General features: G+C 45.4%; 47 protein-coding genes, 10 tRNA genes and 3 rRNA genes (1 of these 60 running past the window's edge). 29 read left to right on the forward strand and 31 right to left on the reverse strand.

The genetic code is table 11. The features are described from left to right. The first annotated feature begins 458 nt into the window (after positions 1–458). Together K0I73_RS04620 and K0I73_RS04625 are read left to right on the forward strand one after the other, a co-directional pair. On the forward strand, positions 459–2,321 hold the full coding sequence (locus K0I73_RS04620) for a methyl-accepting chemotaxis protein (RefSeq protein WP_220063352.1): 1,863 nt from the start codon (positions 459–461) through the stop codon (positions 2,319–2,321). Between the two features lie 56 nt (positions 2,322–2,377). Beyond that, positions 2,378–3,955, forward strand: coding sequence for a sensor domain-containing diguanylate cyclase (locus K0I73_RS04625; RefSeq protein WP_220063353.1), 1,578 nt, complete (start codon positions 2,378–2,380; stop codon positions 3,953–3,955). A gap of 4 nt (positions 3,956–3,959) precedes the next feature. Here K0I73_RS04625 and K0I73_RS04630 read toward each other — a convergent pair whose 3' ends face one another. The 5 genes from K0I73_RS04630 to K0I73_RS04650 form a co-directional block, all read right to left on the reverse strand. After that, positions 3,960–4,316 (reverse strand): hypothetical protein, encoded by a 357-nt coding sequence (locus K0I73_RS04630; protein WP_220063354.1) that lies wholly within the window; start codon positions 4,314–4,316, stop codon positions 3,960–3,962. A 132-nt stretch (positions 4,317–4,448) separates the two neighbouring features. Next, complete coding sequence (locus K0I73_RS04635) at positions 4,449–4,646, reverse strand: hypothetical protein (protein ID WP_220063355.1); 198 nt, start codon at positions 4,644–4,646, stop codon at positions 4,449–4,451. Between the two features lie 21 nt (positions 4,647–4,667). Next, positions 4,668–4,955 carry an MCP four helix bundle domain-containing protein gene (locus K0I73_RS04640; protein ID WP_220063356.1) on the reverse strand — a complete coding sequence of 96 codons (288 nt, stop codon included), beginning with the start codon at positions 4,953–4,955 and terminating at the stop codon, positions 4,668–4,670. A 160-nt stretch (positions 4,956–5,115) separates the two neighbouring features. Then, positions 5,116–5,191 (reverse strand) — tRNA-Phe (locus K0I73_RS04645). Between the two features lie 211 nt (positions 5,192–5,402). Next, positions 5,403–6,161, reverse strand: coding sequence for an outer membrane protein assembly factor BamD (locus tag K0I73_RS04650; RefSeq protein WP_220063357.1), 759 nt, complete (start codon positions 6,159–6,161; stop codon positions 5,403–5,405). Positions 6,162–6,282: 121 nt separating this feature from the next. Here K0I73_RS04650 and rluD point away from each other — a divergent pair, with 121 nt between their 5' ends. The 4 genes from rluD (at position 6,283) to K0I73_RS04670 (ending at position 11,233) form a co-directional block, all read left to right on the forward strand. Then, complete coding sequence (gene rluD / locus K0I73_RS04655) at positions 6,283–7,254, forward strand: 23S rRNA pseudouridine(1911/1915/1917) synthase RluD (RefSeq protein ID WP_220063358.1); 972 nt, start codon at positions 6,283–6,285, stop codon at positions 7,252–7,254. A gap of 15 nt (positions 7,255–7,269) precedes the next feature. Continuing rightward, entirely contained in the window at positions 7,270–7,989 is a 720-nt protein-coding gene (pgeF, locus tag K0I73_RS04660) for a peptidoglycan editing factor PgeF (protein WP_220063359.1), read from the forward strand. Positions 7,990–8,099: 110 nt separating this feature from the next. Further along, a complete protein-coding gene (gene clpB, locus K0I73_RS04665) occupies positions 8,100–10,673 on the forward strand; it encodes an ATP-dependent chaperone ClpB (RefSeq protein ID WP_220063360.1) in 2,574 nt (857 codons plus the stop codon). 248 nt (positions 10,674–10,921) lie between these two features. Next, positions 10,922–11,233, forward strand: coding sequence for a hypothetical protein (locus K0I73_RS04670; protein ID WP_220063361.1), 312 nt, complete (start codon positions 10,922–10,924; stop codon positions 11,231–11,233). A 59-nt stretch (positions 11,234–11,292) separates the two neighbouring features. On the opposite strand, the gene K0I73_RS04675 is transcribed toward K0I73_RS04670, so the two are convergent. Next, positions 11,293–11,736: a DUF4124 domain-containing protein gene (locus K0I73_RS04675; protein ID WP_258405296.1), complete on the reverse strand. Its 444-nt coding sequence runs from the start codon at positions 11,734–11,736 to the stop codon at positions 11,293–11,295. Between the two features lie 162 nt (positions 11,737–11,898). On the opposite strand from K0I73_RS04675, the gene pssA reads away from it, so the two are divergent. The 8 genes from pssA to torR all read left to right on the forward strand — a co-directional run bounded on the left by pssA (position 11,899) and on the right by torR (position 21,760). Beyond that, the gene (gene pssA, locus K0I73_RS04680; RefSeq protein WP_220063362.1) at positions 11,899–12,744 is read left to right on the forward strand and encodes a CDP-diacylglycerol--serine O-phosphatidyltransferase; all 846 of its coding nucleotides are present in this window, start codon (positions 11,899–11,901) and stop codon (positions 12,742–12,744) included. Between the two features lie 806 nt (positions 12,745–13,550). Next, positions 13,551–15,093: ribosomal RNA gene (locus K0I73_RS04685) — 16S ribosomal RNA — on the forward strand. 349 nt (positions 15,094–15,442) lie between these two features. Beyond that, positions 15,443–18,336, forward strand: a 23S ribosomal RNA gene (locus K0I73_RS04690). 124 nt (positions 18,337–18,460) lie between these two features. Continuing rightward, positions 18,461–18,576, forward strand: a 5S ribosomal RNA gene (rrf, locus tag K0I73_RS04695). Together the 16S, 23S and 5S rRNA genes form the textbook arrangement of a ribosomal RNA operon. 825 nt (positions 18,577–19,401) lie before the next feature. Next, a tRNA-Trp gene (locus K0I73_RS04700) sits at positions 19,402–19,478 on the forward strand. Positions 19,479–19,598: 120 nt separating this feature from the next. Then, entirely contained in the window at positions 19,599–19,943 is a 345-nt protein-coding gene (locus tag K0I73_RS04705; protein ID WP_220063363.1) for a DNA polymerase III subunit psi, read from the forward strand. A gap of 163 nt (positions 19,944–20,106) precedes the next feature. Further along, positions 20,107–20,856 carry a TorF family putative porin gene (locus K0I73_RS04710; RefSeq protein WP_220063364.1) on the forward strand — a complete coding sequence of 250 codons (750 nt, stop codon included), beginning with the start codon at positions 20,107–20,109 and terminating at the stop codon, positions 20,854–20,856. A gap of 193 nt (positions 20,857–21,049) precedes the next feature. Then, a complete protein-coding gene (gene torR, locus K0I73_RS04715) occupies positions 21,050–21,760 on the forward strand; it encodes a two-component system response regulator TorR (RefSeq protein WP_286670430.1) in 711 nt (236 codons plus the stop codon). On the opposite strand, the gene torT is transcribed toward torR, so the two are convergent. Next, complete coding sequence (gene torT, locus K0I73_RS04720) at positions 21,744–22,823, reverse strand: TMAO reductase system periplasmic protein TorT (RefSeq protein WP_220063366.1); 1,080 nt, start codon at positions 22,821–22,823, stop codon at positions 21,744–21,746. The genes torR and torT overlap by 17 nt on opposite strands. Positions 22,824–22,893: 70 nt before the next feature. Between torT and torS the strand changes: the two genes are divergently transcribed. Beyond that, the gene (gene torS, locus K0I73_RS04725; protein ID WP_434086698.1) at positions 22,894–25,944 is read left to right on the forward strand and encodes a TMAO reductase system sensor histidine kinase/response regulator TorS; all 3,051 of its coding nucleotides are present in this window, start codon (positions 22,894–22,896) and stop codon (positions 25,942–25,944) included. Positions 25,945–26,032: 88 nt separating this feature from the next. Here torS and torD read toward each other — a convergent pair whose 3' ends face one another. The 4 genes from torD to K0I73_RS04745 all read right to left on the reverse strand — a co-directional run bounded on the left by torD (position 26,033) and on the right by K0I73_RS04745 (position 30,647). After that, entirely contained in the window at positions 26,033–26,671 is a 639-nt protein-coding gene (gene torD / locus K0I73_RS04730) for a molecular chaperone TorD (RefSeq protein WP_220063368.1), read from the reverse strand. A 79-nt stretch (positions 26,672–26,750) separates the two neighbouring features. Next, a complete protein-coding gene (torA, locus tag K0I73_RS04735) occupies positions 26,751–29,243 on the reverse strand; it encodes a trimethylamine-N-oxide reductase TorA (RefSeq protein WP_220063369.1) in 2,493 nt (830 codons plus the stop codon). A 12-nt stretch (positions 29,244–29,255) separates the two neighbouring features. Next, positions 29,256–30,434 (reverse strand): pentaheme c-type cytochrome TorC, encoded by a 1,179-nt coding sequence (gene torC, locus K0I73_RS04740; protein WP_220063370.1) that lies wholly within the window; start codon positions 30,432–30,434, stop codon positions 29,256–29,258. Between the two features lie 42 nt (positions 30,435–30,476). Continuing rightward, positions 30,477–30,647 (reverse strand): periplasmic nitrate reductase, NapE protein, encoded by a 171-nt coding sequence (locus K0I73_RS04745; protein WP_220063371.1) that lies wholly within the window; start codon positions 30,645–30,647, stop codon positions 30,477–30,479. Positions 30,648–30,871: 224 nt separating this feature from the next. On the opposite strand from K0I73_RS04745, the gene rimI reads away from it, so the two are divergent. After that, a complete protein-coding gene (gene rimI, locus K0I73_RS04750; RefSeq protein ID WP_220063372.1) occupies positions 30,872–31,315 on the forward strand; it encodes a ribosomal protein S18-alanine N-acetyltransferase in 444 nt (147 codons plus the stop codon). Between the two features lie 113 nt (positions 31,316–31,428). Here the strand turns inward: rimI and lipA are convergent, their stop codons facing one another. The 14 genes from lipA to leuS all read right to left on the reverse strand — a co-directional run bounded on the left by lipA (position 31,429) and on the right by leuS (position 45,484). Beyond that, positions 31,429–32,394 carry a lipoyl synthase gene (gene lipA / locus K0I73_RS04755; protein WP_220063373.1) on the reverse strand — a complete coding sequence of 322 codons (966 nt, stop codon included), beginning with the start codon at positions 32,392–32,394 and terminating at the stop codon, positions 31,429–31,431. Position 32,395: 1 nt separating this feature from the next. Next, a complete protein-coding gene (gene lipB / locus K0I73_RS04760) occupies positions 32,396–33,046 on the reverse strand; it encodes a lipoyl(octanoyl) transferase LipB (RefSeq protein ID WP_220063374.1) in 651 nt (216 codons plus the stop codon). 96 nt (positions 33,047–33,142) lie between these two features. Further along, positions 33,143–33,409, reverse strand: a complete 267-nt coding sequence (gene ybeD, locus K0I73_RS04765) for a DUF493 family protein YbeD (protein WP_220063375.1) — start codon at positions 33,407–33,409, stop codon at positions 33,143–33,145. A 119-nt stretch (positions 33,410–33,528) separates the two neighbouring features. Next, positions 33,529–34,701: a serine hydrolase gene (locus K0I73_RS04770; RefSeq protein ID WP_220063376.1), complete on the reverse strand. Its 1,173-nt coding sequence runs from the start codon at positions 34,699–34,701 to the stop codon at positions 33,529–33,531. Between the two features lie 124 nt (positions 34,702–34,825). Then, positions 34,826–35,617: a septal ring lytic transglycosylase RlpA family protein gene (locus K0I73_RS04775; RefSeq protein WP_220063377.1), complete on the reverse strand. Its 792-nt coding sequence runs from the start codon at positions 35,615–35,617 to the stop codon at positions 34,826–34,828. Beyond that, the gene (mltB, locus tag K0I73_RS04780) at positions 35,607–36,629 is read right to left on the reverse strand and encodes a lytic murein transglycosylase B (RefSeq protein WP_434086699.1); all 1,023 of its coding nucleotides are present in this window, start codon (positions 36,627–36,629) and stop codon (positions 35,607–35,609) included. The genes K0I73_RS04775 and mltB overlap by 11 nt, the downstream gene beginning before the upstream one ends. An 11-nt stretch (positions 36,630–36,640) precedes the next feature. Then, positions 36,641–37,747 carry a rod shape-determining protein RodA gene (rodA, locus tag K0I73_RS04785; protein WP_220063378.1) on the reverse strand — a complete coding sequence of 369 codons (1,107 nt, stop codon included), beginning with the start codon at positions 37,745–37,747 and terminating at the stop codon, positions 36,641–36,643. Continuing rightward, on the reverse strand, positions 37,734–39,617 hold the full coding sequence (gene mrdA / locus K0I73_RS04790; protein WP_220063379.1) for a penicillin-binding protein 2: 1,884 nt from the start codon (positions 39,615–39,617) through the stop codon (positions 37,734–37,736). The genes rodA and mrdA overlap by 14 nt, the downstream gene beginning before the upstream one ends. 79 nt (positions 39,618–39,696) lie before the next feature. Continuing rightward, entirely contained in the window at positions 39,697–40,167 is a 471-nt protein-coding gene (gene rlmH, locus K0I73_RS04795) for a 23S rRNA (pseudouridine(1915)-N(3))-methyltransferase RlmH (RefSeq protein WP_220063380.1), read from the reverse strand. Continuing rightward, positions 40,167–40,496: a ribosome silencing factor gene (gene rsfS, locus K0I73_RS04800; protein ID WP_220063381.1), complete on the reverse strand. Its 330-nt coding sequence runs from the start codon at positions 40,494–40,496 to the stop codon at positions 40,167–40,169. Before rsfS ends, rlmH begins: the two co-directional genes overlap by 1 nt. A 132-nt stretch (positions 40,497–40,628) precedes the next feature. Then, entirely contained in the window at positions 40,629–41,270 is a 642-nt protein-coding gene (gene nadD / locus K0I73_RS04805) for a nicotinate-nucleotide adenylyltransferase (RefSeq protein ID WP_220063382.1), read from the reverse strand. Between the two features lies 1 nt (position 41,271). Continuing rightward, positions 41,272–42,303: a DNA polymerase III subunit delta gene (holA, locus tag K0I73_RS04810; protein ID WP_220063383.1), complete on the reverse strand. Its 1,032-nt coding sequence runs from the start codon at positions 42,301–42,303 to the stop codon at positions 41,272–41,274. Further along, positions 42,303–42,797, reverse strand: a complete 495-nt coding sequence (locus tag K0I73_RS04815) for an LPS-assembly lipoprotein LptE (protein ID WP_220063384.1) — start codon at positions 42,795–42,797, stop codon at positions 42,303–42,305. The genes holA and K0I73_RS04815 overlap by 1 nt, the downstream gene beginning before the upstream one ends. Positions 42,798–42,892: 95 nt before the next feature. After that, on the reverse strand, positions 42,893–45,484 hold the full coding sequence (gene leuS / locus K0I73_RS04820) for a leucine--tRNA ligase (RefSeq protein ID WP_220063385.1): 2,592 nt from the start codon (positions 45,482–45,484) through the stop codon (positions 42,893–42,895). A 120-nt stretch (positions 45,485–45,604) separates the two neighbouring features. Between leuS and K0I73_RS04825 the strand changes: the two genes are divergently transcribed. Then, positions 45,605–46,105, forward strand: a complete 501-nt coding sequence (locus K0I73_RS04825) for a zinc ribbon-containing protein (RefSeq protein ID WP_220063386.1) — start codon at positions 45,605–45,607, stop codon at positions 46,103–46,105. A gap of 276 nt (positions 46,106–46,381) precedes the next feature. On the opposite strand, the gene lnt is transcribed toward K0I73_RS04825, so the two are convergent. The 6 genes from lnt to K0I73_RS04855 all read right to left on the reverse strand — a co-directional run bounded on the left by lnt (position 46,382) and on the right by K0I73_RS04855 (position 52,454). Then, positions 46,382–47,974 (reverse strand): apolipoprotein N-acyltransferase, encoded by a 1,593-nt coding sequence (gene lnt / locus K0I73_RS04830; RefSeq protein ID WP_220063387.1) that lies wholly within the window; start codon positions 47,972–47,974, stop codon positions 46,382–46,384. A gap of 27 nt (positions 47,975–48,001) precedes the next feature. After that, a complete protein-coding gene (corC, locus tag K0I73_RS04835) occupies positions 48,002–48,877 on the reverse strand; it encodes a CNNM family magnesium/cobalt transport protein CorC (protein ID WP_220063388.1) in 876 nt (291 codons plus the stop codon). A 26-nt stretch (positions 48,878–48,903) separates the two neighbouring features. Continuing rightward, on the reverse strand, positions 48,904–49,374 hold the full coding sequence (gene ybeY / locus K0I73_RS04840; protein ID WP_220063389.1) for an rRNA maturation RNase YbeY: 471 nt from the start codon (positions 49,372–49,374) through the stop codon (positions 48,904–48,906). Then, a complete protein-coding gene (locus tag K0I73_RS04845) occupies positions 49,364–50,407 on the reverse strand; it encodes a PhoH family protein (RefSeq protein ID WP_220063390.1) in 1,044 nt (347 codons plus the stop codon). The genes ybeY and K0I73_RS04845 overlap by 11 nt, the downstream gene beginning before the upstream one ends. Before the next feature lie 208 nt (positions 50,408–50,615). Next, the gene (miaB, locus tag K0I73_RS04850; RefSeq protein ID WP_220063391.1) at positions 50,616–52,040 is read right to left on the reverse strand and encodes a tRNA (N6-isopentenyl adenosine(37)-C2)-methylthiotransferase MiaB; all 1,425 of its coding nucleotides are present in this window, start codon (positions 52,038–52,040) and stop codon (positions 50,616–50,618) included. A gap of 96 nt (positions 52,041–52,136) precedes the next feature. Next, positions 52,137–52,454 (reverse strand): hypothetical protein, encoded by a 318-nt coding sequence (locus tag K0I73_RS04855; protein ID WP_220063392.1) that lies wholly within the window; start codon positions 52,452–52,454, stop codon positions 52,137–52,139. Between the two features lie 224 nt (positions 52,455–52,678). Here K0I73_RS04855 and K0I73_RS04860 point away from each other — a divergent pair, with 224 nt between their 5' ends. The 12 genes from K0I73_RS04860 to K0I73_RS04915 form a co-directional block, all read left to right on the forward strand. Continuing rightward, positions 52,679–53,872, forward strand: a complete 1,194-nt coding sequence (locus K0I73_RS04860) for an FAD-dependent oxidoreductase (RefSeq protein ID WP_220063393.1) — start codon at positions 52,679–52,681, stop codon at positions 53,870–53,872. Between the two features lie 245 nt (positions 53,873–54,117). Continuing rightward, positions 54,118–54,705 carry an aminoacyl-tRNA hydrolase gene (gene pth / locus K0I73_RS04865; RefSeq protein WP_220063394.1) on the forward strand — a complete coding sequence of 196 codons (588 nt, stop codon included), beginning with the start codon at positions 54,118–54,120 and terminating at the stop codon, positions 54,703–54,705. An 80-nt stretch (positions 54,706–54,785) separates the two neighbouring features. Then, entirely contained in the window at positions 54,786–55,877 is a 1,092-nt protein-coding gene (gene ychF, locus K0I73_RS04870) for a redox-regulated ATPase YchF (RefSeq protein WP_220063395.1), read from the forward strand. 277 nt (positions 55,878–56,154) lie between these two features. After that, positions 56,155–56,231: transfer RNA gene (locus tag K0I73_RS04875), tRNA-Met, on the forward strand. Positions 56,232–56,346: 115 nt separating this feature from the next. Beyond that, positions 56,347–56,431 (forward strand) — tRNA-Leu (locus tag K0I73_RS04880). Positions 56,432–56,481: 50 nt separating this feature from the next. Beyond that, positions 56,482–56,556 (forward strand) — tRNA-Gln (locus tag K0I73_RS04885). A gap of 45 nt (positions 56,557–56,601) precedes the next feature. Continuing rightward, a tRNA-Gln gene (locus K0I73_RS04890) sits at positions 56,602–56,676 on the forward strand. A 20-nt stretch (positions 56,677–56,696) separates the two neighbouring features. Next, positions 56,697–56,773, forward strand: a tRNA-Met gene (locus K0I73_RS04895). Positions 56,774–56,881: 108 nt separating this feature from the next. Beyond that, positions 56,882–56,966: transfer RNA gene (locus K0I73_RS04900), tRNA-Leu, on the forward strand. A 61-nt stretch (positions 56,967–57,027) separates the two neighbouring features. Beyond that, a tRNA-Gln gene (locus K0I73_RS04905) sits at positions 57,028–57,102 on the forward strand. 36 nt (positions 57,103–57,138) lie between these two features. Then, positions 57,139–57,223 (forward strand) — tRNA-Leu (locus K0I73_RS04910). 351 nt (positions 57,224–57,574) lie between these two features. Then, positions 57,575–57,671, forward strand: partial view of a hypothetical protein gene (locus K0I73_RS04915; RefSeq protein ID WP_220063396.1) — the 5' end (the start) only. The gene runs 362 nt beyond the window's last position; 97 of the gene's 459 nt are visible here — the first part of the coding sequence; it begins with the start codon at positions 57,575–57,577; its stop codon lies beyond the right edge, outside the window.

Below are 57,671 nucleotides of genomic sequence, written 5' to 3' on the forward strand. Positions count from 1 at the left end.
CAACTAATGATATCGGCATCGTTGACCGAACTCAGCAGACTTGTACACGTTTCCACTTGAAGATCTGGGCGTGATTTTTTATTGCTGCGACAATGCATTCTGATTTTTCGTGGTTTTGTCCCCAGCACGTGACTTTCTCAATTGGACGCACGGAAGCATGGGCTAAAGCCATAAAGGTCGCTCACTCTCCAGTTCCCATAACAAGCCTTGTGTGAATATTTTATGCAATAACGTCTTGGGTTGAAATCAACTCCTGAGTGATATCTCTATTTTTAGGTCTTACCTGTTGGTGTCTTGACGATATTTAATGCTGTTCGGCATTAAAATATATCAGTAATACGAGTGAGTTGCCGATAATGACTATAATTAACTCTTGAAGTGGTTAAGCTGATATCGGTGAATCCCATCCGAGGATGAAGTCACTCAGGAATAATAAACAACGTAAGGATTTTCTTTCTATGCTCATACGCCATAAATTACTCGTAAGTGCTGCAGTTTCTATTTGCTCAGTGATTGCGATGTTTGGTTTGCAGAGACATTCGGCCGCGACATTGGACGATTTGTCTCACGCAGCCCAAAAAGTAATTGAACTTGAAAAGGATGTTTTGAGTTTGCGGAAAGATGAAAAGGATTTTTTTGCCCGTTTAGATATTAATTATCTTGATAAACATAAGCTTAATGCCAGAGAATTAGATTCAACTATCAGAACGCTCGATGAGATATTTCTGGCTTATGATATTCCGACCAATGCGTTAGATTCCTTTAAGCAAAGTATTGAGCGATATGAAACTGTATTTGTTGATCTGGTTAAATTGCAGCAACAGGTAGGGCTTAACCCTAAAGATGGACTCTATGGTCGATTACGTGGAGCTGTGCATAATGTTGAAACCTTAGTGAAGGAGAACAATGAGCCCGAACTGCTAGTGACCATGTTACAACTAAGGCGCAATGAAAAGGATTTTATGTTACGCCGTAGCTTGAGCTATTTAGACAAGTTTGATAGCAATATCGCAATCCTCAGACAACAAGTTGATTCGTCACTCCTAAACAGTAATGTAAAGTCAGAACTTGGTCGTTTGATTGATGCTTATGGTGCTGATTTTAAAGCTTTGGTAACTAAAGAGCAGGAACTCGGCTTAACGGAGAATGAGGGACAAATGGCAGCGCTGAGAGCCAGTGTCGCCGATGCAGAAAAAGGATTAGCGACTTTAAAAGAGCAGGCATTAGAGGCGATTCATAGTGCTGAAAGCAGTGCGGTGACAATTAGTATTGCCATTTTTGTATTGATAACGGTTGTTTTGATCAGTTTTACTCTGGTAATTATTCGCAGCATTATGGAGCCAGTGCAAAGGATCAGTAGTGTGATATCCGCTATTGAGCAGACAAAAGATCTCTCCTTGCGCTGTGACACAAGAGTAGACGATGAAATTGGTCAAATTGCCACCCATTTTAATGGCATGGTGTCATCTTTTCAGCAATTGATTAAGCAAGTATTAGAATCGGTTGATGTGGTTAACCATTCTTGTCACGAGTTATCGGCAAACTCAATACGAGCTTCTGAAGGGGTGGCGCGTCAGCTCAATGAAACCGATATGGTTGCTACTGCCATTACAGAGATGGGGGCAACCATTGATGAGATTGCCAGTAATACGGAACTTGCAGCAGAACGTGCTAGCAATACCCATGACAATGCTCAGAAAGGGCAGGTTGGTGTAGTGCAAACCATTGAAAAAATTCAAGCATTAGCTGAAGAGCTGAATCATTCTGCTAATGTGGCTGCCGATTTAGAAAAAGACAGTGAAACCATAGGCAGCGTACTCGATGTCATTCGTGGCATTGCTGAGCAGACTAACTTACTTGCGCTTAATGCGGCGATAGAAGCAGCAAGGGCTGGGGAGCAGGGCAGAGGCTTTGCCGTGGTTGCTGATGAAGTGAGAAGTCTCGCGATGCGCACCCAAGAGTCGACCGAAGAGATTGCGGGTATTATTCAAACGCTACAATCTCGCACGCGTTCAATCGTTCAGCTGATGGAGTCAACTCAAAAGCAGGGTGGTGAAAGTGCCGAGCAGGCAGCCAGCGCTGGGGCCTTGTTAGAGCAGATTAACTCAGATGTCACTAATATCATGGACATGAGTACTCAGATAGCCGCTGCGATTGAAGAACAAAGTATGGTGGCATCAGAGGTCAATAAAAATGTCGTGATTATTCGTGATATAGCTGCGGAATCTGCGACCGCTGCAGATGAGAATGCATCGGCGTCAGATGAAGTCAAAGCGCGAACCGAATCTTTGCTTCAGGCTGTCAGTCTATTTAAGATTTAGTCCGACAAACCAGCAGAGAAGTTTAAGCGGTTAATAACAGTAAATGATGGGTGCGAATGAAATTAAACCATTTTTTGAATTTGTTAGGCTTAGTTCTTCTACTGCTGTCTGTCATTACAGCTAGTATCATCTATTATTTTGTTTACCTTCCAGCTATTGCAGAGCAGGTATTACAGAAGCAACACAAAGAGCTAGCAGTTGTTCAAAAAGGTATCGAGTTTTCACAGCGTAACCTTGAAACGCTCTGTTATGACTATGCCCTCTGGGACAATATGGTTGAGTTTGTTGAATCAATGTCCATAGACTTTATTCAATCCAATCTCATGGATAATACCTTTGAAGCAGCCAGTTTAGACGGCTTTTACATTTTTGATAGAAAAGGGCTGCTCAAATGGCATTATGCAAAGAATCGTAATTATAGCCCGCAATATTTACCTCAGGAGACGGCGGGTTTTATCGGTAGAATTTTGCCCCCGGCAGATGTTTTTTTACAAAATAAGCCGAGTGTTCGAAATGGCTTACTCAACATGGGGAGCAAACTGGTCTATTTTAGCAATGTAACAATAATGCCAACCAGTGGTACTGGTGATATTGTTGGCAGTCTTTTGGTGGTTAGAGAGCTCAGCGGTAAGGCTGAACAGGAGATTGGCGAGTTAAGCTTAGTTAATTTTCATATCACTAAGTTAGATGTCAATTTTACAGCACCTAATATGCTGGATTTCCGCAGTCCTCCAAACGTGGTAGAGATAGCAAGCTCTCATGCTTGGATTATTAAGGATGTTTTAGGTTTTGCTGCGGCAAAAATCACCGTAAACCATGCTGAAGGGCAGTTGCCATCCATTTTTACCCTAGAATCTTTATTAATGTTTTTCAGCGTGTTGATCATGACATCTATCGCAATATTGCCGCTGTCTTGGTTTGTGTTGCGTCCGTTACGGGTAGTCAATCAAGTGTTATCTAAAATGGCGACTAAAGAACGATTACTTAGAATGCCTACGACTTGGCGTATAGACGAAATCGCGAATTTAACCCTCTCATTTAACTTAGTGGTCGATAAGCTTGAGCGACACCAAAATTATCTCGAAAACCTCTCCTTTAATGATGCTTTGACAGGTATTGCTAATCGGCGCAGTTTGGAGGTTTTTGCCGAACGGGCGCACGAGCATTGGCGTGCTGGAAAGGGGGCCATTGGTTTTTTAATGATTGATATCGATTATTTTAAAATTTATAACGATTCAGTAGGTCATCAAGCTGGCGATCAAGTGCTTATTCGAGTCGCCCAAGCCTTAATGGTTGAATGCCGTCGGCGCGGGGAGTTAGTTACTCGCTATGGTGGTGAGGAGTTTTGTGTAGTTATTCAAGGGGATAACACTGCGCAGATGACCTTGTTGGCAGAGCGTCTTTTGAAGCGTGTTCGAGCCCTCAATATTTATCATGAGCAATCACCATTAGGTATTATCACTGTGAGTATAGGTGGAGTATTCTACCCACCTTTTCATCCGCAGTTTACTGATGTTGACTGGCAATCAATGATAGGTTTAGCAGACGGCCAACTTTATGTGTCTAAACATGCGGGGCGTAATTGTCTCAACATAAACTATCAAAGCGTTAACCCACTCATGATTGTGGGTTAACGCTCTATAACTTAAAGGTATTAACCTGTTGGCGCATAGTCGTTGCGAGATCTGTTAGCTTATCGATAGATTGGGCAAGTTCAAGTGCTGATGCTGTCGAGTGCATGGCAATATCACTGATCGCGATAATACTGCGATTGATGCTTTCAGCAACACTACTTTGCTCTTGTGCTGAATCACTGACAGTGTTTGCCGCGTTGACAACACCGATTAATATTCCTCGAAGATGAGAGAATAGATCGTTAAAGCTGGTCGAGAACGGCCCAAGTTCATCGTTATCTAACTTGTTAAAAGTCACCGTAAGATCGGAGTTTTTCTGGATGCTTGTTAGTTGGCCCCTGATGTAATTAATGGGCGTCATCACAGCTCAGTTAATCCAAACACCAATAACAAGACTGGCTATCACTGTCAATGTGGTCAGCGTGATGAACAAGGTCAGTGAAGACTAATAAACGTCACTAATTTTGTCTTTCTCTTGAGAGGTTACGCGAAGCTACAATGAAATTAATTCTGAGGTAGTGCCGCTGATAGGGTCGGTTACCTTGTAAAGCGGAATAATCTCATTATCTAGGGCGCTTTTGACATTGCCTGACATACTGGCGAGTTTCTGAAGTAGATGTTCAATTTTCTGATTGGTGAGGGTAAATAGTCGTTCTGCGTTAGCGACCAGTTGTCTTTCTTGTTCTGTCAATTCGGTCGATACATATTTTTGCTAACGAATATCAATATTACGACTAGCATCACGCAGGGCTGTCGTAGCTTCATTAGCGTTAAATTCCCCTGCATTAGCCTTATTGATAGCGTCCATAACAAATACCGCATAATCATCAGCAATGACTTTCAAATCTTCGAGAGGAACTACTCTGTGGTTGTAGATAGTGATAACGCCTTTTTCAATAGTCGTCATCATGTTAATGGCAAGTACACAGATACCTATCTGTAGTGTGAGTGGCAGCATAATGCCAAATGCCATTTTATGCTTGATTTGAGTGTTGTTCATCTTACTAATCTAAAAGTGGAGGTTTTATCTAAAATGATCGAACTTTAGTTGTGTTTATCGGTATGGCAAAAGAATACTGCAGGAGGGGGGGAATATTGAGAAACAAAAAAGCCTCGCAATGCGAGGCTTTTTCTAGACGCTAGTAGCACCTAATAAAATTTGGTGCCCGAACCCGGAATCGAACCAGGGACACGAGGATTTTCAATCCTCTGCTCTACCGACTGAGCTATTCGGGCGACGGGGTGCATTAAAAAGCTTTTGCGCATTTGAGTCAACTAATTTTTTAAAAATAGTTGGCTAAAGCTTTTGTTTGAGCAAGTTTTGCTCGAAACGATGGTTTTTATATCAAAAGTGTCATAAGAGGGAGTTTAAAGGTCGGATGTAGCCTGTTTGGCGCTAGGTGAGAATAACAGTAAAAAGCTCCGCATTTGCGGAGCTTTTTAAGTGTTACTTTAGCATTTCATTGTCAGGGAAGTTGGTTTTCATCACCAACAATACATTATCTTTCAACTGCTGTTGTCCTAGTTCATCATAGGCGGTCGCCATTATTTCTAATGCTCGCTCTGTCGACGGCGTACCTGGATATGCTTCCATTACTGTTTGAGCTCTGACTGCTGCGGCGCTCCATGCGTTCATCTTAATATAATATTCAGCAACCGTAATTGAGTACTTTGCTAAACGATTTTTCAAAAATAACATACGTTTTTGCGCATCGACAGCGTATTTACTGTTAGGATAGGACTTTATCAAACGGTCAAAATCTTTAAAGGCATCTTGCGCTGCTTTTGGGTCTCTATCTGTCCTGTCAATGTTTAACATGTCATGAAACATATAATTATCTGACTGCATATTGACGAGTCCACGCATATAATAGACGTAATCTATATCTTTATGGGTTGGGTTTAAGCGGATGAAACGGTCAATATTAGCTATGCCAGACGCAGGATCATCAAGTTTATAGTATGCGTAGATCAGGTCTAATTGAACCTGAGTCTTATGTGGGCCGAAAGGATAGCGAGAGTCTAAAGCTTCTAAAGAGCGAACTGCTTTACTGTAGTTTCCAAGCTCCATTGATGTTCTTGCTTGAGAATAAAGCACTTCAGGTGATGATTTAGATAGTTGAACATCATCTTCTGGACTACTACTGCAGGCCGATAAGGCCAGTGATAACAAGGCTACTGCGGCGCCTTTGGCAAAATTATGCATACTTGAATTCGATTCTTTTAAGTTGTAGTTAAGAATTTTTCCATTTCAGGATAAAATAGAAACAATCCGATTGTAACAGATAGCACATTATTTTGGACCCCAAAAAGCGGGTACGGTTCCTATGACACAAGAGATTAATCTAAAAAGCGAGATAACAGCAACACAAACAGGTCAAAGATTGGATCAAACTTTGGCTGAATTGTTCCCTGACTATTCTCGTACACGCATTAAAGAGTGGATATTGACAGGTGCTGTCTATGTCGACGGCGTTGTGCAAATTAAACCAAGAGAGAAGGTTCTAGAAGGACAAGAGATTGAAGTTGAAGCGACGCTGCAGGAAGAAACCAGAGCAGAGGCGCAGGACATAGATCTTAACATTGTTTATGAAGACGACCACATTATCGTTATTAATAAGCAAGCTGGATTAGTGGTTCATCCTGGTGCTGGTAATAGTGATGGCACCTTGATGAATGCGTTACTGCATCATTGTCCACAGATTGAGCTAGTTCCTCGAGCCGGTATTGTTCATCGTCTCGATAAAGACACTACTGGGTTAATGGTCGTAGCCAAGACGGTTGAGGCACAAACTCATCTCGTTGCCGCGCTTCAGGCCCGTGAAATCGTGCGTGAGTATGAAGCGATCGTTCAGGGCGTGATTATTTCTGGTGGGACAGTCGATGCACCTATCGATCGCCACCCGACGAAGCGAACTCATATGGCGGTGGTTCATAACGGTAAACCTGCTGTGACTCACTATCGGGTTGCTGAGAAGTTCCGAGCTCACACCCGATTGAGACTGCGCCTAGAATCAGGACGTACCCACCAAATCCGTGTTCATATGGCACATATTGGCCATGTGTTAGTGGGTGATCCTGTTTACGCTGGTCGTCCTCGTCCACCCAAAGGGGTAACACCTGAGTTTTTTGACATCTATATGGGCTTTAAGCGCCAAGCGCTGCACGCTGTAAGGCTTGAACTTGCGCATCCATTTACGTTTGAGGTTATGAGCTGGCAGGCACCTATTCCTGAGGATATGCATACCTTAACTCGCGCGCTACGTGAAGACACTAAAGCTAATCCATCGGACTACTAATTCATCGAGCAACTAATGTATCGAGCTGACTGGTTTGTACCAAAGGGAGTGAAGTTTGCTTTTACTGAGCGAACAGGTGGAGTCAGTCAGCCCCCATTCGATAGTTTGAATTTAGGAACTCATGTTGGTGATCAACTGCCGCTAGTCCTACAAAATCGTCAGTTCCTATTGCAACAGCTTTCGTTATCGAGTGAACCTGCTTGGTTAGAGCAGGTTCATGGTACTGAGGTAGTCGACCTCGATATTGATAGCAATAGAACGGCGGATGCCAGTTTATGCCGCACGACCAATCATACCTGTGTGATCATGACAGCAGACTGCTTGCCGGTGTTGATCTGCGATAAGTCTGCAACCCAAGTGGCGGCAGTTCATGCAGGTTGGCGTGGCTTATGTGATGGTATTATTGAAAAGGTCATTGCACAATTTGATGCCTCGCCAAATGAGCTTTGTGTTTATTTAGGACCTTGTATTGGCGTCAATGCATTTGAGGTGGGTGATGAAGTTCGGCAACGGTTCATCGACAAACATCAACAAACAGAATCCTTTTTTATCCCGCGAGCCGACAAATATCTTGCCGATCTTCAAGGTATCGCACGTTATCGGGCTCAGCTAATGGGCGTGAATAATATCTATAACCTGCCACATTGCACCTTTGAGCTTAAAGATCGTTATTTTTCCTATCGCCGTGAGCCAGTGACAGGACGAATGGCATCTCTAATTTGGTTAGAAAAGTAGCAATTTTTTGTCGCTATTCGTCGCAAATTGCTTGAATTAGGCAAAAAAGCCCCCATCTTTAAGTTAACAAAATACTGAAGGTAAACTTCATCCGTTAATTAGGAGGCTGTATGCGACTCGATCGTATGACAAATAAATTTCAGATAGCAATCTCCGATGCGCAATCGTTAGCGTTGGGGCGCGACCATCAGTTCATTGAACCTATTCATTTAATGATGGCATTGCTAAATCAAGACGGTGGTTCAATTCATCCATTATTAACTCAGGCGGGGATATCTGTTAGCACATTGCGCTCTTCGCTCAGCCAAGAGTTAGAGCGTTTGCCGCAAATAGAGGGCACTGGAGGAGATGTCCAGTTATCTCAGGCTTTGATTCGCTTGCTCAACCTGTGTGACAAGCTGGCACAGAAGCGTAACGATAAGTTTATTTCTAGCGAGCTGTTTGTTCTGGCTGCGTTAGAGGGGAGCGATCCTCTCGCGCAATCCCTTAAAAAGGCTGGTGCTACAAAAGAGTTACTTGAACAGACAATACAGCAAGTTCGCTCGGGTAAAAATATCGACGATCCCAATGCTGAAGATCAGCGTCAAGCCTTGAAGAAATTCACCGTAGATCTTACAGAACGAGCAGAGCAAGGTAAGCTTGATCCTGTTATTGGCCGCGATGATGAGATCCGTCGTACCATCCAAGTGCTTCAACGTCGAAGTAAGAATAATCCAGTATTGATTGGCGAACCTGGTGTGGGTAAAACTGCAATCGTAGAGGGTTTAGCTCAACGTATTATTAATGGCGAGGTGCCAGAAGGTATTAAGAATAAGCGAGTTCTGTCACTCGACATGGGCTCTTTGGTTGCAGGCGCTAAATATCGTGGTGAGTTTGAGGAGCGATTAAAAGCGGTTCTCAATGAGTTATCCCAAGAAGAAGGCCAAGTGATCCTCTTTATCGATGAGCTGCATACTATGGTCGGTGCGGGTAAGAGTGATGGTGCCATGGATGCGGGCAATATGCTTAAACCAGCATTAGCAAGAGGGGATCTTCATTGCGTCGGCGCGACGACTCTCGATGAGTATCGCAAGTATATTGAGAAAGATGCGGCCCTTGAGCGTCGATTCCAAAAGGTATTGGTTGAAGAGCCAAATGTTGAAGATACCATCGCTATTTTGCGTGGCCTAAAAGAGCGTTACGAATTGCATCATCACGTTGAAATTACCGATCCTGCAATTGTTGCTGCAGCCAGTATGTCACATCGCTATATTTCCGACAGAAAACTGCCTGATAAAGCAATTGATTTAATCGACGAAGCTGCATCCAGTATTCGTATCCAGATTGACTCGAAACCAGAGCCGTTAGATCGACTCGAGCGCCGCGCGATTCAGCTTAAACTCGAAGAGCAAGCTTTGAGTAAAGAGACTGATGAAGGTAGTTTACGTCGGTTAAGTATTTTGCGCAGCGAATTGAGTGAGGTTGAAGCAAAAGCTACCGAGCTAAATGAAATTTGGCATACTGAGAAGGCCGCGCTTGCGGGAACTCAGCATATCAAGTCTGACTTAGAGCAAGCTAGAATGGATCTCGAAGTGGCTCGACGTGCGGGTGATTTAACCCGAATGTCTGAGTTGCAGTATGGCCGTATTCCTGAGCTTGAAAAACAACTCGATCTGGCATCTCAAGCAGAAATGCAGGACATGACCTTACTGCGCAATAAAGTGACAGATGTGGAAATCGCCGAGGTACTTTCTAAAGCGACAGGCATTCCAGTATCTAAAATGCTTGAAGGTGAAAAAGAAAAACTACTGCATATGGAAGATGCGTTGCATACCCGTGTTATCGGTCAAAATGAGGCGGTTGATTCTGTGGCGAATGCCATTCGTCGTAGCCGAGCTGGGCTCGCCGATCCTAATCGTCCTATTGGGTCGTTTTTGTTTCTTGGTCCCACAGGGGTCGGTAAAACGGAGCTTTGTAAATCCCTCGCTAAGTTCCTATTTGATACTGAAACAGCAATGATTCGAATTGATATGTCAGAGTTCATGGAAAAACACTCGGTATCTCGCTTAGTTGGTGCACCTCCTGGTTATGTGGGTTATGAAGAGGGCGGCTATCTTACTGAAGCGGTTAGACGTAAACCGTATTCGGTGATCTTGCTTGATGAGGTAGAGAAAGCGCACCCTGATGTGTTCAACATTCTGTTGCAGGTGCTTGATGATGGCCGATTAACCGATGGGCAAGGTCGCACTGTTGATTTCCGGAATACCGTGGTGATCATGACATCTAACTTAGGTTCAGACATTATTCAAGAACGGTTCGGTGTAGCGACTTATGCCGAAATGAAAGCAGAAGTCATGAATGTTGTGACCCATAGCTTCAGACCCGAGTTTCTTAACCGTGTCGATGAGAGTGTGGTGTTCCATCCATTAGAGGCTGAGCATATAGCTCATATTGCTGAGATCCAAATGGATAATCTTAGAGCACGTTTAGCAGAGAAGGATTTTGAACTTCAAGTTAGCGATGAAGCCATTGCGCTTATTGCACAGGCTGGATTTGACCCTGTATACGGTGCGCGTCCATTGAAGCGTGCATTACAACAAGAAGTTGAAAATCCGTTGGCGCAAAAAATACTCAGCGGTCAACTAATACCGGGTAAACCGATTAAAGTGGAGAGCGCTGGAGGTGAGTTGGCTTTTAGCCAGTAAACCTTTTTGCAAAAAAGCATTAAGCGTATGTCGTTATGAGCCGTCGATATCTTAGCTTTGTTATTTTTGTGAATTAAAAACTAAGCATCAACAGGCTCTATTAAAGGTTCGAACCCAGATCCAGGGTTCGAACCTTTTTCATTTTATAGCATAAAGAATCTACATTATTCTTTGCGGTAAGCTTGAAAATCGACTAGCTTGCAATGAGCAGTTGTTAATTTGATTTCAATGCATTGAAGGAGTAATGGATGAAAACAAAATTAGTCATTGTCTCAGCTCTAACGTTAATGATGTTTGGTTGCAGCTCCTCACCAGAGTCAGCCAAGACAGATGATGGATATATTGCCGTAGGTAACGTTGAGTTCGATAGCCTGTACCATTATGGTTATAACCTTGGCTGTCGTAGTGCGGGGATGGTTAAGCGGGATAATAGCGGTGGTAGTGTTGAATCGATGAAAGATCCCGTGCTTGATGGGTTAACTGAATTTGATAAAGGCTGGGGGGCGGGAACCACCGCATGCCAAGACGGTATCAGTCACTCTATGTACACAGTTAAGTGATTATAGTTAGTAAAACAGACTCATTTGAGTCTGTTTTCATATTGAGTCAACTATTAACGCTACTTAACGCAGAATAATCGAATCCGTTCCTTTTGAGATGCAATTTGAGCTTGCCTCTCTTCCTCTGTCATTCTTTCCATCTCACCACTTTGTTCATTTTTGCGAGTAAGGCGGGTATGTGTTTCAAGTACATTAAGTTGATGCTTAGCACTGTCACATATCATCTTGGCCTGCTCTTTATCTTTACGGTTTATTTCAGCTGCCGCGACTTCTAATTCCGTTTTTTCCGCTTCTGCGGGCGTTGCCATTTTGGGGGCAACTGAGCCGACCTTTTTCGGTTCAAGATCTTCACTGTAGAGTTTCTCGGTTTGTTTTTCTGGTGGCATCTCTTGGCTATAGTGGGGTACGCCTTTTTCGTCGACCCATTTATAGATGGTTGTCGCGAAAACCGTCGGGCTCATCAAGGCTATAAACAACAAGGTATAGTAACTTTTCCAGATCATGGTACCGTCCATATATTTAATAAACATTTTTAAGAAGCAATAGTAACTGTGGTATCTGAACTTAAAGTCGAGCATTTATCAATATTCAGGCTATTGAACAAAATATCAGCGTTAAATTTGTGTTATGTTTTGTTCACTCAAGATAACTCTGCCTTCAATTATATGCAAAATTTAAACAAACAGGCGTCTAAGAGCCGCGGTATCTACCTACTCCCCAACTTATTAACGACAGCTGGACTGTTTTCGGGCTTTTATGCCGTTATAGCATCGATGAATGGTCACTTTGAGTCTGCCGCTATTGCTATCTTTGTTGCTATGTTATTCGATGGGCTGGATGGTCGAGTTGCAAGAATGACAAATACCCAAAGTACATTTGGCGCCGAATACGACAGTATGGCCGACATGGTGTCGTTTGGCGTGGCCCCAGCAATAATTGCTTATAATTGGGGACTTGCTGACATAGGTAAAGTGGGTTGGCTGGCAGCTTTTATCTATTGTGCGGGAGCTGCGCTGCGTTTAGCGCGCTTTAATACGCAGGTTGGCGTTGCTGATAAACGTTATTTTCAAGGTTTAGCAAGTCCTGCGGCGGCAGCCATTATCGCGGGGGCGATCTGGACCGGAACTTATTACGACATTACAGGTAGTCAGGTGAGTTACCTGCTTACATTGCTGACCGGAGGCGTTGGTCTATTAATGGTAAGTAATTTTCGGTATTACTCCTTTAAAGACTATGACTGGCGAAGTAAGGTCAACTTTATTGTAATACTTGCTTTAGTTGGGCTATTCGTCATTGTGTCTGTCCAACCTGCGACTATTCTCTTCGGCGCATTTCTTCTATATGCCGTCTCTGGACCTATCTACACAATACGTAGAGTTAAGAAACTTAAGGTAAGCGACGTGGTGGGTGATGATGACGATGTGATTTCTGAGGAGCCTTGTGATGCTGTTGAAAATGCATCAGAGCAGGTCGAAGGAGGCCGTAAACCCTCATCGCGCTCAAACGATTAACTCTGAGAATGCTAATAGTTAAATCTTTAAATAAGATTTTTGGCAGGGTCGTCATTTGTGTGCCAGACTTATTCTTCCGCTAAGGCTTAACTAATCATACTTAACACTGAGTGTTAGTGAGAGTAAGGTGAGCAATAAAGCTGGAATTAAAAAGGCGTGTTGCTTAATTGCTTTGTAATTGTTGCATTTTGTGTGAGATTACACTGATTCTGAATGGTTTTGTTTGAAAAGTGAGCGTTCGCTGGGTTTGTGTAAAAAAGCCCTTGCGCCCATCCGAGAACTCCCTATAATGCGCATCCACTGACACGGCACAGCAGGCCAACGAGTTAGCGACAAGCTAGATTGTATGGGACTTGCAGCGGTGTTAGGGATTCAAAATCGCAAGCGATTTGAATGTGGTGGTAAGCGCTTCGGTAGGCTTCCAGTGTTGATTGATAATTACATTAGTGGTTAACAAATCATCGCTTGGAAAACTTCTTAAAATAAGCACTTGACGCCGACAATGGGAAGTGTAGAATACGCATCCCTAAGCCAACGACCTAGCGTCAACGGCGGCTAAATGAACGAGTCAATCGTCATGTTAGCCACGCTCTTTAACAAGATGAAACAAGAAATCTGTGTGGACACTCACAGGTGTTGAGTTATTCGAAATTGCTTTTCTGTCTTCGGATGTAAAGCAATCAAAAATTTTACTCAATGTAAGATGAGTGTTCATAGCAATATGTACAACATGTTAGAGATTCTTCCGAGTCTTTAATGTGGAATCAGAATTCATTGAGCCGAAGCTTTAAGCTTCAACAAAACTTTAATTGAAGAGTTTGATCATGGCTCAGATTGAACGCTGGCGGCAGGCCTAACACATGCAAGTCGAGCGGTAACAGGAATTAGCTTGCTAATTTGCTGACGAGCGGCGGACGGGTGAGTAATGCCTAGGGAACTGCCCAGTCGAGGGGGATAACAGTTGGAAACGACTGCTAATACCGCATACGCCCTACGGGGGAAAAGAGGGGACCTTCGGGCCTTCTGCGATTGGATGTACCTAGGTGGGATTAGCTAGTTGGTGAGGTAATGGCTCACCAAGGCGACGATCCCTAGCTGTTCTGAGAGGATGATCAGCCACACTGGGACTGAGACACGGCCCAGACTCCTACGGGAGGCAGCAGTGGGGAATATTGCACAATGGGCGCAAGCCTGATGCAGCCATGCCGCGTGTGTGAAGAAGGCCTTCGGGTTGTAAAGCACTTTCAGCGAGGAGGAAAGCTTAAGCGTTAATAGCGTTTAGGTGTGACGTTACTCGCAGAAGAAGGACCGGCTAACTTCGTGCCAGCAGCCGCGGTAATACGAGGGGTCCAAGCGTTAATCGGAATTACTGGGCGTAAAGCGTACGCAGGCGGTTTGTTAAGCGAGATGTGAAAGCCCCGGGCTCAACCTGGGAACTGCATTTCGAACTGGCAGACTAGAGTCTTGTAGAGGGGGGTAGAATTTCAGGTGTAGCGGTGAAATGCGTAGAGATCTGAAGGAATACCGGTGGCGAAGGCGGCCCCCTGGACAAAGACTGACGCTCATGTACGAAAGCGTGGGGAGCAAACAGGATTAGATACCCTGGTAGTCCACGCCGTAAACGATGTCTACTCGGAATTTGGTGTCTTGAACACTGGGTTCTCAAGCTAACGCATTAAGTAGACCGCCTGGGGAGTACGGCCGCAAGGTTAAAACTCAAATGAATTGACGGGGGCCCGCACAAGCGGTGGAGCATGTGGTTTAATTCGATGCAACGCGAAGAACCTTACCTACTCTTGACATCCAGAGAACTTTCCAGAGATGGATTGGTGCCTTCGGGAGCTCTGAGACAGGTGCTGCATGGCTGTCGTCAGCTCGTGTTGTGAAATGTTGGGTTAAGTCCCGCAACGAGCGCAACCCTTATCCTTATTTGCCAGCACGTAATGGTGGGAACTTTAGGGAGACTGCCGGTGATAAACCGGAGGAAGGTGGGGACGACGTCAAGTCATCATGGCCCTTACGAGTAGGGCTACACACGTGCTACAATGGCAAGTACAGAGGGTTGCAAAGCCGCGAGGTGGAGCTAATCTCACAAAGCTTGTCGTAGTCCGGATTGGAGTCTGCAACTCGACTCCATGAAGTCGGAATCGCTAGTAATCGTGGATCAGAATGCCACGGTGAATACGTTCCCGGGCCTTGTACACACCGCCCGTCACACCATGGGAGTGGGCTGCACCAGAAGTAGATAGCTTAACCTTCGGGAGGGCGTTTACCACGGTGTGGTTCATGACTGGGGTGAAGTCGTAACAAGGTAGCCCTAGGGGAACCTGGGGCTGGATCACCTCCTTACCTATACGACTAACTTAATGTTTGTTGAGTGTTCACACAGATAACTTGTTCTTGTTAGAGCAGGTGGCACGTCTTAACGGCGATGCTTGTTCTTTAAAAATTTGGAAAGCTGATAGTGTTAATGTGAAAGGGATAATGACGTACTTGTACGTAATTATTTGTAGCATTGACGCGAAAATTAAAATTGAGTTCTCAAACACTTAAATCAAGTGCCGAATCATTCCCTTTAATTAGGATGATGATTCATGAGTATTCTTTTGGCGAAAGTAAACACCATTAGTTGCGATACAACATCAAGCTTACCCGCTTGATAAAGTTTGTTTCCTTGTGAAACTCATTTGGGTTGTATGGTTAAGTGACTAAGCGTATACGGTGGATGCCTTGGCAGTCAGAGGCGATGAAGGACGTAGTAACTTGCGAAAAGCGTTGGCGAGCTAGTAACAAGCATTTGAGCTAACGATGTCCGAATGGGGAAACCCACTAGCATAAGCTAGTATCACAACATGAATACATAGTGTTGTGAGGCGAACGAGGGGAACTGAAACATCTAAGTACCCTCAGGAAAAGAAATCAACCGAGATTCCCCTAGTAGCGGCGAGCGAACGGGGATTAGCCCTTAAGCGTAGAGGGTGTTAGTGGAATGTGTTGGAAAGCACAGCGGCACAGGGTGATAGCCCCGTACATGAAAACTAACTTTACGTGAAAACGAGTAGGACGGGACACGTGACATCTTGTCTGAACATGGGGGGACCATCCTCCAAGGCTAAATACTCCTGACTGACCGATAGTGAACCAGTACCGTGAGGGAAAGGCGAAAAGAACCCCTGTGAGGGGAGTGAAATAGAACCTGAAACCGTATACGTACAAGCAGTGGGAGCGGTTCTTGAGACCGTGACTGCGTACCTTTTGTATAATGGGTCAGCGACTTACATTTTGTAGCGAGGTTAAGCGAATAGCGGAGCCGTAGGGAAACCGAGTGTTAACTGCGCGTTTAGTTGCAAGGTGTAGACCCGAAACCCGGTGATCTAGCCATGGGCAGGTTGAAGGTTGAGTAACATCAACTGGAGGACCGAACACACGTATGTTGAAAAATGCGGTGATGACTTGTGGCTGGGGGTGAAAGGCCAATCAAACCGGGAGATATCTGGTTCTCCTCGAAAGCTATTTAGGTAGCGCCTCGAGCGAATACCATTGGGGGTAGAGCACTGTTAAGGCTAGGGGGTCATCCCGACTTACCAACCCTTTGCAAACTCCGAATACCAATGAGTACTACTCGGGAGACACACGGCGGGTGCTAACGTCCGTCGTGAAAAGGGAAACAACCCAGACCATCAGCTAAGGTCCCAAAGTTATTGCTAAGTGGGAAACGATGTGGGAAGGCTTAGACAGCTAGGATGTTGGCTTAGAAGCAGCCATCATTTAAAGAAAGCGTAATAGCTCACTAGTCGAGTCGGCCTGCGCGGAAGATTTAACGGGGCTAAGCAATACACCGAAGCTATGGGTACTAGCGCTTGCGCTAGTGCGGTAGAGGAGCGTTCTGTAAGCCGTTGAAGGTGAAGGGGTAACCCACGCTGGAGGTATCAGAAGTGCGAATGCTGACATGAGTAACGATAAAGGGGGTGAAAAACCCCCTCGCCGAAAGACCAAGGGTTCCTGTCCAATGTTAATCAGGGCAGGGTGAGTCGACCCCTAAGGCGAGGCCGAAAGGCGTAGTCGATGGGAAACAGGTTAATATTCCTGTACTTTTGCTAACTGCGATGGAGAGACGGAGAAGGCTAGGCTAGCGCGGCGTTGGTTGTCCGCGTTTAAGGCAGTAGGTGGTGCACTTAGGCAAATCCGGGTGCACATACACTGAGAGTTGACGACGAGGTTCTACGGAACTGAAGTAGTTGATGCCATGCTTCCAGGAAAATCTTCTAAGCTTCAGGTTAGCAGGAATCGTACCCCAAACCGACACAGGTGGTTGGGTAGAGAATACCAAGGCGCTTGAGAGAACTCGGCTGAAGGAACTAGGCAAAATGGTACCGTAACTTCGGGAGAAGGTACGCTCCTGTTGGTGATGAGACTTGCTCTTTAAGCTGACGGGAGTCGCAGATACCAGGTGGCTGCAACTGTTTATCAAAAACACAGCACTGTGCAAACTCGCAAGAGGAAGTATACGGTGTGACGCCTGCCCGGTGCCGGAAGGTTAATTGATTGGGTTATCTTCGGAGAAGCTCATGATCGAAGCCCCGGTAAACGGCGGCCGTAACTATAACGGTCCTAAGGTAGCGAAATTCCTTGTCGGGTAAGTTCCGACCTGCACGAATGGCGTAATGATGGCCACGCTGTCTCCAGCCGAGACTCAGTGAAGTTGAAATTGCGGTGAAGATGCCGTATACCCGCGGCTAGACGGAAAGACCCCGTGAACCTTTACTATAGCTTGGCACTGAACATTGACCCTACATGTGTAGGATAGGTGGGAGACTTTGAAGATGAGACGCCAGTCTTGTTGGAGTCAACCTTGAAATACCACCCTTGTAGTGTTGATGTTCTAACTCTGGCCCCTGAATCGGGGTTGAGGACAGTGCCTGGTGGGTAGTTTGACTGGGGCGGTCTCCTCCCAAAGAGTAACGGAGGAGCACGAAGGTTGGCTAAGTACGGTCGGACATCGTACGGTTAGTGCAATGGCATAAGCCAGCTTAACTGCGAGACATACACGTCGAGCAGGTACGAAAGTAGGTCATAGTGATCCGGTGGTTCTGAATGGAAGGGCCATCGCTCAACGGATAAAAGGTACTCCGGGGATAACAGGCTGATACCGCCCAAGAGTTCATATCGACGGCGGTGTTTGGCACCTCGATGTCGGCTCATCACATCCTGGGGCTGAAGTCGGTCCCAAGGGTATGGCTGTTCGCCATTTAAAGTGGTACGCGAGCTGGGTTCAGAACGTCGTGAGACAGTTCGGTCCCTATCTGCCGTGGGCGTTGGATGATTGAAGGGAGCTGCTCCTAGTACGAGAGGACCGGAGTGGACGAACCGCTGGTGTTCGGGTTGTCATGCCAATGGCATTGCCCGGTAGCTACGTTCGGAATCGATAACCGCTGAAAGCATCTAAGCGGGAAGCGAGCCCTAAGATGAGTCATCCCTAGAGCTTTAAGCTCTCTAAAGGGCCGTAGGAGACTACTACGTTGATAGGCAAGGTGTGTAAGCGTTGTGAGGCGTTGAGCTAACTTGTACTAATGACCCGTGAGGCTTAACCATACAACCCAAAAGGGTTTCTAACTAAGTGAATACTTAGCGAAAGAATACAGCCACTTGATTTAGTGTGACTCAATTTTAAAACTTCCTGCTTAGGCGGGAACAGCTTTCTAAATTTCCAAATTTGTCTGGAAACCATAGCATTGTGGCACCACCTGATCCCATCCCGAACTCAGAAGTGAAACGCAATCGCGCCGATGGTAGTGTGGGGTCTCCCCATGTGAGAGTAGGTCATTTCCAGGCGCCTATTTATTCTCGAAAGAGAGTCGATAAATCCCCAGCACTTTGTGTTGGGGATTTTTTCGTTTAACAGCTTTTGAAATGACCACTCGAACATGGGGAAGTAAATAGTCCGAACGTAGTGAGGTGCATTTCCATGTGAAGTAGGGCGAATATCGCGAGAGCGATGTACTTATGGCTAAAACATATTCCCGACACTTTCAGCATTCCCTACATCCATGTAGGTCAGCGCGAAGCTTTAGCGTAGCTGGCCATGACTGGCGCCTAATAAAGCAAAAAGCCCTAGCCTAAAAAGCTAGGGCTTTTTGCTTTCTACGCTCCGCGAAGCTGTTACTTCACATGCAGCCCAAAGCTGCTTACGCAGTGTGGGCCCCTCAGCTAGCAGCCTAGCTGCTTGCTCTGACGCTTGGAGCAACTTCAGTAGTGATACGAAAAGAGTGATCTCTTTATGTCGTAGAGAGTGGGCAATAGTGACTAAGTATTAAGATGAAATGGTGTGATGTTGTAGAGAGTAATGGCATCTTGATTAGTGTGGAGGAATATCTGAAGGTAGGACATATGCAGTGTTTTTATAATACATAAGAAGCTGGAGGCTATTGCTTGGTGCATTCTGAGTGTTCAATGATTTTGCGAGAAAAGGGTATATAGCGTGCGGGTTGGTAAGTTACTAAACAGAAAGCTAAGCGTGCAGCTCTCGCTTTTTGCTTAAAATCCGCATCAACACTGGTAATATTAACGGTCTTGCATGAAAAAGCTGCAGTTAAGCCATTTAGTCATAAAAAGTCCTTTACCTTTTAGAGTCATTTTTGCATAATGCCCCACGTCAACAGGGGTGTAGTTCCAATTGGTAGAACAGCGGTCTCCAAAACCGATGGTTGCGGGTTCGAGTCCTGCCACCCCTGCCAAATTCTAGAAGGCCTAGCAGAAATGCTAGGCCTTTCTTATTTTTTAATATTTATTTTCAACGATGCCAAACCCTAGTGTTAACTGGTATCCTGTGTTGAGTGGTTAACTCGGGGTATTAGATGAATAAATCAGCTTTTTTAGATGCGATGAAGATTACACGTTGGCGGGTCGCTGATAATACGGTTAAACTGTATCTAGTTTTGCATGATGGTGATATCCCCGATACATCCTTGGTGACATCAATATTGGATTTGTTAGGCGTGGATATACAAGCTTGCAGATTTTCCAATAAACCTATTCGTGGTGTTGAGGTCGTCTGGGACATGCGTGAACACAAGACGCGTCCAAGGGTTGCCTGGGTGTCGAGTTCGCCATTGTCTGATTTACAATCTTCGTCACAGGAAAAACGCCAGCTATGGCGGCAAATTATCGATCATTTAGAGAAACAGGGTTTAGATCGTTAATGGCGTTAACCTGATCCTCTCTTCTTATATAAGATCATTAATCGATTTATTTCATAAGTTTTCATATTTGTTTCTTGTTAGTTCATATTCATCCTAATAGCTATTCATAAGTTTTCCATATAGTCATCCTATTAATAAAAGCAGTAAATATAGGATGATAAACATGAATACAAAACGTCATATAGCTCAATCAATCTTGTTAAGTGGATTACTCTTTTCAGCTTTGCCCTTAAGTGCTACTGCTGCAGATGGTGAACTCTTCGGTGGAAGCATCAATGGTAATGTTACTTTCGCTTCAGATTATGTCTTTCGCGGTGAATCAGAAACCATGGACGGCGACGTCCCTGTAGTTCAGGGGACGCTTGGATGGGGAAATGATGCAGGCTGGTATACTGGCGTATTTGCATCCAATATCAAATTTGCAGACCCTAATCTGGAAATAGTTACAGCGCCTTATATAGGTAAAGCGGGTGAGTTTGGTGATAGCGGTATAAGTTATGATGTCATGGTCTTCTCTTATCTTTATCCTGGCGCGTCTTACTCAAACTACACTGAGTTATGGATTAAGGTTGGTAAGCAATTTGGTCGTGCTAACTTGCAACTTGAAGTGACGCCGACGGTTGATGACTGGTTTGGTGTGGATGGTTGGCAAGGGGTTAACTACGCGGTACATCAAAGCTATACATTTGATAATGGGTTGAAAGTTTCTGGTAGTCTAGGTTATCAGGACTTAGACGGTGAAGGCGCTGAAGGTTGGGGACATTGGAATCTTGGTGTGAGTAAGGCCTATGCTGGGATTAATTTCGATGTGCGTTATCATGGCAGCACAGTGGATTCTGATCACAAGGTTTACGGTACACAAACAAAAATCTTCGATGATCGAATTGTTGCTGGTATTAGCAAAAGCTTTTAATCGTCACCTTGGTTGAGTTTTCTTCATCTGGGCGTGGATCTGTTTGTGGATATATCGCTATTCAGATCCATGCTTTGTCAGCCCGTTGAGTTAAACATTGTGTATATTCTTTATATGCAAATATGACAGAATATTAGTAGTTGAGAATATTATTTGATAGCTTATCGGGATCGATAAAATGACACATAGTGGGTTGCCTAATACTGTACTTGTTGTAGATGACGAAGCCGTTATACGTGCTCGTTTGAAGGGGTATTTTGAGCGTGAAGGCTATCGAGTGCTTGAGGCTGCTGACGGTGAGCAGATGTGGCAACAATTTGCCAAACAACATATCGATTTGGTGATGTTGGATGTCAATTTGCCTGGTTTAGATGGATTGAGTTTAGCGCGTGATCTCAGAAGTCGTTCAGATGTTGGGATCATTTTAGTCACCGGACGTGATGAAACCATAGATAAAATTGTTGGCCTTGAGATGGGCGCCGATGATTACGTCACTAAGCCATTTGAATTAAGAGAACTGTTAGTGAGGGTCAAAAACTTACTTTGGCGTATGTCTCTGGTTAAAAAGGCACAGCAAGAAGTGGTTGCACAATTTGAGCGTAATGACGACCAAATTGTTTTTGATCAATATATCTTGGAGTTAAATAGTCGAAAGCTCAAAAAAGGTGAAGAAGTGATTAAACTCACTAAAGCAGAGTTTGAACTACTGACCGCTTTTGCATTGCACCCACAACAAGTCATGTCTCGAGAGCGGCTAATGCAGCAAACGAGTCATAGAAGTGAAGATGTTAATGATAGAACGATAGATGTCCTGATTCGCCGCTTACGCAATAAGCTACATACAGAACTATTCGTAACGGTTCATGGTGAAGGCTACTTATTTGCCACTAAAGTTGAGGATTAGTGGGTTGAGTCACCCGGTAAATAGGATAGAAATCGGCAGGCGCTAAACTGTTTTCTAGCGCATTGAGTTTTACGTTCCCTTGTTCTAATGCTTGTATTTTTGGCCCTATATCACCAAATGCTAGGGCTCCTTCGAGTTCTTTTACGACTACATCAATCGCCAGTTTACCTTGGAGCACAACTTGGTCGTCACTGCTAAAAGCAACTTTGTGGCGATAGAGTCCGCGTAGCGTTGCTGGGGATGAGTAGCTGCTAATAAGCTTAACTTGTTCAGTAAGATCTAAATGTCGTAAAGAGCCGATGGCTGCTTCAACTGCAACTGCACTGCCAAGAATATAATTTGGTATATGATCTTTGAGTAGGTTATGGAGCTGGTCGCGATACAGATCGCGATTATTATCGGCGTGACGGATCGAAGACACTTCGACAGGGCTATCGGCTATTGCATCAAGAATACCTTGTTCGACCCAATCACTACCGCCAACCTTTTCTGGCCCAGTGAGCAGTGCTAGCTTTATGGGCGATGAGGATTGCGATTGCGTTACCGATTGGCTGATGTAGTTGCCTGCCGTCCAACCCATTTGGTACCAATTTACCCCTATTCGAGTCTTAATGACTGAGCTATCGAGTCGGTTAACTAATGCGAGTATGGGTTTGTTGATATCTCCTTGATAATTTTTAAGAAGGTTCGGATCGACTGTCCCCAATAATATGGCATCGAAAGGCTGGTTGAGGCAGTTTTCTAGTTGTTTTAGTTGCTGCTCTTTTCTGTAATAGCTACCAGCTTCAAATAACTCTAAGTTGATACCTAGATGCTTAGCTTGTGAAACTAAGCCGTAGTCTATACCGATCCAATAGGCGTCCTTAAGATGGGGGACTAGCGCGCAAATTCGCCAAGGTTTTTTGGCGGTCGCGAGTGTTTTATATTGGATGAGGTTTGAAGTCTGAATTCTGTTATTGAATGGTGTACGTTGTTCTAATACCCATGATGAGTCCGTAGCAGCATCAACAGAAGATGTTAATATCCCTAAATAAGCTATGAGTATGTATATGAGTGGTCGCATCTTATAGTCTCTATTAGGTTTTATTATGATTAAACAAAGCTAAATTTGATTGATTGTAACAGTTTAAGGAATGAATGTGAGCGCATTATCACTCTCAGGTAAAAGCTTAGTCGGTCGCCTTATGTTGGCGTTCAGTCTCCTTGGGCTGCTGCTGTTATTGTTGGTTAGTCTGGGCAGTCTGTCGCTTTATTGGGTAAAGCTTGCAGACAGGTATTTATACGAGGAGGCGTTACCGGCCTCTGAGGCTGCAAGGCAATTGATGCAGTCATCTAATGGGCTACTCGATAATGCTCAGGGGCTTGAACAGGTAGAGGAAGAGGCTCAAAGGGCGTTTCTGGGTCGTAAACTTTCGATTGAAAGTACAAACCTCCTTGCCGCCATTGAGCAGTTAAACTCCCTGAATGTACAAGGTATTGAAGTCAACAATGATCGGCACCTAGCGCTGTTTGCTGGCGAAATTATACATGATCTCTCTCTATTGGGTCGCCAAGTTGGCGATCGATTGGCCTTGACGACTCTGCTGAATGAAAAGGGACGCAAACTTGCAGAGGCTGCCAGTAATAGTAGTGTATTGCTTGAAGCCGAGCTTGCGGTGGTTGATTCGGCCATTTTAGCTAAACTGAGTTTGGCGTACCCTGAGGTCGCAGGAGATGAGCAAAGTGCATATCTTTTGGATACCATCATAGAGCAAGATTTAGATATCCGTGAGCGGCTAAATCGAGCGCTGGTATTAGTTCATCATATCGCTTTGGTTGGCCAGTTATTACAATCTCCCGAGCAACAACTTGGTCTAAATAAAGTGTTAGTTAGCATGTCTCGAGCGCTCTCACCACAAGGCTTAAGTCTCAATGCTGATCGTGTCAGCGATAGAAATGATCCTCAGATCCCGAGTCCTTTTTCTGGCGAATTAGGCGATGGGCAAATTGATTTGATGCCACTTGAGCTACTTAACGGGTTAGTTCGCGATCCTGTTAGAGCAACAGAGCTTGAGCGAGAGTTGGTCATATTAAGGGAGGTTAATTTAGGTTTACGTCTTCAGCAGCGTTATGCTCAAGTGCTGACAAAGCAAAATACACAACTTTTGATGCTGACAGATAAACTCAGCCAGCTGAATAAATTTGTGGATAGTGCGATGAAGGCGCAACAAGCTCAGGCTGACGATGCGCGTAGTGAGTTTTTGCTACAATTGTTGTGGGCTAAGTTAGGGCTCTGGGCTACTGGGTTTTTAATGCTGTTTATCATGATATTAGTGGTCTATCGCGTTATCTATAGAGGCATTGCTTTACGCCTTAATGAAGCCACTACAGCGTTATCTCAGTTAAGCCAGGGCAATACAGACGTTGCTCTCGATCCTCACGGTGATGATGAGCTTACCGCAATGGCATCGGCTATTGATGCTTTTAAGCAAAAGACCACTCAGAATCAAGCGCTCCAATTAGAGCTGCAAGAGACAGCATCTGAATTGTTTGCCCATAAAGCGTCGCTGGAAAGTACGGTACAGGCACGTACTATTGAGCTTGCAGAGGCCAATCGTCAACTCGATGCAGAAGCAAAAGGTCACTCCGCGGCAAGGGTTATGGCTGAGCAAGCGAGTAAGGCCAAATCCCTCTTTCTTGCGACTATGAGTCACGAGATTCGTACACCATTGAATGGTCTTTTAGGGACCTTAACATTATTAGGCCATTCACCATTACCTCCAGCTCAAAAGCAGATGTTAGCGCTATCTCAGTATAGTGGCACCTTATTGCAAACTGTACTCAACGATATCTTAGATTTCTCGCGGTTAGAGCAAGGTAAGCTGACTAACGAGCCTAGGCCAGTTGCCCTCGATGAGCTACTTGATGAAGTGATGGCGATCATGTTGGCTGGCGCGGGCTTGTCGGGGTTATCTTTATCCTTAGTGCGGGATGATTTGCCCAAATGGGTCAGTTTAGATGGTCCCAAGTTGCGCCAAGTGTTGTTTAATCTGCTGGGTAATGCGATTAAGTTTACCTCAATTGGCGAGATTCAGATGCGGGTCTCTGTGGTTCAGCAACGGTTGACATTTGAAATATCAGACACCGGTGTAGGTATTAGTGATGCAGCTATGGATCAACTGTTTATCGCTTATGGTGTTCAGCCCAATCAAGGGCGAACACGGGGGACAGGTCTTGGGCTAGCCATTTGTAAAGAGTTGGTGGCATTAATGAATGGCCTCGACACTTCAAGTCAATGTATTTGGGTCAACAGCGAGGTTGGTCAAGGGTCGACATTTGGCTTTAGTTTACCATTGCATATTTGTGAGCAAGCAGAGCAGCTAACTCTAGAGCAACAACCACAAGTATTGTCTAAATATGTGTTAGTGGTCGAGGATAACAAGGTCAATGCCATGGTAGCACAAGGCTTTTTAGCACACCTAGGGCATCAGTCCGTGCTGGCCGAAAGTTGTGCTCAAGCTAGAGCCTTATACGCACTCGATAGTGCGTCGCAATTTGACGGTATCATGCTTGATATTCAACTCGGCGATGGCTCCGGAATTGAGTTGTTGGCAGAGCTTAAACAGATAGCCTGTCAGGCCCAGACCCATATCAGTATTGCGGCCTTTACGGCACAGATTCAAGATGAGGATATTAAAGCGTATCAAGCTTCAGGTTTCGATGAGGTGCTGGCTAAGCCGCTTAATATGCAGTCGTTAGCAAGTTGGATTGGTATTGCCAAGCAACCGAGCGACAGCCTTGATCAGTCTAATACTCCTGATGCCACCACTTCGCCTGATACTGATTTAACCTATGTTGGGGCGGGGCGGGCTAAATCGCTAGACAGCGCAGAGCCTTTGTTAGATGAGCAGCAAATTAATGATGACTTAGAGTATCTTGGTGTCGACGCAGTAACGGAGATGCTGGATATTTTTATGGTCAGCAGCGAAAAACAAATCAAAGCGCTAGCGACACAGCCACAAGAGTATGCGCCCTTGCTGCACGCCCTAAAAGGAAGTAGTGCCAGCATGGGTCTGCTAGCCTTAAGTCAGTTATGTCGGCAATTGGAAGAGAGCGGTATCGACGAGCCCTCATATTTGCTACTTAAACAGGTGTGGCAAGCCTCTCTTGGTGCATTAGGGGAGAGATTACAGCGCTTGCCTTAGGAAAATAGACTCGGCTACAGCGATAAGAAAAACACCGATCTTGCTCGGTGTTTTTCTTTGGGTCATTCACTGGATAGATGGATGAATATTATTGGCTAGCTGCCAGTTGCTCACAATCACTCGCAACCCAAACTTGAGTCAGGTGAGCGAGTGCTGCATAAAATTTCCCTGTATCAACTGAGGTCACTTTTTGAGTAAAGCTCGGCAGCCAAGCGTTTAAGTATTGTCGAATAAAGTCCAGTTGCCCCTTATCATCACAGTTACAGGCTTGATGGGCGACATAAGCTAAGATCACTGCGAGGTGATCGGCAGGCTCTGGAAACTCACTTTGAACCGCCAGCTGACTTTGTTGTAGATAGGTTTGTAGTTGCTGATGATGCTCGCCAAATAGCTGCGGATCTTCTGTAGACATATCATTAAGATAAAGACTCGCATAAGGATTTGCGCTGTGTTTTGTGCCAACTAAAAACAGTCCACAATAATCGGCTGCCAGCTCTAATAGCGCGTTATCTGAGGTTAATTGCGCTAGCACACTATTTAGCGTGGCAATATCTTCGCTGAATAAAGGGTCGCTCGCTAGATGGGCCAAAAAGACTTGTGCCTGTTCGCCTTTGAGTTCATCTAATAGCTGATGATCTAGCTCTTTGGCAAACAGCGACGAGAGCAGTCGGTAAACCATAGAACGGCCTTGGTTCATGGGGGTATTATAAATTCTCTTATCATTCATCTATGTGATCTCCTGTGATCCAATCTAAGTCGTTAACTTAAGCGCCAAGTGAGACTTGGCGCGAGTCGATGGTCGCAGCTTAGATTTGGGTTTCAATCGGGCCGCTAAACGAACTGACTTCTGGCACTTTTCCTCGATATTTTTCGAAGTCGACTAAACAAGTGTAAGCGCTACAGGCTTGGGCGAGCTTGGAACTGCCAATATCTTGTGTCAAGGTATTCGGATCGCCATAGCTGCATAATGCGCCGATCTCATTGCCCCCTTGCTTAGATCCGTCTTTACCTACAGGACCATACCAAGCCCCTTCGTGGATACGGATAACTCCGCGGGGGAAGCTGTCTGAAATCACTGCACCAGCCAAAAGTTGACCACGGTCGTTAAATACGCGCACGATATCACCGTCATTAATGCCCCTTTGTTTGGCATCTATAGGGTTTAAGTACACAGGCTCTCTGCCTTGAACCGTGTATGTTTCACGATATTGCTGTGATTCACACATTTGCGAATGCAAGCGTTTATCAGGGTGGCAAGATTGCATCCACATTGGGTGCTTGTCAGAACCTGGGCCTCCATGGCTACGCTCTGCTTTTTCCATCCATGTTGGGTGGCCAGGGCAGTCATCGTAATTAAATTGGGCGATTTTACGGCTAAATATTTCGATTAGCCCCGAAGGGGTGCCCAGCGGGTTCATTTCCGGATCGCTTCTGAAGTCAGCGTGACGTGTCCAAGGCTTGCCTTCACCAAAGTGAACATAACCCGCCTGCCAGAAGGTGTCGAAATCAGGCATGTCAAACTTACCCTCATTATCGGCTTTACAGTCGTTATAGAGTTTTTTAAGCCAGTCAAACTCAGACATGCCACGGGTGTATTCTTTCTCTTTACCCATAATTTTGGCGAAGCGAGTAAAGATCTCAAAATCTGACAGACTTTCGAATAAGGGCTCAACCATTTTCTGCATCGCCAAAATACCGCGGTTGGCGTAACTGCCATAGACGTCGATGTCGTTGCGTTCAAATGTGGTGCAAGCCGGTAACACAATATCGGAGAATCGACAGGTTGCCGTCCAGTTCATATCTATGGTGACCACACACTCCAACTTTTGGAATGCTTGCTTCATCTTATTTCTATCTTGGTGATGACTCCAAGGGTTGTTACCCGAAAACACCATCATCTTAATGTCTGGATAGGTCACTTTAGCGCCGTTGGCATCGATAGTCTTACCTGGTTCTAAAATGGCATCAATCCAACGGGCAACAGGAATAGTGCTGCTTGTGCCTTTGAAATCATTGTTATCAAATAAGGGTTTTTGGCCCTCATCAAGGTTACGAGGGAAAGCGCCTGGCGCAGCAGCTCCTGAAGAGGGCACACCAATACTCGAGTAGTGATGGCCATAGCTAATTCCGCCGCCAGGTAAACCAATTTGGCCAATCATAGTGGCTAGTACCGCAGCCATCCAATAAGGTTGCTCGCCGTGTTGTTGGCGCTGAATACACCAGCCCATCATGATTTGGGTGCGACCTTTAGTCATCACCTTGGCTAAATCACGGATAATGTCAGGGCTAACACCTGTGATCTCGCTGGCCCACTCAGGCGTCTTAGCAATGCCATCAGACTCGCCCATCAAGTAAGGTAAAAATTGTTGAAAACCTAGGCTGTAACCTTCGATGAACTGCTCGTCGTGTAATTTTTTAGTAACCATCTCATAGGCAATGCCGAGCATTAAGGCCACGTCAGTTTGTGGATTAATGTAAAGTTGCTCACAGCCCAAGTATTGTTGGGTTTTGGTCACCACGGGATCTATGCTGATCACGCGGATCTTGCCTTGCTGCACTTTCTCTTTCAGCTGGGCAAGATAGCCATATGATTCATGAGTTTCAGCATTCCAACCCACTTGCAGATTTTTATAGGGATCGTTTGACCATAAAATGATGGTGTTAGACTCCTCAAGGATCAACGGCCATGAGGTGCCTTGGGCATACACTTCGGTCGACCCTAAGATGTAAGGCAAAATGGTTTGGCCTGCGCCGGTTGAATAGTCTCCGATTTTTTTGACGAAGTTACCATGCATACCGACGGCACGCTGCATGTGGCTGGTGCTTGAATGCAACTGCCCCGTCGCGCGCCAGCCCGTTTGACCCGCATGTAGGCCCGATGGTCCATACTTGGTTTGTACTTCGTCTAAAGAATCTTTAAATAGACCTAGCGCTTTATCCCAGGTGACACGTACGAAGCGGAAGTCACCGCGCTGCGTGGTATCACTCTTGTGACCTTTTAGTAAAAAGTCGAGTCGCACCATCGGATAGCGAACTCGTGATGGGTTGTAGACTAAGCCCTTAATCCCATTGATCATATCGGTAGGGTACTTGTCTAAGTCAAAGGGAATGACCTGATCGATAACGCCATTTTTGCGCTTCATCTTAAACGCGCCGAAGTGGGAACCCGTGGTTAACCAGTCGTCATTGGCTTGAGTGCCAGCCGCCGCCAGCGCATTAAGTGGCGCTAATACCGAGGTACCACTCAGACCCATATAAGAGGTGGCCGCTAAGCCTTTAAGAAAATCTCTTCTGTTCATGATGATATCCTTTTAGTGCGCTGATTTGTCGAAAGTAGATGAATGCTCTTGCAAGTACTTCTGCACGAGTGCTTGGGTATCTTGGTCCATATTGACGAACGCTATCATGCCTTGAAACATCCCTGGCCAGCTGTTGGCATCAAAATGAGCCTCTGCGGGTTGGGTATGGCAGACACTGCAACTGCTGGAGTATGTGTCACGGGCATAGTCCCAAAGAGGTTGTAGATCTTTGACTAGATAGTCGCTGTCAGTCCAAATTTGAGCTTCAACTCGTTGCCAAATTAAGCCTGTCATTGGATCTTCCTTCTGTTCGAAAACGGCCATCACACCTTCCTCTAAGGCGGCATCTTTTGATAATTGAGCTGAGAGGATATTAAGCCCAAAATCGAAATAGATAACTCGGCCTGCGCCAATCTTCTTACGCCAGCCATCGATACCAATTTTGACGCGATTGCCTTGGGTCTCCAGTACGGTAACTTTGGTAGCAATGTTTAATGTGCCGGCTTCGACATCTGTTTTTCCATTAAAATAGAGAGGCTTAGTTAGTGCTGTGAAGTAATGTTCACCCACTTGTAGGCTACCTTCCCCTGCGCCGACTTGGGCAATTAGCTCTGGCGCTCGCGCGGTACCCATATCTGGGAGCTTGTGGGCGATGCCTTTGTGGCAATCGACACAGCTTTGATCTATCTCTGCGGCGCGCTTCATCTGCTTTTGTGCCAGCTTTGACATCTCATCCCATTTCATTGAGTTGTAGTTGTGACAATTTTTACATGCCAATGAATTATCGCGATCGAAGCGTTTCCATTCGCGGCTGGCCATTTCTAAGCGCTTTGCTTCGAACTTTTCTTCTGTGTTGACTGTCTGTAGTAACCAGCCCCACATATCGTGAGAGGCTTCAATTTTACGGCCTATTTTACGGCTCCAGTTATGGGGCACATGGCAGTCAGGGCAGGTAGCACGAACACCTGAGTGATTTGACCAATGCACTGTTTGTTGCAGTTCTTGGTAGGGTTTACTTTCCATGCTGTGACAGCTGATACAGAACTCCTCTGTATTGGTCAGTTCTAAGGCTGTATTAAAACCACCCCAGAAGATAATCCCCATGAGAAACGCCGATAGGCTGATTGTGCCTAAGGTTAGATATTTGGCTGGCTGGTTGAGTGTGCGCCAGGTATTGATAAACCACTTCATAACAGCATCCTTTATAAGATTGGCTATTGATTAACTTGAGGATTAATGTGCGACAACGCCGCCAAAGGCTTGAATCATCCATATGACAAAGCCATAGGCGCTAATGCCTGTGATAGTAATGATTGGAAATAACAGCAAAATGATAAATCCAAGCGCCTTCAGCTCTTTAGATTTAACGCTCGAGGCTGTATTAGTTGGATCTTGTTGTGCCATAATCTGCTCTCTTCATTCTTAGCTTTTCAATGACACCAATATTAGAGAAGTGTTGTTAATGGCTTTCGTGGTGTGGATGAATGAAAATCGACAATATATGAAAGATTGTGAAAAAACTCGATTTACTAGCGGCGATGAATATGCGGTGGTGATCGTTTGTTTGGTTGAACAGCTCCCATGCTGCGACTAAGTTAAGATGGTTGTCCCTGTTATTGGATAAGAGTATGAGTTGTTTATTAGTACCACTGACTTCTGAAGACGCATCGAATATGGCGATGATTGAACAGCAATGTCATCAGTTTCCTATGTCTCAAATGACGATAGAGACTTGTTTCGGGCGTTTTTATCATGTGATAGGTATCGAGCTAAATGGCGGGCTTAAGGGCTTTGCTATTATGCATATGCTATTTGAGGATGCGACCTTGATGGACATCTGCGTATTACCCCAGCATCAAGGTCAAGGGCTTGGCAAGTTGTTGTTAGGTGAGATTATTGAAATGGCTGCTCAGGGTGGGGCTGAGCGCTTGATGTTGGAAGTGAGGTCGTCGAGTGATTCAGTTATTGCGCTTTATAAGGCTTATGGTTTTGCGCAAACCGGGCTCCGTGAGGGATATTATCAACATGAGCATGGTAAAGAGGATGCGGTGTTGATGGAGCTATTGTTGTAGCTAAACATGATGCCGATTGGTATTAAGTGCGATTGCATATTGCCTAATCAGCTCCCAGAAAAAGACTCATAAAAAAATAGCGCCTTCAGGCGCTATTTTTTATCAAGCTGGGTCTATTTCACTTCTTTGCCTTGAGCTTGAAGATCGGCGTGGTAGCTTGAGCGCACCATAGGACCACAAGCTGCATGGGTAAAGCCTATCTTCTCGGCAAACTCTCTTAATTCATCAAACTCAGCTGGCGGCACATAGCGCTCAACGGGTAGATGGAACTTTGAGGGTTGTAGGTATTGGCCTAGTGTTAGCATCTCAACGTTATGAGCGCGTAGATCTTGCAAGACCTCTGCGATCTCTTCGTTGGTTTCACCTAACCCCATCATCAGACCCGATTTAGTCGGAATACTTGGGTGACGATCTTTAAATTTCTTCAGGAGATCCAATGACCATTGGTAGTTGGCACCTGGGCGAGCCTTGCGATAGTGCTTAGGTGCGGTCTCTAGATTGTGGTTAAACACATCGGGTGGCTCAGTGGCCAAAATGTCGAGTGCAGCATCGATGCGACCACGGAAATCGGGCACCAGAATTTCAATTTTGATCTCTGGATTAAGGATGCGGATTTCGCGAATACAGTCTGCAAAATGTTGTGCGCCACCATCACGTAAGTCGTCACGGTCAACGGAGGTGATCACCACGTACTTAAGCTTCATATCGGCAATCGTTTGCGCTAGCTTAACTGGCTCTTCTGCATCTGGTTTGAGTGGGCGGCCGTGGGCAACGTCGCAAAATGGACAGCGACGAGTACAAATCGCGCCTAAGATCATAAAGGTCGCGGTACCGTGGTTGAAGCATTCTGCCAGATTTGGGCATGAGGCTTCTTCACATACTGAGTGCAGTCCGTTTTTACGCAGTGCGGATTTAATATCAAGAATGCGCTGGTTTGATGCTGGCAGTTTGACTCTTAACCAGTCGGGTTTACGTAGCATAGTTTCGCGCTCTGAAGGCACGATTTTGACCGGAATACGTGAAACTTTTTCCGCGTCACGGAGTTTGACTCCAGGTTGTAATCTTTCAGGCCTAGTCATATTACTCTGTTAACCCTTGATGATGTTCTAGATGTTGATAGCCGAGTGTTTGGCTAAAGGTTTCAACGAGTTTTTCACCCGCTTCTATCACTGTTTTAGGTCCATTGAGTGGTTTGCATTGAGCCATCTCTAAGCCCGCATAGCCACATGGATTAATACGCTGAAAAGGTGACATATCCATATCGACATTTAATGCGAGTCCATGGAAGGAACAACCTTTACGGATACGCAGTCCAAGTGACGCAATTTTTCGCTCGTTGACATAAACACCAGGTGCGTCAGCCTTGGGATAGGCTTCGATGTCATACATGGCAAGCATCTTGACGATACTCTGCTCTATATCTGTGACCAGTTGTCTCACCCCAATTTTGAGGCGCTTGATATCGAGAAGAGGATAGGCAACCAATTGTCCTGGGCCGTGATAGGTGACTTGTCCGCCTCTATCTACTTGGATAACAGGAATATCGCCAGGGTTGAGTATGTGCTCGCTTTTGCCCGCTTGTCCTTGGGTAAAAACAGGAGGATGTTCTACGATCCAGAGTTCATCTTGACTATTTTCATCGCGATTATCGGTGTAGTGCTGCATCGCATGCCACACCGATTCGTAATCTTGCTGACCAAGATGACGAATATGTAAAATCTTATCCTTCAAGGGCAACCTCTCCCCTCATCATTTGAGTGCGCTTATTATACGCTTGAAATCAAGAAATGTAAGATGGATCACACTTCTTATCTGGACCGATAAGGGTTAAAGAACCCGCTTAACGCCTTCAATAGCGGCTAACTCGATATATAACCGTTCAATTTGTTCTTTACCGCTAACGATAACGTTGATGGTAATTGAGTTATAGGTGCCCTTGCTTGAGACTTTACTGGTTGGCATGTAGTCGCCCGGTACATGTCGCTGAACAACGGCTACCACATCATCGGCTAATGTGTCTCTAGCATCGCCAACCACCTTGTATGGAAAGGACGCTGGGAACTCCATGAGTTCGTGGAATTTGGTATCTAACATTTGTATGATCTCTTGCACAATCGAATGGCTTATAAAATGGGGGGTATTATACCTAATTCAACCCTAGGAGGCTAAAAACAAAAAAAGCCACCCGAAGGTGACTTTTTTAATCGACTTGGTTAGCTAAACCATCCAGCAAACATTTGCTTAAAGTAGTCCATTAATTTGCTAAACCAGCTGCCTTCGTTGACTTCTTGTAGGGTCACCAGTGGGAACTGGGCAATGTCCTTGCCATTAAGTTGGAAGTAGATGCGTCCAACCACTTCGCCTTTTGCTAATGGCGCAGTTAACTCTTTATTGAGCTCAAAGTTAGCCTGTAGGTTTGCCGCTTGGCCGCGATTGATGGTGATTGGCGTGTCGGTTGTTACGCCTAAATCAACAGATTCTCTGTCGCCATACCAAATCTTTTGCGTAACGAAACTGTCGCCAGTTTTGTAAGGCGTGATGGTCTCAAAGAAGCGAAAACCATAGTTAAGCAGTTTTTTGCTTTCGGCTTTACGTGCAGACTCACTCGCGGTCCCCAGCACAACGGACACTAGGCGCATACCATCTTTTGTCGCCGAGGTGACTAGATTATAACCCGCGCCTGAAGTATGGCCTGTTTTGATCCCATCGACGTTAAGGCTTTTATCCCAAAGTAGGCCGTTACGGTTGTACTGTTTAATACCATTATAGGTATAGGATTTCTCCGAATAGATTCGATACTCTTCTGGCACATCGCGGATAAGTGCAGCGCCAAGTATCGCCATGTCATAGGCAGTGGTCTTATGATTTTCAGAGTCGAGTCCGTGTGAGTTCTCAAAGTAGCTGTCTTTCATCCCAAGTTGCTTAGCCCATGAGTTCATCATATCGACAAAGCCATCTTCGGTGCCGGCAATATGCTCGGCCATAGCGACACACGCATCGTTACCCGATTGGATAATAATACCGCGGTTTAAATCTTCGACCGATACTTGCTTACCGACTTCGATAAACATCTTCGACGAGTCTGGGAAGTTTTTAGACCACGCCTTTTTGCTGATAGTGACTTTATCTTGGGGGGCGATATTGCCCACTTTAATTTCATGACCAATCACATAACTGGTCATCATTTTAGTCAAGCTGGCAGGGTTTAAGCTTTCATAGGCATTCTCTTCGGCGATGATCTGCCCTGAATTGTAATCCATCAAAATGAAAGCTTTCGCGGCGACTTTAGGCGCATCTGGGGTGACGACTGGCGCTGCATGTGCGGCAGTAAAGGAGAGTGAAGTAATAAGGAGTAGTGATTTAAAGCTGCGATTTATCAATTTCATATTTAAAAGGCACGTCTTTTAGTTGAATGCGAAAAGAAAGCGGATATCCGGTCGAGTATAACATTAGTCGACAATGGAATTCAGTGAAGGTTCATTAATCTTAATTAAATAGTCCTTTGTTGGACTACTCTGTCACTCGATAGCTTTGTGGATAACCATTTTGCTGCAGTTCTTGATGCAGTTTGTCGGCTATCTGTTGTCTGCCTATGGGACCGAGCTGTAACTTATATAAATTGCCCGTTTGTTGAATTCGAGTCTGTACTTGATATTGCGATGTTAACGACTTGGCTAGTTGCTCCACTCGGAGTTTGTCGGATGAGGCGAGTACTTGCACATAATGCAAGCGAGTGTCCTTGAGCTGGGCTAGGGCCACGGATTCAGGGTTTTCAATATAGATCACCTCAATCTTCACCTTGGCTGTGCCGGTCTTTAACATATCCAGTCGATGGGCAGCCGCGTAAGAGAGATCGATAATTCGGTTGTCATGAAATGGGCCGCGATCATTAACGCGAACAATAACACTTTTATCATTACCTAGATTGGTGACTTTGACATAGCTAGGTAACGGCAAGGTCTTATGGGCCGCAGACATGGAGTACATGTCATAGGTTTCGCCGTTAGAGGTGAGGTGACCGTGAAACTTCTTGCCGTACCATGAGGCGACACCTGTCTTTTGATAACCCTTGCCCGAGGGCAGTACCTGATAAGATTTACCCAACACGGTATAGTTTTTTGGGTTACCACCTCGGCTATAGGGCTCAAACTTGGGGTGAGCATCTTCAACCTTAGTGACATCAGGGGCATCGATTGGCGCAACGTCATCACTGATTTTATAGCGGCTACTTTTAGACGAGCAGGCGCCAAGCAGCAATAAGCTAGATAAAAGTAGGGAAGATAAAAGTTTATTATTTAGCATAGGCCTCTTTCAACTGTTGACTGAATTGATAAACCGCCATGGCGTAAAGCGGACTACGGTTATAGCGGGTGATCACATAAAAGTTATTAAGCCCTAACCAGTAATCTGTTTTATCTTCTTGAACTAATTCAACAATCATCGCCTTTTGGCTTATATCTAAGTCTACATTTTGTGCCAGCGCTATCTCTGGCGACAGGATATCGGCGACTTTATAGTGTAACTTTTCTCCTTTCCACACGGTTAAGGTTTCAGGTAGCTGGTGATTTGTCAGTGGCAATGTTACTAGTTCGCCTTTTTTCCAACCATGTTGATGGAAGTAGTTTGCCACGCTTCCGATAGCGTCAATGGGGTTACCGACAAGATCGCGTTTGCCATCGTTATCGAAATCAACCGCATAATGGCGGTAGCTAGATGGAATAAACTGCCCAAACCCCATAGCACCGGCATAAGATCCATTAAGATTTGTGATGTCTAAATCTTCTTCCTTGGCGAGTTGTTGCAAATTAGCGAGCTCTTTCCTAAAAAAGCTGGCTCTAGGTGTGTAGTGAAAACCAAGCGTGTATAACGCATCGATCGCAGGATAGTTGCCCATATAGCCGCCATAAAAGGTTTCGATGCCTATGATGGCGACAATAATTTCAGGGTCTACATCAAACTGCTTGGCGGCTCTAGCTATGGTGTTAGCATGGGTTTGCCAAAACTCAATGCCCTTAGCGAGACGTTTCTCTGTAAGGAAAATGGGTTGATAAAGGTGCCAAGGTTTAGCTTCCCAAGGGGTCGTAATCGCATCGATCACTTTTTGATTGTAGTTGGCTTGAGTCAAGAATTGGTCTATCTCTTGACGAGAAAAACCGAGCTCTAACTGTGCTTGAATAAACTCATTTTTTAATGAACTGATATCGCCATCTGGTGGGATCACAGTTTCATCTGCGTAGCTTGGCGCAGACACCAAACTGAGCGTCGATGCAAAGATCAAAGATGCGGTAGTAAAAAAGCGCGTTATATTGTTCAAGCTTGACTCCACTATCTGTCTACGAAACGTCTATGGGTGTGGATACTCATCAAAATGCCAAAGCCTGTCATCAGTGTTAGCATCGAGGTTCCACCATAGCTGATTAAGGGCAAAGGCACACCAACAACAGGCAAGATCCCTGATACCATGCCGATGTTTACAAATACATACACAAAGAAGGTTAAAGTAATACTGCCAGCGAGTAAACGGGCAAAACTGGTTTGCGCACGTGACGCGATAACCAGTCCGCGTCCTATAACATAAAGATAAAGGCTGAGTAATATCAAGCTACCAATTAAGCCAAACTCCTCGCCAATCACGGCGAAAATAAAGTCGGTGTGGCGCTCTGGAAGAAATTCGAGTTGCGACTGAGTGCCGCCTAACCAACCTTTGCCCCACAAACCGCCTGAGCCAATGGCAATCTTCGATTGAATAATATGGTAACCCGCTCCTAATGGATCTTTCTCCGGATCGAGTAGGGTGAGTACTCGAGTGCGTTGATAATTATGCATCAAGAAAAACCACAATACTGGGAGTAACGCCAATACACTACCAATAAAGCTACCGACGATCGCCCAACTCATTCCCGACAAGAAGAGGACAAATATACCCGATGCGGCAACCAAAATGGACGTACCTAGATCGGGTTGTTTGGCGATTAACAGTGTTGGGACGAGTAAAATAATTCCCGCTCCAACGAGATAACGTTTTTTCGGGGGCAGGGGAAACTTACTGATATACCAAGCCATAGTGATCGGGAAAGCCAGCTTCATTAGCTCAGAGGGCTGAAACTCCATAAACCCTAAGTTCAACCAACGCTGTGCGCCTTTGTTGATCTCGCCAAAGAAATGTACCCCGAGTAATAAGCCTATGCCTGTGATATAGATAGGAAAAGCCCAACGCCTAAGCACTTCGGGATTGATTTGGGCGACGAATAGCATAATGCCAAGGGACAGCCCCATACGGATAATCTGGCGCTCCATGAGTGCTATATCCTCACCGCCAGCAGAGTAGATCACAAATAGGCCAAAACACATTAAGGCTAATAGTCCTAGCAGCAAGGGCAGATCGATATGCAGTCGCTGCCATATATTGGGGCGATGGCTATGGACGGTCATGGTTTGGATTCCCTGCAGTCTCTATCGGTAAGTTATCTCGTAAGATATATTCATCTAACAGTGAGCGAGCCACAGGGCCAGCATTGACGCCACCCCAGCCCGCATTTTCAAGTACTACGGCTAATACGATAGTCGGCGCTTCGTAGGGCGCGTAGGCGACGATTAAAGCATTATCTCGAAGATGTTCGTCGATGGTGTCGGCGTCATATTTTTCATCTTCAGCCACACTAAACACCTGTGCCGTACCCGTCTTCATCGCAGCGTTATAGCCTGCATCAATAAAACGAGATCTGTGGGCGGTATCTTTCATTGCTGAGTTGATGATCTTCCAGTTATTAGGATCTTTCAATTCTACTGGGGGCATTTTATCGATTGGCGTGTCGACTCTAACCGTGTCATCTTTAATTGATTTAAGGAGGTGAGGCACGTAGCGCTCGCCTTTGTTGGCTAAAATCGTGACGGCATTAGCTAATTGCAGAGGAGTGGTGGTCCAGTAACCTTGGCCAATCCCGACAGAGATCGTATCGCCATTATACCAAGGTTGGTTATAGCGAATGCGCTTCCAATCTCTTGAGGGCATGATGCCGGCTGACTCTTCGAAAATATCGACACCTGTTCGTTCGCCAAAGCCAAACCGAGTCATAAAGGTGCTAATGTTGTCGATACCTGTCTTATAGGCTAAGTCATAAAAATAGGTGTCACAGGAGTGCACAATTGCCCCCGTTACATCTACCCAGCCATGGCCCCAACGCTTCCAGTCGCGGTATTTTCTTTCTATGCCAGGCATTTGCCAAAAACCTGGATCCCAAACACGGGTTTTAGCGGTAACCACTTTCTCTTCGAGTCCAAGCAGGGCGAGGTGAGGCTTTACCGTTGAGGCTGGCGCATATTGGCCTTGCGTGGCGCGGTTGATTAATGGTCGTGAGCGAGAGTTGAGTAGTTCGCGATAGGCTTTTGAGCTAATACCATGCACAAATTGATTCGGGTCATAACTCGGGCTCGATACCATAGCTAGGATGCCGCCATCACGAGGGTCGATTGCCACAATCGAGCCTCTTCTGCCATCTAAGAGCTCCATGGCCTTTTTCTGTAGCTTGAGATCTAAGGTTAAATAGATATCTTGACCCGGCTCTGGTGCTACAGATTTTAACGTCCTGATGGTACGGCCGCGGTTATTCACCTCCTCTTCGAGATGCCCAGGCATACCGTGAAGCAGGTTCTCATAAAATTTTTCGATGCCTTGTTTACCGATGTCTTTGGTTGCGGCGTAATTTTTCCATTGGCCATTACTTTGAAGCGCCCATTGGTCTTTACTGTTGATGCGTCCAACGTAACCCAGCACGTGAGTTAATAGACTTCCGTAGGGATAATAACGCTTCAGTCCAGCCTCGACTGAGAAGCCGGGGAATTTATGCTGATTAACGCTGAACTCGGCGACCTCATCTTCTGAGAGTCGATTTTTAATGGTGAGAGGCTTGAATCTGCGGTGGAATTTAAGCGACTCCAGGACGCTTTCTCGTTCATCACTGCTGATGGCGATAACCTGACTTAATTCATCGAGCGCTGCAGGGATATCTTTGACTTTTTCAGGGATCAGCTCTAACGAGAAAAAAGGCTGATTCTCCGCCAATAGTTTGCCATGTCTATCGTATATAAGGCCACGACTGGGGGCGACAGGAACTACTCGGATACGATTATCATTCGAGCGCGTTTCATAATCTTTGAAGGAGAGGACCTGTAATTGATATAGATTGCTAAGCAGAATGCTGAGTAAAATGATAACGCAGACAAAAGTGAATATTGCTCGTCGTTTGAATAGTGATGCTTCGGCTGCATGATCATGCATAGCCATCCGTTTACGTGGCGCCAATTATACTCTCTCCAGCAGTAAGTTGGTGTTCGCAATCATTAGCCTATCCTTGAGTTTCCGATGGAATAGGGAAGAGTCATTACTCTCTGTGATACGGATGGTTGTTATTGATGCTCCAAGCTCTATACAAGCTTTCGGCAACCAACACCCTTACTAAGGGGTGAGGTAAGGTCAGCGCGGAAAGACACCAGCTTTGCGTCGCGGCTTGCTTACAGGCGGGGGAAAGTCCTTCTGGACCGCCAATGAGTAAGCTAACATCTCGTCCATCGTGCTGCCAGCAATTAAGCTGGGTAGCCAGTTCTGGTGTTGTCCAGTTTTTGCCTGGTAGGTCTAGGCTAACAATATGATTGCCTTTGGGGATTGCTGCCAACATTAGCTCGCCTTCCTTGTGGAGGATCCGAGCTATATCGGCATTCTTTCCGCGCTTACCCGCTGGGATCTCAGTTAATTCAAACGGCATATCGCGTGGAAATCGACGCTGATACTCTTCAAATCCTGTAGTGACCCAACCGGGCATGCGTGTGCCTACGGCGACTAACTGTAACTTCATTACTCTGGCTTTTCAGACCACAGCTTTTCAAGCTGGTAAAATTCACGGGTCTGATCTTGCATGACATGGACGATAACATCGCCAAGGTCAACGAGTACCCATTCGCTACTATCGCGACCTTCCACACCGTGGATGTGTAGGTTTGCACGTTTGGCTTCTAGTACAACGTTTTCGGCAATCGCTTTAACGTGGGTTTTAGAGGTTCCTGAACATACAACCATAAAATCGGTGATATTTGATTGCTCAGATACATCTAATACTGCGATATCTCTCGCTTTTAAATCTTCGACTTTGTCGATTACAAACTGTTTTAGCTCGGCGCTTTGCACGCGGTTTTCCTCATTCATTTTTGACAGCGAGGCAGTATAACAGGTTATATGGCCAAAGTAATTGCCAATAGCGGCTAGCTGATAGGGATTTTTGAACTAAATCGTGGTGGGTTTGAGGCGCGGATGTGTTGGTTAACGATACAAGCCATGTTCCGTAATATAGGTGCTGATCACCTCGGGCATAGCATCATCTGTAAGCTTATTACTGGCTAGTTGCGCACGAATATCGGTTGATGAATAGGGCTGTTCGGTGATATCGACGGTGAAAATGATACCGCTATATTCTTGATTCAGCTCGGCAGTCGCTAAACTGTGTTTGTCACCAGCATGTTTTTCGAGTAACTGTTGCATCAGCGGATTGTCGGCCACTTGCCATCCGGGACGCTGACATACCACAATGTGGCATAATGTCAGTAATCGTTGCCATTGATACCAGCTAGGTAAATTGACAAAAGAATCCATTCCCATGATAAACAGTAGATGATCCTTAGGATGGGTTTTACGCAGTGCCTCCAGGGTGGCAACCGAATAGGAGGGCGTATCTCGCTTTGCCTCTATGTCACATAACACTAATTGCGGATATTGCTCACACACCAGATTTGCCATTGCTAATCTGTGTTTGGTGCTGCTATTAGGCTGCTGCTTATGGGGCGGAATGTGGTTTGGCATTAACCAAATTTGATCGAGATCGAGTGCTTGATATACCTCAAGCAATGGATTGATGTGACCAAAATGGATTGGGTCGAAAGTGCCGCCCAGAATGCCTATTTTCATCTTATTCGAGTTCGATATGGTTTAAATGCTGATGTGCTGCTGGGTCGTATAACAGACAGAGATGACTTAGGGCGGTCCAATCCTCGATTCCTTGCTGCTTTAATCTGAGTTCTGTTTTAGATGCAAAAGCCAGCATGGTTTCTATCTGGTGCAGTGATAATCGAGTTAACGCGGCTTGATACAGGGCTTTACGTTTATCCCAAATACGTAATTTACTCCACATGGATTGGATATTTTCGCCCATCTCTTGAGCACGCTTAAGTTCAAATAGCGTGGTAAGCTCTTTGAATTGTCCCCAGAGTAATATCGGCATTGCAATCCCTTCCGACTGGAGTTGCGATAAGATATGTTGCGCCTTATCTTGCTGATTGCTCAAGAGTACATCGGCCAATTGAAACACGGTAAAGCGAGATTGATCTTCAAAATACAGAGCTAATTGTTGGCTGCTAATTTGTTGATTTGGGCTAAGCAGTTGCAGTAGTTGCAAGGCTTGATCGGCCGCCAACAAGTTACCTTCATAGAGACTAAACAGCATCTGCTGTGCATCTTGAGTAAGATTAAGATTAAAGTGTTGTATACGAGTATTGAGCCAGCGCTGAAATTGCGCGCCTTCAGGTGTCGTGCAGGGGATGTATATCCCGTGGTTATCAAGTGTTTTAAACCATTTTGATTTGGTTTGCTCACTGGCAAGCTTCGGACCTGTTATCACCAAGAGTATATCGGGATTAACCGATTGCATTATGGCTTGCAGCTGCGCGCTACCTTCTGCGCCGGGCTTTGCCTGAGGCAGATTAAGCTCAATTATACGCCGACTAGCGAAGAGGCTCATGGTATTCCACTCTTCGATAAGATCGTTCCAGTTAAATCCGGTTTCTTGAGTGAGGTGGATCTTCTCTTCAAATCCCTCTTTTTTGGCTTGTGCGTAAATGACCGCTTTAACGGTTTCACATTGCCAAGGGTCATCACCGAAGACTAAATAGCAGGGCTTAAGTGGTGCTATCTGTTTAGCAAGTTGATCTGGATAAATCCGCATCAATTGGTCTCGATTGAAGCCAAAATTTGGATGATCTGATCGGCGGCTTGAATGCGCATCTCTTTTACCAGTAGTTCCATTTCGCGGCTCTTAGCAAGTGCCGTACGAGGATCATCGAGGTAATCTCGATGGATATCGACATTAAAGCTTTGCGCTTCTCGCTTTGGTTGCTGCACGACAAATGAGACTTGATAATTTAGCTCATACTCGGCCACGTTACCTGTGGGATAGAGTGACAGGGTCGATCTGTCGAGTGAATCCCCAAGAATGCGTAAAGTAGGTGTGGTATCCGTTTGTGGAACCACATCAATGCTGTTTAGGCGCAAGCGTTCACGAACTAGACGAGTGAGCTCACTGTACTCATCTTGACTACTAAGATGTAATGACTTTAGCTCATCAGGGATCGAGTAACTGCGCTGAAGTTTAAAACCACAGCCGCTGGTGGCTAAGAGAGTGAGTGTCAATAAGGCGAAACACAAGCGTTTAATAAGCATAGGCTCGGCTATTTCCTAAGTTGATGAGGCTTGACCATCGAGGTGATGGCCAAGCCAAGGGCTTTCTAGTTTGCTACTATCCCGTTTGTTGCAATCTAGTTAGCAACAATGTTTAGTAGCTTGCCTGGCACGTAAATCACTTTGCGTACTGTTTTGCCTTCGGTGTGTTTTATGACACCTTCTTCTGCCATACCTAATGCTTCGACAGTCTTTTGATCTGCGTCAGCGGCAACGGTGATTTTTGCCCGTACTTTACCGTTCACAGAGACGACGATTAGCTTACTGTCTTCAACGAGTGCCGACTCATCGACTTCTGGCCATAGCACTTCTTCAATCGCCTGTTCGTGACCTAAGGCTTGCCATAGGCTAAAACAGGTGTGAGGAATGATTGGATACAGAAGACGAACAACAGCACATAATGCTTCTTGCATTAACGCGCGATCTTGCTCTGTTTCCATCGCTGCTTTTTGCAGACGGTTCATCAATTCCATAACCGAGGCAATTGCGGTGTTGAACATCTGACGACGTTCAACATCATCGCCGACCTTGGCAATGGTTTTATGCAATTCACGGCGTAGCTCTTTTTGTGCAGGGTTAAGTGCAGCAAGATCTAATGGGCTAGTTTTACCTAGAGACACATGATCATGAGCGAGCTTCCACAAACGCTTAATGAAGCGGTGGGCGCCTTCAACGCTAGACTCTTGCCACTCAAGAGTAAGCTCTGGTGGTGCGGCGAACATCATAAATAGACGCACTGTATCGGCGCCATATTTATCGACCATCTCTTGTGGGTCGATGCCGTTGTTTTTCGACTTAGACATCTTGCTCATGCCAGTATAGACCAACTCATGGCCTTGGCTGTCTACCGCTTTAACAATACGACCCTTGTCATCGGTTTCGGTGACTGTCGCGTCATTAGGTGAAACCCAAACGCGCGCGCCTTTCTCGTCGTTATAGTAGAAGGCATCAGCCAACACCATACCTTGAGTCAGTAGACGTTTAGCCGGCTCGTCACTGTTAACTAAGCCGATATCACGCAGCAATTTGTGGAAGAAACGGAAGTAAAGCAGGTGCATACATGCATGCTCAATACCACCGATATATTGGTCCACAGGGAGCCAGTAGTTCGCTTTTGCAGGATCGAGCATCTCATCGGCATGTGGGCTGCAGTAGCGCGCATAATACCAAGATGACTCCATAAAGGTGTCGAAGGTATCGGTTTCTTTAAAGGCTTCTTGTCCGTTTACCTGAGTCTTGGCCCACTCTTTATCTGCCTTGATTGGGCTTTGGATACCATCCATCACCACATCTTCAGGCAAAATCACGGGCAGTTGATCTTCGGGGGTTGGCATTACAGTGCCATCAGCCAAAGTTACCATTGGGATCGGTGCGCCCCAGTAACGCTGACGAGAAACCCCCCAATCGCGTAGACGGAAGTTAACTTGACGCTTACCTTTACCTTCACTTGACAATCTAGCATCGATTGCATCAAATGCGGCTTGGAAATCAAGGCCATCTAACTCTGGGAACGCCTCGCCAGAGTTAAATACAATTCCCTTCTCGGTATAAGCTTCTTTACTAATATCAAGCTCACCATCGACAGGCTTAATCACGCCCTCGATTGCTAGGCCATATTTAGTCGCAAATTCATAATCACGTTGGTCATGACCTGGCACCGACATTACTGCGCCAGTACCATAGTTCATCAATACAAAGTTAGCCGCCCAAATTGGCACTAACTTACCTGTGAGCGGATGAATCGCCTTAAGACCGGTATCGACGCCTTTCTTCTCCATCGCTGCCATAGCGGCTTCTGTGGTGTCGGCATTCTTACACTCTTCGATAAAGTCGCTGAGCGCCGGGTTATTTGCTGCGGCCTGTTCTGCTAATGGGTGACCTGCGGCAATTGCCACATAAGTCACGCCCATTACGGTATCGGGGCGAGTGGTATAGATATCGAAACTCTGATCGCTATCAGCCACTTGGAAGGTCATCTCGATACCTTCGCTGCGACCGATCCAGTTACGCTGCATGGTCTTAACTTGCTCAGGCCATTCATCTAACTGGTCGATGTCGTTTAGTAACTCTTCGGCATAGTCTGTGATCTTAATGAACCACTGGGGGATCTCTTTCTGGACAACTTGTGTGTCACAGCGCCAGCAGCAGCCGTCTTGAACCTGCTCGTTTGCCAGTACGGTTTCATCATTTGGACACCAGTTCACTGAGGCGGTTTTCTTGTAGACCAGGCCTTTCTCATAAAGCTTGGTGAAGAACCACTGCTCCCAGCGGTAGTATTCAGGTGTACAGGTGGCGATTTCACGGCTCCAATCGTAACCGAATCCCAGCATCTTTAGCTGGTTCTTCATGTAGTCGATGTTTTCGTATGTCCAAGGCGCGGGCGCGGTCTTATTATTGATCGCGGCATTTTCAGCTGGCAGACCAAAAGAGTCCCAACCTATCGGTTGTAATACGTTTTTTCCTTGCAGGCGCTGGTAACGCGCAACTACATCGCCTATGGTGTAGTTACGGACATGGCCCATATGCAGTCGACCAGATGGATAAGGAAACATAGAGAGACAGTAAAATTTCTCTTTGTTCTCATCTTCGGTTACTTCAAATGTTTTAGTGTCTTGCCAGTGCTGTTGCACCTTAGCTTCAATCTCTGAAGGTAGATATTGCTCTTGCATTGATGATTCCCGGCCATGCCGCTTATTATTTGATCTTGCGCACATTGCGCGCGAGTTAGATCTGCATAGAATAAACTAGAAGTGAGTTATTAAAAAGGTTCGCATGAAGGAGTATTGAACATGAGTGAACGAAGCAGTGCGTTACTATCGCTTTATGAGGCGTTGTTCTCTAAAGTGAAGTCAGACTTTTCGGAAGATAACTCAATGACTGTAAAGGAGTTATACAATGTTGTCACCGCGAGCAAGGAGTTTTTAGTTCTCAAGCAGCAGGCGAAAGAAGATGAAATTGCATTGGTCGAACAATTTTTAAAACGTGACATTGCCAACTACTTACAGGAGAAAAATGCTACCGACTTAAGTCATAGCCCATCAGTTATTGTGGCTGAGAACACTTTATGGCACTGGCTGAGTGAAATCACCGACCGCAGTCAAATGGAATGGCATGAGGTTAGCCAAGACTTTAAGCATAATGGTTACTATCAGAGTGGTGAGATAGTGGGTCAGGGGATCATGGTTTGCACTGGGTGTGGTCATGAGATGCGCATCGAGTTCCCTGGTGTTATCCCTGATTGTCCTAAGTGTGATTGTGGGCAGTTTACCCGAGAAGCCTTAGCGCCATAATGTTGTGAGCTGGCGGTTTTGTCGATAGCTAAAGTAGTAACCATAGTCGACCAATAGAGCACTTTGGTTGTCGTCCGAGCCGATGTAACGACATTAGGATTGTTATATCGGTTCACCAAAGTGCCATGAAAATTGAGCCATTTTTGTATCGTTATTGTCGGGCTAATCCCGATAGCCGGTGGAATATTGAACATTCCATCACCAATGCAGTAACCGCAACCAATACTACAACCATAACCACAAAAGCTTGGCGTTAGAGCTTAGCGTAAACCCTGATTATTTATTCCATTTGAGCATAGCTTGTTGCAGTTTTTTAAAAGGCTTAAGCTTTAAAAGACTTAAGCCAAATATTAAAAAGCTCAGCAGTAACACAGGCCATTGTCCCCATTTAGAAAATAGGGTTTCACCTGTAACGAGTGGAATACTGGCATGAAGTACACCCGTTTCAAACTGGGGTAACTTGTCAGTGATCTCTCCCTTGCTGTTTACAATAGCAGTAATCCCATTATTGGTTGATCTAACCAAGGGACGTCCTAGCTCTATGGCTCGCATCTGTGCTATTTCCATATGTTGTAGCGGCCCGTTCGAGGCGCCAAACCAAGCATCGTTGGAGACGGTTAATAGCAGCTCTGTGTCGGCATTGACGTTGGCTCGTAATTGCTCTGGAAAGGCAATTTCATAGCAGATGGCTGGAGCAATTTGATGGCCTACAGCATTCAAATTAGGCTGCTGGAAATCACCGCGAGCAAATGAAGACATTGGCAGATTAAAAAAGGGCGCTAATGGCCGAAGTAGAGCTTCAAGTGGCACAAACTCACCTATAGGTAATAGATGATGCTTTTTGAATTCATTATGGCCACCGCCTTGATAATCGGCTGAGTCTTGGACTGCTTGATTGTGATTGCCCAGCACGATTAAAGAGTTATAAAAGCTGTCTTGTTGCTGGCTTATGACACCCGTAATGATGGCGCTATTATTGAGGCTGGCGATTTTGTTCGCATTATCGAGAAAGTCGGCCACCATATGTTCTGGTGCCGGAATAGCCGCTTCTGGCCAGATAAAAATATCAGTATTGGCAAACTCAGGCCGAGACAGATCCATATATTTGAGCATAGTTGGCCAGAGCGCTTCTGGTTGCCATTTCATACTTTGGGGAATGTTGCCTTGAACTAAAGTGACATTGACGCTTTTCCCACTCTGCGTTATTGGCGACAAGGTACTAGCTAGGTAGCTGCAACATAATAGCGTACCCGTAAGGATAACAAGTGGAGTCGCGCGTTTGAGTATAGAGGAGGTCTGGTTAAACAGTAAGGTCATCGCTCCTGCCAGCAATGCCACGCTATAGCTTAATCCTAACGCGCCAATGACGCTTGCCAGTTCGCTTAATGGACCGCTAGTTTGTGTATATCCAGCCCATAACCAAGGAAAGCCAGTTAATACCCAGCCTCTGGCCCATTCGCTGAGAACCCAGAGCGCGGGAAACAGCAATAGATAGCGTACTAGGTGAGATTGGGGAGATAACTTGGCCAGCAGTGTTCCAGCGATAGCCGGGTATAGTGCTAAGTATAGGGCTAGGAGAGCCATGAGTCCGACAGAGGCGATGAGGGGGAGACCGCCAAAAGTGTCCATACTGACATGAACCCAGCTTATCCCTACAGAAAAACAACCAAAGCCAAAGCTGAGCCAATATCTGAAGGCCTGTTTTGGCGATAAAGATTGGCTTTGCCCTAGGGCAAATGCCATGGCGATTAAGTAGATTGGCCATAGGCCATAGGGTGCAAATGAAAGCGCAGTACTGGCACCTGCGAGATAAGCAAGTACCAGTCTGATTTTAGGTTGATGGGCTATTGCCCTAAGTCGTAGCAGCATTGAAGCCTCATCAAAGGAGTGAAGAGATTAAACGTTATCGTCTTCTGTTTGGGGATCGGGAAGTTTTACCCTGAGTTGAACTAATCTGCGAGTATCGGCGCTAATCACTTTGAATTCGATATCATCGATCATGACTTTTTCATTGCGTTCGGGTAGGTGTCCAAAAGCATGTGACACTAAACCGCCAACTGTATCAAATTCTTCATCACTAAATTGGGTACCAAAAGTTTCGTTAAAGTCTTCAATAGGCGTTAATGCTTTCAGCATATACAACTGCTTACCCACTTTACGAATTTCGGTTTCTTCAGCAGAATCATGGTCAAATTCATCTTCGATTTCGCCCACGATCTCCTCTAGGATATCTTCGATGGTCACCAGTCCTGATACTCCACCATATTCATCGACGACAATTGCCATATGGTAGCGTTGAGAACGGAACTCTTTGAGTAGTACATCGACACGCTTACTTTCAGGTACAACAACGGCTGGGCGGATAACTTGCCCAAGAGAGAAGGGTTCATCGTTGTTTTTGAAACCGTATTGAAGCAGATCTTTAGCCAGTAAAATACCTTCGATATGATCTTTATCTTCATTGACGACAGGAAAGCGTGAATGTGCAGAGCTAATAACAGTAGAGAGCAGTTCTTCTACCGTATTATCTATCTTTAGCGCCACAATTTGTGCTCGTGGGATCATGATGTCACGCACGCGCAGATCGGAAACTTCTAAAACACCTTTAATCATCTCGCGAGTATCTTCGCTGATCACTTCTCGTAATTCAGCATCGTGGATCACCTCCACCAACTCATCGCGACTCTGTGGTTCGCCCTGGAATAACTGACTTACTTTTTCAAACCAGCCCTTCTTATGGGCGTTGGTACTCGGTGGGATATCGTCACTCATAGTATTTTCTTGACCAATATGGTCAACTATTGCTCCTTGTAAGGATTTGGAAAGCCTAAACTTTCAATAAGTTGAGTCTCTAAAGACTCCATCTCTTCAGCTTCGCTGTCAACGATGTGATCATACCCTAGCAGATGAAGACAACCATGTACAACCATGTGGGCCCAATGGGCTTCTAAAGTTTTGTGTTGTTCTGATGCTTCAGTTTCTACAACTGGAACGCAGATCACTAAATCACCTAGCAGAGGTAACTCTACTTCTGGTGGTGATTCAAATGGGAATGATAGCACATTTGTTGGCTTGTCTTTACCGCGATAAGTGTGATTTAAACTCTGACTCTCATGTTTGTTCACTAAACGAATCGTCAATTCCGCTTCCGCCATGGTGTTACCGAGTGCTAAGCGAACCCAAGTCTCAAATTGGTCTCGGGTTGGCAATGCATTACTATCGATAGCGATTTGAAGATCTAACGCGATAGCGGGACTCTTAGGCGTCATGAGGCGTTTGTTCCTTCAATAAATATTGGCTTTCGCGTTTGGCCTTTTCGCTAGCCATCTTTTGCTCATGGACTTCATAAGCTTCGACGATACGAGCAACGACGGGATGACGTACCACATCTTTGGCTTGGAAGAAGTTAAAACTGACTTCATCGACATCGCTTAGCACTTCGATGGCATGGCGTAGACCCGATTTTTGACTTTTGGGTAGATCGATTTGAGTAATATCACCAGTTATTACCGCACGAGAATTAAAGCCGATACGAGTTAAAAACATCTTCATCTGCTCAACCGTGGTGTTTTGACTTTCGTCCAAGATGATAAATGCATCATTTAAAGTTCGGCCGCGCATATAGGCCAGCGGCGCGACTTCAATCACACTGCGTTCGATAAGGCGCTCAACTTTTTCAAAGCCCATCATCTCAAATAGTGCGTCATATAAGGGGCGTAGATAAGGGTCGACCTTCTGGCTCAAATCGCCTGGCAGGAAGCCCAACTTTTCACCGGCTTCGACAGCGGGCCTTGTCAGTAAGATGCGTCTGACTTCTTGGCGTTCAAGTGCATCGACTGCCGCGGCGACAGCAAGATAGGTCTTGCCTGTACCCGCTGGACCTACGCCAAAACTGATATCGTGACGAACAATATTAGCCACATAATCACTCTGATTGGGGTTTCTAGGCTTTATAACGCCGCGTTTCGTTTTGATATACAGCTCGGCGTCATCGCGAGGCGCTTCGGCTTCAAGGGCGATAGCTTCTTGAATCGCCACATGTACCGTGTCTGGTTCGAGATCGGGAGTGCTACCACGTACAGGCTGAGTCTCTACATATAACTCTTTTAATAGATTATTAGCAGTTAGACAGTTTCTAGCTTGTCCCATGATCTGAAAGTGGTTGTTACGATAGTTGATCTCTACACCAATCCGGCGTTCAAGTTGCTTGATATTGTCGTCAAAAGGTCCGCAAAGTGATGCGAGTCGGCGGGTATCAGAAGGTTCTAAATAAAGATTTAGAGTAGTTAATTTATTTGACAAAAATAACTCCAGATAATGTTTGTCTTTATCTACGACTAGGGTCAAAGATGATAATCACAGTTTACGAGTCATTAAGCGGAAATGCTAATGCTATTTAATCGATAAAATAGCTTGCCAACAACGTGGTTGTTTCATCGTGCTTATATAACAAAAAGCGACTGGGTTAACAGTCGCTTTTGATTAGCGTTTAGTGACCCTGCTTCCTAGTTTAAGGAATATATTGGGTCACGCCTAAGTCATCATCCTTCTTATGCTTAGCTAAGATATCTGATGGACGAAGGTTACGACGTAGATCCATCTCATCCTCGCCACGGATAAAGGTTCCGCGCAGCGAGTTGGTGTAGACATCAACAATCTCAACATCGACAAAGCTGCCAATGTGCTTAGGATCGCCTTCGAAATTAACCACACGACTGTTTTCGGTACGGCCGCGCAGTTCCATTGGGTTTTTCACCGATGGTCCTTCAACTAAGATACGCTGAACAGTGCCTAGCATTTGACGACTATAACGCATCGCTTGTTGAGTAATGCGATCTTGTAAGATAGCAAGACGCTCTTTCTTCTCTTCAAGTGACACATCATCGGGCAGATCTGCCGCTGGTGTGCCTGGGCGTGCACTATAGATAAAGCTAAAGCTGTGATCGAACTGAACATCTTCAATTAACTTCATGGTATCGGCAAAGTCTTGCTTAGATTCACCAGGGAAACCAATGATAAAGTCAGAGCTTATCTGAATATCAGGACGAGCCTTGCGCAGACGACGTATGATTGACTTATATTCAATCGCCATATGGCCACGTTTCATCTGGGTCAAAATTAGATCTGAACCCGACTGAACGGGTAGGTGCAGAAAGCTAACCAGCTCAGGCGTATCTTCATAAACATCTATGATGTCTTGGGTAAACTCAATTGGATGGCTGGTGGTAAACCGGATACGGTCGATACCATCGATAGCGGCGACATAACGCAGTAACTCTGCAAAGGTACAAATATCATCGTCGTGGGTTGCACCGCGGAAGGCGTTAACGTTTTGGCCAAGTAGGTTGACTTCACGTACGCCTTGCTCTGCTAGTTGAGCGATTTCTAGGATCACATCATCAACAGGGCGACTCACCTCTTCACCGCGAGTGTATGGTACTACGCAGAAAGAACAGTATTTGCTGCAACCTTCCATGATAGAAACGAACGCGCTTGGGCCATCGGCACGAGGCTCTGGCAGACGGTCAAACTTCTCAATTTCAGGGAAGGTTACATCGATAACCGCCTTACCGCCTTGCTGGATCTGATCGATCATCTCTGGTAGGCGATGTAAGGTCTGGGGACCAAAGATAATATCTACGCATTGGGCGCGATCTTTAATCGCCTTGCCTTCTTGAGATGCAACGCAGCCACCGACACCGATAATCAGGTTCGGGTTTTTATCTTTTAAGGTCTTCCAGCGACCAAGCTGGTGGAACACTTTCTCTTGTGCTTTTTCACGAATAGAGCAAGTGTTCAGCAGGAGTACGTCCGCTTCTTCAGCTTCCTCGGTTAAGGTATAACCTTGGTATTCGTCTAATAGGTCGGCCATCTTTGATGAGTCATACTCATTCATCTGACAGCCCCAAGTTTTTATATGGAGTTTCTTACTCATCAGTTTGCGCCGTGGTTGCAATTACTGGAAAAATAGCGCGACATTTTACCCTCTGAGTACAGCTCTGGCTAGCTTTTGCACGTTATATCTTAGAATTTACTCCAGACTTAGGTGTTTAGCTGTTGGTGCGGCGGCAATCTCTGTCATAGTGTTAGGGTTTGATGCGGTAAAGGCCTTAGACATCGCAAGGGTACTGGATTTGGCTTGTTGATGTATGCTTGTGTAAATTTCGCCTCTAAAGCGACTCAGTAATTCAATCGTATATTGATATAGGGCATAATCTATCGCTGAGCGGTAGGTTATAGTCATGGTTTCCATTGCTGGTGATGAATCGCCTTGCGATTCATTGGCTAAGGCGACATTAGGCGCGAGTGAAGCGGCGATCATTAAGCTAGCTGCAATAACAGTTTTCATTGTGCACTCCGTTACACGTTACAGTGAGTTCAAATTTGCAATGGGCTCAAATTGAGTGGATAAAGGTTCGATCACGAACGTTAACAAGCAGTCTAGATAAACAAATTGTCTTTTAAGCGGCGACTTTGTAACAGCTCATGACTATTTAGCCTGTTAGCAACACTTGCATACGCAATGGACAAGGTAGACATATTTAGACATAGGATCATGGAGTAAATGTTAAGGTGATTGATAACGATAAGCAGCGTCTGAACAAAGATGTAGTTATTCTCGGTGGCGGTATGGTTGGTGCGGCGACGGCTATTGGATTGGCACAGCTTGGTTTGACGGTTGCGTTGGTTGAAGCATTCGAGCCCAAAGCCTTTAGTCCAGAACAACCACTGGATCTTCGTGTATCGGCAATTAGCGTGGCCTCAGAGCAGCTACTTGAGCGTCTAGGTGCACTCGATACTATTGCTACCATGCGTCAAGTTGCCTACAAGGGGCTTGAAACCTGGGAGCTCGATGGTTTTATCACCCAGTTTCATAGCGATCAAATCGGCGTCAGCCACCTAGGTCATATTGTTGAGAATCGTATCGTGCAGCTGGCGCTATGGCAGGCGTTTGAGCAGCATGATAATTTGACCTTGATCTGCCCAGCTAAGGCGGAACAGTTTATTCGTATCGATGATGGGATTAGGGTGCAACTTGATAACCAGATGATTATCAATACCCGTCTTCTCATCGGCGCCGATGGCGCAAACTCTCAAGTACGTCAGTGGGCAGGAATTGGCATAACGGGTTGGGATTATGCCCAGTCAGCGATGCTAATCAATATCGAAACGGAAACAGCCGAACAAGATGTCACTTGGCAGCAATTTACTCCTAAAGGGCCGCGCTCATTATTACCTCTGCCGGGTAATAACGCCTCCTTGGTTTGGTACGATGACGCGAACCGCATTGCTCAGTTATCGAACTTAAGTCACCAAGCATTAACTGAACAGATCAAGCTGCATTTCCCTGACCGTCTCGACAAAGGGTTTAAGGTCATTGACCATGGCAGCTTTAAATTAACGCGGCGTCATGCTCAGCGTTATTATGATGATAATGTCGTGATTTTAGGCGATGCAGCACACACCATCAATCCGTTAGCGGGGCAGGGGGTGAACCTTGGCTTTAAAGATGCTGCCGCATTAATAGATTGCTTTACCGATGCCATCACTCACCGTCAATGCTGGTGGCACCAGGATTTATTAGCTAAGTATCAAGCAAAACGCTACCGCGATAATCAGCTGATGATGAGCACAATGGATCTATTCTATGCGAGCTTTAGCAATGATCTTTTGCCGTTAAAACTGCTGCGAAATAGCGCGCTAAAAATTGCTAACATCGATTCGCCTATCAAACAGAAAGTATTGAAATACGCCATGGGATTTTGATGTTTCAAAAGCTAACCACTTTCTATCCTAGCTAATAGAAAGTGATTTATAGGGTGTTTGCCATTCTGCTCTTCGCTAACTTTCCCCGTGCTGGTGATTAATCGCATTGAGTCGCCAAAGACGTCTCGACCCGTTATCGATACCCGCACCGAAATAATGGATCGCCAACAAATTTGTTGCTCAGCCGATTGAGTGCTAAAATGCCGCGTTTTTATTTGCGCACTTGCGAGATAGGCATAGGTTAGATGAGTAATATAAAACTGATTGTTGGGCTTGCTAACCCAGGTGAGAAATACCAGCAGACTCGACATAACGCAGGTGAGTGGTATGTAAACGAACTCGCACGTGTATGTGGCGTTAGCTTAGTCGCCGACAGTAAATACTATGGCTTGACAGCGAGAGCTACCTTATATGGTAAAGATGTGCGCTTGCTTATTCCTACCACCTTTATGAATCTTAGTGGTAAGTCAGTTGGCGCATTAGCGAACTTTTTTCGTATAGAGCCAGAAGAGATCTTGGTTGCCCATGATGAACTTGATATGCCGCCAGGTGTGGCGAAGTTCAAATTAGGTGGTGGTCATGGTGGTCACAACGGTTTAAAAGATATTATTGCAAAGCTTGCCAACAACAAGGGGTTTTATCGATTGCGGATTGGTATTGGCCATCCTGGTGATAAGAGCTTGGTAAGCAACTATGTATTAGGAAAAGCGCCGCAGGTTGAGCAACGCCTTATTGAAGAGGTGATTGATGAAGCTGTGCGTGCAACAGAATTGTTATTTAAAGAAGATATGAGTAAGGCGATGCACAGGTTGCATTCTTACAAAGCAGGTTAATCAAGAACTCTGACAAGCTCAGCAGTGAGCAGTTTATTATTGGCCTTGCCGATAATACCAATTGAATAAAGGTAAATATAATGGGTTTTAAATGTGGCATCGTTGGCCTACCAAACGTAGGTAAATCGACACTGTTCAATGCACTAACCAAAGCGGGCATCGAAGCGTCTAACTTTCCGTTTTGTACAATTGAACCAAATACTGGTGTTGTGCCTGTGCCTGATCCACGATTGGAGTCGTTGGCCGAAATCGTTAAGCCTGAGCGTATTTTACCAACCACCATGGAATTTGTTGATATTGCAGGTCTTGTGGCTGGTGCATCTAAAGGTGAAGGTTTAGGTAACAAGTTCCTTGCTAATATTCGTGAAACCGATGCCATTGGTCATGTTGTTCGCTGCTTTGAAGATGACAATATCGTTCACGTTGCCAATAAAGTCTCACCTGCCAGTGATATTGAAGTGATCAACACTGAGCTAGCGCTTGCTGATTTAGATTCATGTGAGCGTGCAATTCTTCGCCAGCAAAAACGTGCGAAAGGCGGCGACCAAGAAGCTAAATTCGAAGTTAGCGTACTAGAGAAAATGCGCCCAGTGTTGGATGAAGGTCATATGCTTCGTTCGATGGATCTGAGTAAAGAGGAGTTAGCCGCAGTAGGTTATCTTAACTTCCTTACGCTAAAACCAACCATGTATATTGCTAACGTGGCAGAAGATGGGTTTGAAAATAATCCACATCTTGATACTGTTCGAGAGATCGCTGCCAAAGAAAACGCAGTTGTAGTTGCCGTTTGCGCGGCAATTGAATCTGAGCTTGCTGAGATGGACGCTGAAGATCGCCAAGAGTTTATGGCTGATCTTGGTTTAGAAGAGCCCGGTCTCGATCGCGTTATTCGTGCTGGCTATGAATTACTCGACTTACACACTTACTTTACCGCTGGTGTAAAAGAAGTGCGCGCTTGGACTGTTCGAGTGGGTGCAAGTGCGCCTCAGGCCGCTGGCGTCATTCATACCGATTTCGAACGTGGTTTCATTCGTGCACAGGTGATGTCTTATGATGACTTCATCGCATATAAAGGTGAAGCTGGCGCGAAAGAAGCCGGTAAATTACGCGTTGAAGGAAAAACATATATCGTTAAAGATGGCGATGTAATGCACTTCCTATTTAACGTGTGATCTGTTTTACTTCAATAGGCAAATAGATAAGATTCATTGTCATTTGTATAAGGCGGCTTGGTAAAATTACTGAGCCGTTTTTGTTTGCGTTATCTGATTAGTTGGCTTGAAATAGCGGTTTTATCGCATTTGTTGGATAACTGCTGCTCACTTTGGTGAGTTTATAAGCGAACAGATAGCAGAGTTTAAATTAGCTAAAAAAAGCTGTTGACCTGCATACGCTGAATAAGCATAATACGCCCCGTTCCTCAGCAAGAGGAGCAAGATAGAAATCGATGGCAATGTAGCTCAGCTGGTTAGAGCACAGCACTCATAATGCTGGGGTCGCAGGTTCAAGTCCCGCCATTGCTACCATCTTCTCTAAGATGTAAAACTAGAGATTAGCCGGCTAGTTGATAAGTTGAATTTATTTAAATTATCAGAAATAGGGGCGGCAACATCTTAATCAAGATGTAAAACTAGATGCAGTGCGGGAATGGTGGAATTGGTAGACACGCCAGATTTAGGTTCTGGTGCCGCAAGGTGTGAGAGTTCAAGTCTCTCTTCCCGTACCATTTATTTTTAGCTAGAGATTGTATAGTCTTTAGCTTGAAGCAAGATTGATTGGGGTATCGCCAAGCGGTAAGGCACCGGGTTTTGATCTCGGCATTCCCAGGTTCGAATCCTGGTACCCCAGCCATTTTCTTATTGTAAAATAGTGAAAATAAGTCGCTTCAAACAGTTTTGGGGTATCGCCAAGCGGTAAGGCACCGGGTTTTGATCTCGGCATCCCCAGGTTCGAATCCTGGTACCCCAGCCATTATCTTTATGATAATATGTGGCAATGTAGCTCAGCTGGTTAGAGCACAGCACTCATAATGCTGGGGTCGCAGGTTCAAGTCCCGCCATTGCTACCATCTTCTCTAAGATGTAAAACTAGATTCAGTGCGGGAGTGGTGGGTGTTGATACTAGACACGCCGGATTATACCGTCATCTTAAATCAGGATGTAAAACTAGACGCAGTGCGGGAATGGTGGAATTGGTAGACACGCCAGATTTAGGTTCTGGTGCCGCAAGGTGTGAGAGTTCAAGTCTCTCTTCCCGTACCATTTATTTTAAAGTTATAGACTAGGGTAATGCCTCAGCGCTGTAACGAAAGCGAAAGCTTGTTGGGGTATCGCCAAGCGGTAAGGCACCGGGTTTTGATCTCGGCATCCCCAGGTTCGAATCCTGGTACCCCAGCCATATTTATCTTTGTCAGGATGTAAAACTAGACGCAGTGCGGGAGTGGTGGAATTGGTAGACACGCCAGATTTAGGTTCTGGTGCCGTAAGGTGTGAGAGTTCAAGTCTCTCTTCCCGTACCATTTATTAAAAGCAAAAAAGCCTGTCTTTTTGACAGGCTTTTTTGTGTCTGCAGTATGACTCATTCTCTAACTTAAAGTGTCTCTAACTATAATAAGTCTTCAACCATTCTTATCCTCAATCATCTAAGCCTCAATGATTTAATAGTGTCCTGTTAGGCTACAAAGATATATAGATATATATGCAATTTCTGTTAACCCCTTCTCCAACCTTGGGCTTGTCGCTGGCTGTTACAATGAACTTGATTGGTATTAGCTCGAAATCTAGAAGACAATATATGGGAGTTTACTTTCTAGTCGGCCTTAGGTGACTGTGATAGCATAGGTTTTTTTGTATTACATGGAGTTAATATCTTGGGTTTTAGAACATTACTCTGCGGCTTTTTGCTGATAGGCTTAAGTCCTTTAGCGTTAGCCGCGCCAAGCTTGCTGGAAATAAAGCAGAGTGTTA

Origin of the sequence: Shewanella mesophila, assembly GCF_019457515.1 — a bacterium.
Taxonomy (GTDB): domain Bacteria; phylum Pseudomonadota; class Gammaproteobacteria; order Enterobacterales; family Shewanellaceae; genus Shewanella; species Shewanella mesophila.

Coding starts and splice junctions, on each gene's coding strand:
- K0I73_RS04620 (WP_220063352.1), top strand. CDS start 459: ATGCTCATACGCCATAAATTACTCGTAAGTGCTGCAGTTTCTATTTGC.
- K0I73_RS04625 (WP_220063353.1), top strand. CDS start 2,378: ATGAAATTAAACCATTTTTTGAATTTGTTAGGCTTAGTTCTTCTACTG.
- K0I73_RS04630 (WP_220063354.1), bottom strand. CDS start 4,316: ATGACGCCCATTAATTACATCAGGGGCCAACTAACAAGCATCCAGAAA.
- K0I73_RS04640 (WP_220063356.1), bottom strand. CDS start 4,955: ATGAACAACACTCAAATCAAGCATAAAATGGCATTTGGCATTATGCTG.
- K0I73_RS04650 (WP_220063357.1), bottom strand. CDS start 6,161: ATGCATAATTTTGCCAAAGGCGCCGCAGTAGCCTTGTTATCACTGGCC.
- rluD (WP_220063358.1), top strand. CDS start 6,283: ATGACACAAGAGATTAATCTAAAAAGCGAGATAACAGCAACACAAACA.
- pgeF (WP_220063359.1), top strand. CDS start 7,270: ATGTATCGAGCTGACTGGTTTGTACCAAAGGGAGTGAAGTTTGCTTTT.
- clpB (WP_220063360.1), top strand. CDS start 8,100: ATGCGACTCGATCGTATGACAAATAAATTTCAGATAGCAATCTCCGAT.
- K0I73_RS04670 (WP_220063361.1), top strand. CDS start 10,922: ATGAAAACAAAATTAGTCATTGTCTCAGCTCTAACGTTAATGATGTTT.
- K0I73_RS04675 (WP_258405296.1), bottom strand. CDS start 11,736: ATGATCTGGAAAAGTTACTATACCTTGTTGTTTATAGCCTTGATGAGC.
- pssA (WP_220063362.1), top strand. CDS start 11,899: ATGCAAAATTTAAACAAACAGGCGTCTAAGAGCCGCGGTATCTACCTA.
- K0I73_RS04705 (WP_220063363.1), top strand. CDS start 19,599: ATGAATAAATCAGCTTTTTTAGATGCGATGAAGATTACACGTTGGCGG.
- K0I73_RS04710 (WP_220063364.1), top strand. CDS start 20,107: ATGAATACAAAACGTCATATAGCTCAATCAATCTTGTTAAGTGGATTA.
- torT (WP_220063366.1), bottom strand. CDS start 22,823: ATGCGACCACTCATATACATACTCATAGCTTATTTAGGGATATTAACA.
- torS (WP_434086698.1), top strand. CDS start 22,894: ATGAATGTGAGCGCATTATCACTCTCAGGTAAAAGCTTAGTCGGTCGC.
- torD (WP_220063368.1), bottom strand. CDS start 26,671: ATGAATGATAAGAGAATTTATAATACCCCCATGAACCAAGGCCGTTCT.
- torA (WP_220063369.1), bottom strand. CDS start 29,243: ATGAACAGAAGAGATTTTCTTAAAGGCTTAGCGGCCACCTCTTATATG.
- torC (WP_220063370.1), bottom strand. CDS start 30,434: ATGAAGTGGTTTATCAATACCTGGCGCACACTCAACCAGCCAGCCAAA.
- K0I73_RS04745 (WP_220063371.1), bottom strand. CDS start 30,647: ATGGCACAACAAGATCCAACTAATACAGCCTCGAGCGTTAAATCTAAA.
- rimI (WP_220063372.1), top strand. CDS start 30,872: ATGAGTTGTTTATTAGTACCACTGACTTCTGAAGACGCATCGAATATG.
- lipA (WP_220063373.1), bottom strand. CDS start 32,394: ATGACTAGGCCTGAAAGATTACAACCTGGAGTCAAACTCCGTGACGCG.
- ybeD (WP_220063375.1), bottom strand. CDS start 33,409: ATGTTAGATACCAAATTCCACGAACTCATGGAGTTCCCAGCGTCCTTT.
- K0I73_RS04770 (WP_220063376.1), bottom strand. CDS start 34,701: ATGAAATTGATAAATCGCAGCTTTAAATCACTACTCCTTATTACTTCA.
- K0I73_RS04775 (WP_220063377.1), bottom strand. CDS start 35,617: ATGCTAAATAATAAACTTTTATCTTCCCTACTTTTATCTAGCTTATTG.
- rodA (WP_220063378.1), bottom strand. CDS start 37,747: ATGACCGTCCATAGCCATCGCCCCAATATATGGCAGCGACTGCATATC.
- rlmH (WP_220063380.1), bottom strand. CDS start 40,167: ATGAAGTTACAGTTAGTCGCCGTAGGCACACGCATGCCCGGTTGGGTC.
- nadD (WP_220063382.1), bottom strand. CDS start 41,270: ATGAAAATAGGCATTCTGGGCGGCACTTTCGACCCAATCCATTTTGGT.
- holA (WP_220063383.1), bottom strand. CDS start 42,303: ATGCGGATTTATCCAGATCAACTTGCTAAACAGATAGCACCACTTAAG.
- K0I73_RS04815 (WP_220063384.1), bottom strand. CDS start 42,797: ATGCTTATTAAACGCTTGTGTTTCGCCTTATTGACACTCACTCTCTTA.
- leuS (WP_220063385.1), bottom strand. CDS start 45,484: ATGCAAGAGCAATATCTACCTTCAGAGATTGAAGCTAAGGTGCAACAG.
- K0I73_RS04825 (WP_220063386.1), top strand. CDS start 45,605: ATGAGTGAACGAAGCAGTGCGTTACTATCGCTTTATGAGGCGTTGTTC.
- lnt (WP_220063387.1), bottom strand. CDS start 47,974: ATGCTGCTACGACTTAGGGCAATAGCCCATCAACCTAAAATCAGACTG.
- corC (WP_220063388.1), bottom strand. CDS start 48,877: ATGAGTGACGATATCCCACCGAGTACCAACGCCCATAAGAAGGGCTGG.
- ybeY (WP_220063389.1), bottom strand. CDS start 49,374: ATGACGCCTAAGAGTCCCGCTATCGCGTTAGATCTTCAAATCGCTATC.
- miaB (WP_220063391.1), bottom strand. CDS start 52,040: ATGAGTAAGAAACTCCATATAAAAACTTGGGGCTGTCAGATGAATGAG.
- K0I73_RS04855 (WP_220063392.1), bottom strand. CDS start 52,454: ATGAAAACTGTTATTGCAGCTAGCTTAATGATCGCCGCTTCACTCGCG.
- pth (WP_220063394.1), top strand. CDS start 54,118: ATGAGTAATATAAAACTGATTGTTGGGCTTGCTAACCCAGGTGAGAAA.
- ychF (WP_220063395.1), top strand. CDS start 54,786: ATGGGTTTTAAATGTGGCATCGTTGGCCTACCAAACGTAGGTAAATCG.